59 protein-coding genes, 1 pseudogene and 1 riboswitch (1 of these 61 running past the window's edge) are annotated in these 57671 nt (G+C 31.4%); of the genes and pseudogenes, 36 read left to right on the forward strand and 24 right to left on the reverse strand.

Annotation, left to right across the window (positions count from 1 at the left end; translation table 11 throughout):
- Positions 1-5: 5 nt before the first annotated feature.
- The 3 genes from B3R94_RS14205 to B3R94_RS07285 all read right to left on the reverse strand — a co-directional run bounded on the left by B3R94_RS14205 (position 6) and on the right by B3R94_RS07285 (position 2332).
- A complete protein-coding gene (locus B3R94_RS14205) occupies positions 6-944 on the reverse strand; it encodes a DUF6794 domain-containing protein (protein WP_349680742.1) in 939 nt (312 codons plus the stop codon).
- Positions 884-1666, reverse strand: coding sequence for a transposase (locus tag B3R94_RS07280; protein ID WP_291099732.1), 783 nt, complete (start codon positions 1664-1666; stop codon positions 884-886). The genes B3R94_RS14205 and B3R94_RS07280 overlap by 61 nt, the downstream gene beginning before the upstream one ends.
- A gap of 93 nt (positions 1667-1759) precedes the next feature.
- Positions 1760-2332 (reverse strand): hypothetical protein, encoded by a 573-nt coding sequence (locus B3R94_RS07285; protein WP_291099735.1) that lies wholly within the window; start codon positions 2330-2332, stop codon positions 1760-1762.
- Positions 2333-2581: 249 nt separating this feature from the next.
- Between B3R94_RS07285 and lon the strand changes: the two genes are divergently transcribed.
- On the forward strand, positions 2582-5020 hold the full coding sequence (gene lon, locus B3R94_RS07290) for an endopeptidase La (protein ID WP_291099738.1): 2439 nt from the start codon (positions 2582-2584) through the stop codon (positions 5018-5020).
- A gap of 55 nt (positions 5021-5075) precedes the next feature.
- Here lon and B3R94_RS07295 read toward each other — a convergent pair whose 3' ends face one another.
- The 4 genes from B3R94_RS07295 to rlmD all read right to left on the reverse strand — a co-directional run bounded on the left by B3R94_RS07295 (position 5076) and on the right by rlmD (position 8241).
- Positions 5076-5357: a GIY-YIG nuclease family protein gene (locus B3R94_RS07295; RefSeq protein ID WP_125348802.1), complete on the reverse strand. Its 282-nt coding sequence runs from the start codon at positions 5355-5357 to the stop codon at positions 5076-5078.
- A gap of 205 nt (positions 5358-5562) precedes the next feature.
- Positions 5563-6249, reverse strand: coding sequence for a DUF6048 family protein (locus B3R94_RS07300; RefSeq protein ID WP_152606094.1), 687 nt, complete (start codon positions 6247-6249; stop codon positions 5563-5565).
- On the reverse strand, positions 6203-6805 hold the full coding sequence (locus tag B3R94_RS07305; RefSeq protein ID WP_291099742.1) for a DUF6452 family protein: 603 nt from the start codon (positions 6803-6805) through the stop codon (positions 6203-6205). Before B3R94_RS07305 ends, B3R94_RS07300 begins: the two co-directional genes overlap by 47 nt.
- Before the next feature lie 17 nt (positions 6806-6822).
- The gene (rlmD, locus tag B3R94_RS07310) at positions 6823-8241 is read right to left on the reverse strand and encodes a 23S rRNA (uracil(1939)-C(5))-methyltransferase RlmD (protein ID WP_114999571.1); all 1419 of its coding nucleotides are present in this window, start codon (positions 8239-8241) and stop codon (positions 6823-6825) included.
- Positions 8242-8661: 420 nt separating this feature from the next.
- Between rlmD and cysD the strand changes: the two genes are divergently transcribed.
- From cysD to B3R94_RS07340, 6 genes are all read left to right on the forward strand, one after another.
- The gene (cysD, locus tag B3R94_RS07315) at positions 8662-9570 is read left to right on the forward strand and encodes a sulfate adenylyltransferase subunit CysD (protein ID WP_114999573.1); all 909 of its coding nucleotides are present in this window, start codon (positions 8662-8664) and stop codon (positions 9568-9570) included.
- A 51-nt stretch (positions 9571-9621) separates the two neighbouring features.
- Positions 9622-10857 (forward strand): sulfate adenylyltransferase subunit 1, encoded by a 1236-nt coding sequence (locus B3R94_RS07320; protein ID WP_291099747.1) that lies wholly within the window; start codon positions 9622-9624, stop codon positions 10855-10857.
- A gap of 196 nt (positions 10858-11053) precedes the next feature.
- Complete coding sequence (gene cobA / locus B3R94_RS07325) at positions 11054-11866, forward strand: uroporphyrinogen-III C-methyltransferase (protein ID WP_125348807.1); 813 nt, start codon at positions 11054-11056, stop codon at positions 11864-11866.
- The gene (locus B3R94_RS07330) at positions 11856-13514 is read left to right on the forward strand and encodes a diflavin oxidoreductase (protein ID WP_291099750.1); all 1659 of its coding nucleotides are present in this window, start codon (positions 11856-11858) and stop codon (positions 13512-13514) included. Before cobA ends, B3R94_RS07330 begins: the two co-directional genes overlap by 11 nt.
- 19 nt (positions 13515-13533) lie before the next feature.
- On the forward strand, positions 13534-15186 hold the full coding sequence (locus B3R94_RS07335; RefSeq protein ID WP_291099753.1) for an NADPH-dependent assimilatory sulfite reductase hemoprotein subunit: 1653 nt from the start codon (positions 13534-13536) through the stop codon (positions 15184-15186).
- Positions 15187-15205: 19 nt separating this feature from the next.
- Positions 15206-16648 (forward strand): TSUP family transporter, encoded by a 1443-nt coding sequence (locus tag B3R94_RS07340; RefSeq protein WP_291099756.1) that lies wholly within the window; start codon positions 15206-15208, stop codon positions 16646-16648.
- A 58-nt stretch (positions 16649-16706) separates the two neighbouring features.
- Here the strand turns inward: B3R94_RS07340 and B3R94_RS07345 are convergent, their stop codons facing one another.
- Positions 16707-17255 (reverse strand): hypothetical protein, encoded by a 549-nt coding sequence (locus tag B3R94_RS07345; protein ID WP_291099759.1) that lies wholly within the window; start codon positions 17253-17255, stop codon positions 16707-16709.
- A 590-nt stretch (positions 17256-17845) separates the two neighbouring features.
- On the opposite strand from B3R94_RS07345, the gene B3R94_RS07350 reads away from it, so the two are divergent.
- The 3 genes from B3R94_RS07350 to B3R94_RS07360 all read left to right on the forward strand — a co-directional run bounded on the left by B3R94_RS07350 (position 17846) and on the right by B3R94_RS07360 (position 20445).
- Positions 17846-18001: a hypothetical protein gene (locus tag B3R94_RS07350; protein WP_180904844.1), complete on the forward strand. Its 156-nt coding sequence runs from the start codon at positions 17846-17848 to the stop codon at positions 17999-18001.
- A 63-nt stretch (positions 18002-18064) separates the two neighbouring features.
- Positions 18065-19765 (forward strand): tetratricopeptide repeat-containing sensor histidine kinase, encoded by a 1701-nt coding sequence (locus B3R94_RS07355; protein ID WP_291099763.1) that lies wholly within the window; start codon positions 18065-18067, stop codon positions 19763-19765.
- A gap of 14 nt (positions 19766-19779) precedes the next feature.
- The gene (locus tag B3R94_RS07360) at positions 19780-20445 is read left to right on the forward strand and encodes a response regulator (RefSeq protein WP_291099765.1); all 666 of its coding nucleotides are present in this window, start codon (positions 19780-19782) and stop codon (positions 20443-20445) included.
- On the opposite strand, the gene B3R94_RS07365 is transcribed toward B3R94_RS07360, so the two are convergent.
- The 5 genes from B3R94_RS07365 to B3R94_RS07385 form a co-directional block, all read right to left on the reverse strand.
- Complete coding sequence (locus tag B3R94_RS07365) at positions 20442-21353, reverse strand: LysR family transcriptional regulator (protein WP_038332317.1); 912 nt, start codon at positions 21351-21353, stop codon at positions 20442-20444. The genes B3R94_RS07360 and B3R94_RS07365 overlap by 4 nt on opposite strands.
- A 12-nt stretch (positions 21354-21365) precedes the next feature.
- Complete coding sequence (locus tag B3R94_RS07370) at positions 21366-21500, reverse strand: hypothetical protein (protein WP_291099769.1); 135 nt, start codon at positions 21498-21500, stop codon at positions 21366-21368.
- A gap of 90 nt (positions 21501-21590) precedes the next feature.
- The gene (locus B3R94_RS07375; RefSeq protein ID WP_219035054.1) at positions 21591-22247 is read right to left on the reverse strand and encodes an SCO family protein; all 657 of its coding nucleotides are present in this window, start codon (positions 22245-22247) and stop codon (positions 21591-21593) included.
- Positions 22240-22536, reverse strand: a complete 297-nt coding sequence (locus B3R94_RS07380) for a YHS domain-containing protein (protein WP_038332307.1) — start codon at positions 22534-22536, stop codon at positions 22240-22242. Before B3R94_RS07380 ends, B3R94_RS07375 begins: the two co-directional genes overlap by 8 nt.
- A gap of 68 nt (positions 22537-22604) precedes the next feature.
- Positions 22605-22910, reverse strand: a complete 306-nt coding sequence (locus B3R94_RS07385) for a hypothetical protein (protein WP_125348816.1) — start codon at positions 22908-22910, stop codon at positions 22605-22607.
- A gap of 254 nt (positions 22911-23164) precedes the next feature.
- Here B3R94_RS07385 and ppk2 (B3R94_RS07390) point away from each other — a divergent pair, with 254 nt between their 5' ends.
- From ppk2 (B3R94_RS07390) to rplS, 4 genes are all read left to right on the forward strand, one after another.
- Positions 23165-23971, forward strand: coding sequence for a polyphosphate kinase 2 (gene ppk2, locus B3R94_RS07390; protein ID WP_407933554.1), 807 nt, complete (start codon positions 23165-23167; stop codon positions 23969-23971).
- Between the two features lie 17 nt (positions 23972-23988).
- Positions 23989-24807 carry a polyphosphate kinase 2 gene (ppk2, locus tag B3R94_RS07395; protein WP_125348818.1) on the forward strand — a complete coding sequence of 273 codons (819 nt, stop codon included), beginning with the start codon at positions 23989-23991 and terminating at the stop codon, positions 24805-24807.
- Between the two features lie 17 nt (positions 24808-24824).
- The gene (gene ppk2, locus B3R94_RS07400) at positions 24825-25628 is read left to right on the forward strand and encodes a polyphosphate kinase 2 (RefSeq protein WP_221854808.1); all 804 of its coding nucleotides are present in this window, start codon (positions 24825-24827) and stop codon (positions 25626-25628) included.
- A 115-nt stretch (positions 25629-25743) separates the two neighbouring features.
- Positions 25744-26094 carry a 50S ribosomal protein L19 gene (rplS, locus tag B3R94_RS07405; protein WP_019975296.1) on the forward strand — a complete coding sequence of 117 codons (351 nt, stop codon included), beginning with the start codon at positions 25744-25746 and terminating at the stop codon, positions 26092-26094.
- A gap of 210 nt (positions 26095-26304) precedes the next feature.
- Here rplS and B3R94_RS07410 read toward each other — a convergent pair whose 3' ends face one another.
- The 5 genes from B3R94_RS07410 to B3R94_RS07430 all read right to left on the reverse strand — a co-directional run bounded on the left by B3R94_RS07410 (position 26305) and on the right by B3R94_RS07430 (position 31407).
- Complete coding sequence (locus B3R94_RS07410) at positions 26305-27867, reverse strand: M20/M25/M40 family metallo-hydrolase (RefSeq protein WP_125350368.1); 1563 nt, start codon at positions 27865-27867, stop codon at positions 26305-26307.
- Positions 27868-27995: 128 nt separating this feature from the next.
- A complete protein-coding gene (locus B3R94_RS07415; RefSeq protein ID WP_291099775.1) occupies positions 27996-29027 on the reverse strand; it encodes a hypothetical protein in 1032 nt (343 codons plus the stop codon).
- Between the two features lie 243 nt (positions 29028-29270).
- Complete coding sequence (locus B3R94_RS07420; protein WP_257468096.1) at positions 29271-29696, reverse strand: Hsp20/alpha crystallin family protein; 426 nt, start codon at positions 29694-29696, stop codon at positions 29271-29273.
- A 197-nt stretch (positions 29697-29893) separates the two neighbouring features.
- Positions 29894-30685, reverse strand: coding sequence for a S1/P1 nuclease (locus tag B3R94_RS07425; protein ID WP_125350365.1), 792 nt, complete (start codon positions 30683-30685; stop codon positions 29894-29896).
- A gap of 65 nt (positions 30686-30750) precedes the next feature.
- The gene (locus B3R94_RS07430; RefSeq protein WP_291099778.1) at positions 30751-31407 is read right to left on the reverse strand and encodes a hypothetical protein; all 657 of its coding nucleotides are present in this window, start codon (positions 31405-31407) and stop codon (positions 30751-30753) included.
- Positions 31408-31655: 248 nt separating this feature from the next.
- Between B3R94_RS07430 and B3R94_RS07435 the strand changes: the two genes are divergently transcribed.
- The 5 genes from B3R94_RS07435 to B3R94_RS07455 all read left to right on the forward strand — a co-directional run bounded on the left by B3R94_RS07435 (position 31656) and on the right by B3R94_RS07455 (position 35935).
- Positions 31656-31997, forward strand: coding sequence for a PadR family transcriptional regulator (locus tag B3R94_RS07435; protein ID WP_125350363.1), 342 nt, complete (start codon positions 31656-31658; stop codon positions 31995-31997).
- Positions 31990-33786: a PspC domain-containing protein gene (locus B3R94_RS07440; RefSeq protein ID WP_125350362.1), complete on the forward strand. Its 1797-nt coding sequence runs from the start codon at positions 31990-31992 to the stop codon at positions 33784-33786. Before B3R94_RS07435 ends, B3R94_RS07440 begins: the two co-directional genes overlap by 8 nt.
- A gap of 147 nt (positions 33787-33933) precedes the next feature.
- Positions 33934-34494, forward strand: coding sequence for a 1-acyl-sn-glycerol-3-phosphate acyltransferase (locus tag B3R94_RS07445; RefSeq protein ID WP_286495621.1), 561 nt, complete (start codon positions 33934-33936; stop codon positions 34492-34494).
- Positions 34495-34497: 3 nt separating this feature from the next.
- On the forward strand, positions 34498-34920 hold the full coding sequence (locus B3R94_RS07450; RefSeq protein ID WP_219034304.1) for a PaaI family thioesterase: 423 nt from the start codon (positions 34498-34500) through the stop codon (positions 34918-34920).
- A complete protein-coding gene (locus tag B3R94_RS07455) occupies positions 34913-35935 on the forward strand; it encodes an isochorismate synthase (RefSeq protein WP_291099781.1) in 1023 nt (340 codons plus the stop codon). Before B3R94_RS07450 ends, B3R94_RS07455 begins: the two co-directional genes overlap by 8 nt.
- Before the next feature lie 680 nt (positions 35936-36615).
- On the opposite strand, the gene B3R94_RS07460 is transcribed toward B3R94_RS07455, so the two are convergent.
- A complete protein-coding gene (locus tag B3R94_RS07460) occupies positions 36616-37395 on the reverse strand; it encodes a M48 family metallopeptidase (protein ID WP_114999698.1) in 780 nt (259 codons plus the stop codon).
- 101 nt (positions 37396-37496) lie between these two features.
- Between B3R94_RS07460 and B3R94_RS07465 the strand changes: the two genes are divergently transcribed.
- The 8 genes and pseudogenes from B3R94_RS07465 (at position 37497) to B3R94_RS07500 (ending at position 44391) form a co-directional block, all read left to right on the forward strand.
- The gene (locus B3R94_RS07465; RefSeq protein WP_291099786.1) at positions 37497-38330 is read left to right on the forward strand and encodes a 1,4-dihydroxy-2-naphthoyl-CoA synthase; all 834 of its coding nucleotides are present in this window, start codon (positions 37497-37499) and stop codon (positions 38328-38330) included.
- Positions 38331-38424: 94 nt separating this feature from the next.
- Complete coding sequence (locus tag B3R94_RS07470) at positions 38425-39180, forward strand: prolipoprotein diacylglyceryl transferase (protein WP_291099789.1); 756 nt, start codon at positions 38425-38427, stop codon at positions 39178-39180.
- Entirely contained in the window at positions 39177-39410 is a 234-nt protein-coding gene (locus tag B3R94_RS07475; protein ID WP_038332233.1) for a hypothetical protein, read from the forward strand. The genes B3R94_RS07470 and B3R94_RS07475 overlap by 4 nt, the downstream gene beginning before the upstream one ends.
- A 10-nt stretch (positions 39411-39420) precedes the next feature.
- Positions 39421-39651 carry a hypothetical protein gene (locus B3R94_RS07480; RefSeq protein ID WP_291099792.1) on the forward strand — a complete coding sequence of 77 codons (231 nt, stop codon included), beginning with the start codon at positions 39421-39423 and terminating at the stop codon, positions 39649-39651.
- Between the two features lie 18 nt (positions 39652-39669).
- Positions 39670-41079: pseudogene (locus B3R94_RS07485) on the forward strand (radical SAM protein).
- A gap of 6 nt (positions 41080-41085) precedes the next feature.
- Positions 41086-41706: an SGNH/GDSL hydrolase family protein gene (locus B3R94_RS07490; protein ID WP_291099795.1), complete on the forward strand. Its 621-nt coding sequence runs from the start codon at positions 41086-41088 to the stop codon at positions 41704-41706.
- Between the two features lie 355 nt (positions 41707-42061).
- A riboswitch (FMN riboswitch) is annotated at positions 42062-42190 on the forward strand.
- A gap of 131 nt (positions 42191-42321) precedes the next feature.
- The gene (ribB, locus tag B3R94_RS07495) at positions 42322-42984 is read left to right on the forward strand and encodes a 3,4-dihydroxy-2-butanone-4-phosphate synthase (protein WP_291099798.1); all 663 of its coding nucleotides are present in this window, start codon (positions 42322-42324) and stop codon (positions 42982-42984) included.
- Between the two features lie 153 nt (positions 42985-43137).
- Entirely contained in the window at positions 43138-44391 is a 1254-nt protein-coding gene (locus B3R94_RS07500) for an MFS transporter (RefSeq protein WP_291099801.1), read from the forward strand.
- Between the two features lie 582 nt (positions 44392-44973).
- Here the strand turns inward: B3R94_RS07500 and B3R94_RS07505 are convergent.
- Positions 44974-45819 carry a glycoside hydrolase family 25 protein gene (locus B3R94_RS07505; protein WP_286496211.1) on the reverse strand — a complete coding sequence of 282 codons (846 nt, stop codon included), beginning with the start codon at positions 45817-45819 and terminating at the stop codon, positions 44974-44976.
- Positions 45820-45907: 88 nt separating this feature from the next.
- Here B3R94_RS07505 and menA point away from each other — a divergent pair, with 88 nt between their 5' ends.
- From menA to B3R94_RS07520, 3 genes are all read left to right on the forward strand, one after another.
- Positions 45908-46834, forward strand: a complete 927-nt coding sequence (gene menA, locus B3R94_RS07510) for a 1,4-dihydroxy-2-naphthoate octaprenyltransferase (protein WP_291099805.1) — start codon at positions 45908-45910, stop codon at positions 46832-46834.
- Between the two features lie 17 nt (positions 46835-46851).
- Complete coding sequence (locus B3R94_RS07515) at positions 46852-47532, forward strand: metal-dependent hydrolase (protein ID WP_038332212.1); 681 nt, start codon at positions 46852-46854, stop codon at positions 47530-47532.
- Positions 47533-47586: 54 nt separating this feature from the next.
- Positions 47587-49218 (forward strand): ABC-F family ATP-binding cassette domain-containing protein, encoded by a 1632-nt coding sequence (locus B3R94_RS07520; RefSeq protein ID WP_280049775.1) that lies wholly within the window; start codon positions 47587-47589, stop codon positions 49216-49218.
- A gap of 44 nt (positions 49219-49262) precedes the next feature.
- Here B3R94_RS07520 and B3R94_RS07525 read toward each other — a convergent pair whose 3' ends face one another.
- Positions 49263-49847, reverse strand: a complete 585-nt coding sequence (locus tag B3R94_RS07525; RefSeq protein ID WP_125350187.1) for a PhnA domain-containing protein — start codon at positions 49845-49847, stop codon at positions 49263-49265.
- 110 nt (positions 49848-49957) lie between these two features.
- Here B3R94_RS07525 and B3R94_RS07530 point away from each other — a divergent pair, with 110 nt between their 5' ends.
- Positions 49958-50809, forward strand: coding sequence for an ATP cone domain-containing protein (locus tag B3R94_RS07530; protein ID WP_291099808.1), 852 nt, complete (start codon positions 49958-49960; stop codon positions 50807-50809).
- A gap of 41 nt (positions 50810-50850) precedes the next feature.
- Here B3R94_RS07530 and B3R94_RS07535 read toward each other — a convergent pair whose 3' ends face one another.
- A complete protein-coding gene (locus tag B3R94_RS07535; RefSeq protein ID WP_125350185.1) occupies positions 50851-51318 on the reverse strand; it encodes a DUF4268 domain-containing protein in 468 nt (155 codons plus the stop codon).
- Positions 51319-51435: 117 nt separating this feature from the next.
- Between B3R94_RS07535 and B3R94_RS07540 the strand changes: the two genes are divergently transcribed.
- The 3 genes from B3R94_RS07540 (at position 51436) to B3R94_RS07550 (ending at position 53352) form a co-directional block, all read left to right on the forward strand.
- Entirely contained in the window at positions 51436-51921 is a 486-nt protein-coding gene (locus tag B3R94_RS07540; RefSeq protein WP_291099811.1) for a TlpA family protein disulfide reductase, read from the forward strand.
- Positions 51922-51995: 74 nt separating this feature from the next.
- Positions 51996-52451 carry a hypothetical protein gene (locus B3R94_RS07545; RefSeq protein WP_038332187.1) on the forward strand — a complete coding sequence of 152 codons (456 nt, stop codon included), beginning with the start codon at positions 51996-51998 and terminating at the stop codon, positions 52449-52451.
- A 1-nt stretch (position 52452) separates the two neighbouring features.
- The gene (locus tag B3R94_RS07550; protein WP_291099815.1) at positions 52453-53352 is read left to right on the forward strand and encodes an MBL fold metallo-hydrolase; all 900 of its coding nucleotides are present in this window, start codon (positions 52453-52455) and stop codon (positions 53350-53352) included.
- Positions 53353-53383: 31 nt separating this feature from the next.
- Here B3R94_RS07550 and B3R94_RS07555 read toward each other — a convergent pair whose 3' ends face one another.
- Positions 53384-54151, reverse strand: coding sequence for a GH12 family glycosyl hydrolase domain-containing protein (locus B3R94_RS07555; protein WP_291099818.1), 768 nt, complete (start codon positions 54149-54151; stop codon positions 53384-53386).
- A 61-nt stretch (positions 54152-54212) separates the two neighbouring features.
- Positions 54213-55154, reverse strand: coding sequence for an NAD(P)H-dependent flavin oxidoreductase (locus tag B3R94_RS07560; RefSeq protein ID WP_038332178.1), 942 nt, complete (start codon positions 55152-55154; stop codon positions 54213-54215).
- 168 nt (positions 55155-55322) lie between these two features.
- On the opposite strand from B3R94_RS07560, the gene B3R94_RS07565 reads away from it, so the two are divergent.
- Positions 55323-55544 (forward strand): DUF2795 domain-containing protein, encoded by a 222-nt coding sequence (locus tag B3R94_RS07565; protein WP_019976296.1) that lies wholly within the window; start codon positions 55323-55325, stop codon positions 55542-55544.
- Between the two features lie 128 nt (positions 55545-55672).
- On the forward strand, positions 55673-57671 hold the 5' portion of the coding sequence (secA, locus tag B3R94_RS07570; RefSeq protein ID WP_291099821.1) for a preprotein translocase subunit SecA. 1124 nt of this gene lie beyond the right edge of the window; only the first 1999 of its 3123 coding nucleotides appear in the window; it begins with the start codon at positions 55673-55675; its stop codon lies off the right edge, out of view.

Below are 57671 nucleotides of genomic sequence, written 5' to 3' on the forward strand. Positions count from 1 at the left end.
CACAGTTAGTAAGATACTACCTCCCATTTTTTCCAAGCAGTTTTATCTCCTTTTAACCAAAGAATATATTGGGATATTATTAATCCAGAAATTGCATCGTTTCCGAACATTTGTTTTCCAATATTTCTATCATTAAAATATTTCGATAATCTAGAACCACCATTAATTCCCCAATTGTTTCTTATCCACATTCCTAAACCTCCCATATGAGAATTAAACATAAAAGTACCTGTAGATTCTTTTAGTTTTTTTTTAGCTTCGAAATCTAATATTTTATCTAATTCTGTTAATGATTCATATAAGTTTTTTGGAATGTATACATCGTCAATTTTTTCTAAAGTAAGTCTTTTTTCTTTTTCGATCCTTCTTTTTTCATTATCTTTTATCGTTTCTAATTCAGCAATTTTATCATCATAATTTCTGTAGCCTCCAAAGAATTTTGTTACATATATTTTATCAACCTCTTTAGGAATAAAATCAGTTTCAAATGTTGAATTTAAAAGATAATCTTCAATTTGTTTTTTATTGAAAATAGAATCTGTTTCTAAATTTTCGATTTCAAACTTTCCACTTCTATTTAAGTAGCCACTTATTTCTATCCGATGAAGTTTGTAGTTATTTTGAGAGCTTGAAGGAATAAATTTCAGATTTGAAAGCTTACCTATACTTTCGGCTATTGTTTCATATGTGTTGATGTTTTTAATATCAGTGATATATTTATATGGATATTCATAATTTGAAATTTTGCTTTTTATAGGTTCAATATTTTTTATAGTAGGATAAATAGAATCAAAATCAATATTAGATTTGATAATTTCTCCTTTATTTAAATCAAAAAGTGTTAACTTTTTTCTGTTATCTATAAGGTAAATAATAAAGTTGTTTAAACTTTCATTTTTTTGATAAGTAGAACAGTAAAAGCAATATAATGTAGATTGATCCAGTTAATAGCGGAAGTTTCAAATCTGATAAGCAAGGATTTAAAGGAATCAATCCAAGCATTCGCTTTTTCAATTTTGAACCTTCTTTTATATAATTTTGGATCAAAATAATAATCATTGTCAACTGAACTAGAGTTTCTTGTATTGACTTTTATATTGGCTATAATTTCGTTTTTTTCGAGTAAGCTTCTAAAATCATCACTATCAAAACCTGCGTCAGCATTGAGAAAAAGTCCTTGATGTGAAATATCACTTTCTTGCAAAAGCTGAAGAATTTCATTTAAAACATTATTAATCTCGAATAAATCATGGTTTGTTCCACTTTTAGGAGAACCCATTGCTAGCATTTGACCTTGATTATCACACAAAAAAATAATATTAGTGGTTTTTGATTTTTTCCTGCCTTGATAACCAACAGCTTCACCTGCTAATCGACAACGAGTATGGCTGCCATCTAATTGAACGCAAGACATATCCAATGATTTTTTATTTTTAGATAATAAGTTGATCCAAACATTTTTGAAAGAGCTATCTTTACTCCATTTATTGAAATAATAATAAATACTTTGCCAACTTATTTTTTGGTCTAAAAAATATTCTTTCAAACTCAATTCTCGCCATTGACAACCCGTTTTTAAGCGTTTTATTATTAATTGTACAACTTTTATTAAATCAAATTTTGTCTTAAATCCTCGTTTTCCTATACTTAAATGAGGTAATATCAATTCTTCAATTTTATATTTGCTAAGGAGTTCCAAATTATTAGTTTTTTTTTATTGCAATTCAAATTTGCTGATTTTTTGGGAACTCTTATTTGTTTAAACAACTTCAATATCATTTTTATTGAAAATGAAATTTTTAGTTAAAAAAATATCTTTCTCTGATAAAGATTTATTGTACTCTTTGTAGGTTGAGGTATAGTTTTCGAACAAATTTCTATTTTCGGTTTCATAAAATAGTCTGCATTTCTCTTTGTTTTTATCACAATTGGTAAACTCTTCAGAGGAATAAGTTTTAGCTATTTTTCCATCAATATAATAAGTAACATTTCTTTCCTCTAAATCCTGGCTGTTTATATAATTTGTAAAATAGATTATTTTTCTCCCATCATTACTTATTGCAAGAAAGAAAGGAAAACTTTCATCTAAATCAAATGATCTATTTAGTTTATAATATACCTTATTTTGTCTCAAGCTATCACGTTCTCGATTAAAAAACACAATTGATTCACCTTTTAAATTGGGTATAAAATCATCATATGAAATAGATTTTAACTTATATATTCCATTAGAAGAGTAGGTTTCTGAGATTGGTGAAAAGCTTGACCATTGAGAAAAAATGGTAGTATAACTTGATATTAAGAGGATGAAGGATATGTAATATTTTATCATTAATTTTATTTGTGGTATTGATATTAAAACTATGAATAAAATTTATCTTTTGCTAAATAATTATTCATCCTCATTCAAAACCTTTATTGAAAAACTGACAATATATTTTATTGGCATAACGTTTGACTTATTTATACTCGCTTTTCTAAATGCTTTAGACAAGATTCAAATCTTAATAATGTTGTTATTATGAAAGGCTTTCGTCAGTTAAAAATAGTTTTACTGACACTTTGAACGTATAAAAAAATTATGAACATAGACAATTTGTCATTAGCACAAGTAATGGAAGAAGAAATCGAATTAATTCCTTTGATGAGTAAAGACGAAGAAAGTAAGCTAAATAAGCAAGATATTTCTTCGGTATTGCCTATTTTATCGTTAAGAAACACTGTCTTATTTCCGGGTGTGGTTGCGCCAATTACCGCGGGTAGAGATAAATCTATACAACTTTTAACACAAGCTTACAAAGAAGATCGCATTATTGGAGTGCTTTCGCAGAAAGAAATTGCTGTGGAAGATCCTACACAAGACGATTTGTATACAGTTGGTACAGTTGCGAAAATCATGCGAATGATAAAATTGCCAGATGGAAACATTACGGTGATTTTACAAGGGATGAAACGCTTCAAAGTTAAAGAATTTGTATCAAATGATCCTTATTTCAAGGCTGAAGTAGAAATTTTGACAGAAAAAGTTCCGACATCACGCAACAAAGAATATCCAATTATTATTGAATCAATTCGTGATTTAGCTTTTCAGATTGTAGAAGAAAATCCAATGTTGCCTTCGGAAGCTGCAGGAGCTATAAAAAGTATCGAAAGTAATACATTTCTAATCAACTTTGTAGCGTCTAATTTGACGTTGAGTTTAGATGAAAAACAGTTGTTGTTAGAAATTTCTGATATGAAACTTCGGGCAATGGAAGTGATGCGTTTTATGAATGTTGAGCTTCAGAAATTGGAGTTGAAGAATACGATTCAGAATAAAGTTCGCAAAGAATTAGATCAACAACAAAAAGAATATTTCTTAAATCAACAAATCAAATCGATTCAAGAAGAATTAGGAGGAAATTCGACAGAAGAAGAAATTAATGAAATGCGCAAACGTTCTTTAACGAAAAGTTGGAGCGAAGATGTAGCAAATCATTTTGATAAAGAAATCAACCGTCTTTCTCGTCTAAATCCGCAAATGCCAGAGCATAATATTCAGCGTAATTACCTTGAATTTATGTTGGATTTACCTTGGAATACCTTGACGAAAGATAACTTTGATATCAAGAATGCAAAGAAAATTTTAGATCATGATCATTATGGTTTAGAAGATGTGAAAGAACGCATTTTGGAGCATCTTGCTGTGTTGAAATTGAAAGGGGATATGCGTTCGCCAATTCTTTGTTTATATGGACCTCCGGGTGTTGGTAAAACATCGTTGGGGAAATCTATTTCAGAAGCGATTGGGCGCAAATATGTACGTATGTCGTTGGGTGGTTTACACGACGAATCTGAGATTCGTGGTCATCGTAAAACCTATATTGGAGCGATGCCAGGAAGAATTTTACAGTCAATCAAAAAATCTGAATCGTCGAATCCGGTTTTTGTTTTAGATGAGATTGATAAAATGTCGGCTAGTGCGCATGGAGATCCTTCATCAGCAATGTTAGAGGTTTTAGATCCAGAGCAAAATTCAACTTTTTATGATAATTTCTTAGAAATTGGCTACGATTTATCGAAAGTATTTTTCATAGCGACAGCCAATAATATTGGAGATATTCCAAGTCCGTTACGTGATCGTATGGAGATGATTAATATTGCAGGTTATACAATCGAGGAAAAATCTGAAATCGTAAAACGTCACCTTTTACCAAAACAACTAACAGAACATGGCTTGAAAGAGAAAGATGTTGTGTTAGGAAAAAAAGAAATCGAATATTTAATAACAGGTTATACGCGCGAATCGGGAGTTCGAAAATTGAATCAGAAAGTTGCAAAATTGGTTCGTTCAGCTGCAAAACATATTGCGTTGGAAGAAGAATTTAATACTAAATATTCAATTGAAGATATTTCGAAAATCTTAGGTCCTTCTATTACGCCAGATCAATACGAGAACAATGAAGTTCCAGGTGTTGTGGTTGGTTTAGCTTGGACAAGTGTTGGAGGGGATATATTGTTTATCGAATCTATTTTATCGAAAGCAAAAAATGGTGGACTTTCTATCACAGGAAATTTAGGAACTGTGATGAAAGAATCTGCAACAATTGCATTAGAATACATCAAATCGCATGCGGATGAATTGGGAATTAAACCAGAAGTTTTCGAGAATTATAAAGTTCATATTCACGTTCCGGAAGGAGCAACGCCAAAAGATGGACCATCTGCCGGAATTACAATGTTGACGTCTTTGGTTTCGTCTTTTACACAACGAAAAGTAAAAGCAAAATTAGCAATGACAGGTGAGATCACGCTTCGTGGAAAAGTGTTGCCAGTTGGCGGAATTAAAGAGAAAATTTTAGCGGCAAAACGTGCAAATATCAAAGAAATTATTTTGTGCGAAGATAACCGAAAAGATATCGAAGAAATTAAAGCAGAATATGTAAAAGGAATGACTTTCCATTTTGTAAAAGAAATGAAAGAAGTTTTGGAAATCGCTTTAACAAACCAAAAAGTAAAAGGAGCAAAGGTTTTGGATTAATCTGAAATCTTCTCAAAACAAAAAAGGAACTCTAATTGAGTTCCTTTTTTGTTTATTATAGAATACTAATATCTTCTAAATTTGGATTTTTAGATTTAATTAAATTAATTTTCCATTCCCGTTTCCAATTTTTCAATTGCTTTTCTCTTAACATATCTTGACTAATTGAAGTAAAATCTTCAAAATAAATTAATGATTTTACATTGTATTTTTGAGTGAAAGCTGAACCAATTCCTTCTTTATGAGCTTCTATTCTTTTAATTAAATTGTTGGTAACTCCAATATAGAAAACAGTTCGATATTTGTTTGTAAGTATATAAACATAATATATTTTCATAAGAATTCCTTATATGATATGTTCCTGAAACGAGTTCAGGATGACTTCGTTAGATAAACTAATTTAAGGATTATTAATGATAATGTAGAGAAAGAATGTCAAGCTGAATTCATTTCAGCTTCGCATCAACATAAAAGGAACTCAATTTAGAGTTCCTTTTTTTGTATACTTTATCTTAACTTTAGTCTAAATCTTAACCTTAGTTTTACTTTATCTTATAAGAAATTCCCCAAAAAACGGGCATATTAAAAGGACCGCTGTATTTTCCGTAACCAGGAATGACTAAAGGATCAATTCCTTGATCTTTTTTACCACCAATATAAGCTGCAGGATGCAAGGCTAATTCACCATAAAAATTCTTGAAAATCTCTACACGTCCACCAACCACAGCTTCTATCCAATAACTGCTTACATTCGCTTTTGGCAAACTTCCTGTTCCTGTAATCTCATTAGATTGTAAATCTCTAATCGGATAACTATTAATGGTTTGCGAATATTTAGAATACGCAATTCGTCCACCAATGTAAATTCCGTTCGATTGATTTTCTACATCTTGCGTTATAAACCAGTTTGCACCAAGTTTTGCAAAAACGCCGTCAACATCAACATTCCAATTGATTTCATCGAACTTATTTTTCTCGAAACCAGCTTCTACAACAGCATGCCACTTATTATTGATTTGATAAGAAGCATAAGCACTAACACCTTTTTTATCGTTGAAAGCAGAAACAATCGGATTGAAAACATCTACACCGATAAAAATATCATGGTGTTTTTTCTTTGGAATAGAATCTGTAACGGAAACTTTTGTCGAATCAGTTTTATTTTCTTGACCAAATGCAAAACTAATTGCGCTCGTTAGCAAAAAGCTTAATAACAGTTGTCGAACCATCTTTAATTTCAGTATTTACAGTTTCTATTTTCTTTATCCAATTTCCAGNNGTCACCAATTTTACATCAACTCCTTTAAAAGTTAATCCAAAACCACAAGCTTTAGAAGTATAGCCATTTCCAAGTGTATCGTATTTTAAAATCAATCGATCACGTTTTGCAAGGATTGTTCTGATGACTTTACCCGTTATAGAATCTTTTACATCTATATCTGGACCTTGCGCTATAGTATAATAAATTTCTTTTTTTGAATTATTACGCAAAGCAATTCCGAAACTCGTTTTTCCTAAAGCAGAATTTTTTTCGATTAAGACAGTATCTTTACTCGTTCCTGTAGCTTCTCTAATTCCTTTCGTAATCGAATCATTATATACATACGCCCAATAATAAATCGAATCTTCTAAAGGAACATTTGTTCCATCATAATACATATCAGCAACCATGCGAGGAACATCACCTTCGTCGGTACAAATATCATCGTCTTCGCAACTATAAAATGCTAAAGAAATTATAGAAGCGAAAATTGAATAAGCCAGAAAACGTTGAATATTTTTCATTTTTTTTTGATTGAATTTTAAATTCGCTCTAAAAGTACAATATTTTCGACATGATGCGTTTGTGGAAACATATCAACTGGCTGAACTTTAACAATTTTATAGTGATCTTTCATCAATTCTAAATCGCGCGCTTGTGTAGCAGAGTTACACGAAACGTAAACAACACGTTTAGGATTCATGAACAAAATATTTTCAACTACTTTTTTATGCATTCCATCACGTGGAGGATCAGTAATAATTACATCTGGAATTCCGTGTTCGTTGATAAAATCTTGATTCAATACATCTTTCATATCACCACAATAGAAATCACAATTATCAATTCCATTGAATTTTGCTGCCGCTTTTGCCGCATCAATAGCTTCTTGAACAGATTCTACACCAACTACTTTTTTCGCTTTTTTCGAAACGAATTGCGCAATTGTTCCAGTTCCTGTATATAAATCGTACACTAATTCATTTCCAGTTAAACCTGCAAAATCACGTGTTAATTTATATAATTCGTACGCTTGTTCTGGATTGGTTTGATAGAAAGATTTTGGACCAATTTTAAAGTTCAAATCTTCCATCTTTTCCATAATATGATCATCTCCAGCAAAAATTTCGATATCTAAATCATAAACAGAATCGTTTTGTTTTGGATTGATTGCATACAATAATGAAGTGATTTCTGGGAATTTATCTTTCAAGTTTTGTAAGAAAGCCTCACGATTTTCTTTTTCTTCACGGAAAAATTGAACCAAAACCATTACTTGTCCATTCTGAGAAGTACGAATCATTAATGTTCTTAATAAACCTTCTTGATTTTTTAAATCGAAGAAATCTAAGTTATGTTCTAATGCAAAACGTTTTGCTTCAACACGAATCGCATTCGAAGGATCACGTTGTAAGTGACATTTTGTAACATCCAAAACTTTAGACCAAGCACCAGGAATATGGAATCCAACTACGTCACGGTCGTCAAATTCTTTCCCAGACTGAATTTCTTCTAACGTTAACCAACGTGCATTAGAAAAAGTAAATTCTAATTTATTACGGTAAAAATATTGTTCTTTAGAACCTAAAATTGGAACAATTTCAGCATCTAGATCTTTGAAACCTCCGATACGAACCAAATTGTTAACCACTTCGTCGTGTTTAAATTTAAGTTGAGCATCATAGCTCATATCTTGCCATTTACAACCACCGCAAACACCAAAATGCTCACATTCTGGCTGAACACGATAAGGAGATTTTGTGTGAATTTCGATTGCTTGTCCCTCTAAATAGCTGCTTTTTTTCTTCAAAATGTGTACATCTACAACGTCTCCTGGAATCGCACCTTTTATCAGAACCGTTTTTCCTTCCTCTGTTTTACCAACTGATACACCTTTTGCACCAGCACGTAAAACTTCTATATTATTTAATATGATTTTTTGTTTCGCTTTTCTTGACATTTTGCAAAGGTAAGGAAGTCGTCGAAATATTCAATTTTTTATCTTTTTTTGGAATCAATCTTTGTATTTTAAATAATATTTTTATTTTTACAATATAAAATCTATCGGTTTTATAGGTTATTATTTTGTTTGATAAATTTATTTAGAATAATTTTCATAAAATAGTTTAAAAAATAGGTTTGTTATTTAAATTATTCTCTTAATTATATTTGTTTAGAAAAATAATATAATTTTGAAATCAGAAATAAAACAAGAAAAAATGAAAAATTTAGTATTTAATATGTCAATGTATATGTGCCACTCGTTAAAAGAGGAGGAATATATTGTGACGTATTAATTACGAAAATAATAATTCATGAACTCCTCCAAAATTTTGAGGAGTTTTTTATTGTCAAAAAATAAGTTAGAAAGTTAGAAAGAATGTCAAGTCAAGAAAAAAATTATTTAAATCAACTAGAAGACGAAGCAATCTACATTTTGAGAGAAACAGCTGCTCAATTTGAGCGTCCAGCATTGTTATTTTCAGGAGGAAAAGATTCTATTGTTTTGATTCATTTAGCTTTGAAAGCCTTTCGTCCAGGGAAATTTCCTTTTCCTTTGGTACACGTAGATACAGGACACAATTTTCCTGAAGCGATAAAATTTAGAGATTATTTGGTCAATAAAATTGGCGAAAAATTGATTGTTGCTTCTGTAGAAGATGCTATAAAAAAGTATAATCTGAAAGAAACTGCTGGCCGTTTTCCTTCTCGTAATGCCTTGCAAACGTATGCGTTGTTAGATGTAATCGAAGAAAATGAATTTGATGCATGTATTGGAGGAGCACGTCGTGATGAAGAAAAAGCACGTGCAAAAGAACGTATTTTCTCGGTTCGTGATGATTTTGGTCAATGGGATCCTAAACTTCAGCGTCCAGAATTGTGGAATATTTTGAATGGAAGAATTGAAAAAGGACATAATGTACGTGTTTTTCCGATTAGCAATTGGACAGAATTAGATGTTTGGAATTACATAAAACAAAATAACATCGAATTACCAAATTTATACTTTGCCCACGAGCGCGAATGTATTGTTTACAATGATAAATTAATTGCGACTTCAGATTTTATTCAGCCAAATGCAGACGATGAGGTTGTCGTAGAAAAAGTACGTTACAGAACGGTTGGTGATATGACGTGTACAGCGGCTGTACCTTCGGATTCTTCTACGATTGACGATATCATTACTGATATTATTAATACAAGAATTAGCGAAAGAGGACAAACTCGTTTGGATGATCAATTGTCAGAATCTGCGATGGAAGACCGTAAAAAACAAGGTTATTTCTAAGTCAAAATTTTTTTAAACAAAACTCTATAATATCTATAGGAATTAAGTAAAATGATTACATTAAAATTTATAACAGCAGGAAACGTAGACGATGGTAAAAGTACTTTAATAGGACGTTTACTTTACGATTCGAATAGTATTCACACCGATCAATTGGGTGTTTTAGAAAAACGTAAATCAAATGAAGACGACGAAATTGATTTGTCTTTGATCACAGATGGTTTACGTGCCGAGCGCGAACAAGGAATTACAATAGACGTTGCATATAAATATTTTTCGACTGCAAAACGAAAATTTATTATTGCAGATGCGCCTGGACATGAGCAATATACTCGAAATATGATTACAGGTGCTTCAAATTCAGAGTTGATTATTATTCTGGTTGATGCACGAAAAGGAATCACTTCTCAAACAAAACGTCATGCAAGTATTGGATCGTTAATGGGAATTAAAAAAGCGATTATTGCGATCAACAAAATTGATTTGGTTGATTATTCACAAGATATTTTTGAAACGATAAAAAATAATTTTCAACAAATTCAAGATCAATTGAATTATGATGAAGTAACTTTTATTCCAGTTTCTGCTTTGGTTGGCGATAATATTGTCGAAAAATCTGCGAAAACGCCTTGGTACAATGGAGAAACATTATTGCATCAATTGGAAACAATTTCGATTGAAACAGATAAAAATTTAGCAGCTCGTTTTCAGGTTCAATGGGTAATTCGTCCAAAAGATGAAGAGCATCACGATTATAGAGGTTATGCGGGGCAAATTTTGAGTGGAGCCTACAAAGTTGGGGATTCTATTAAAGTTTATCCATCAAATATCGAATCAAAAATTGTTAAAATAGAACGTCATTTGGAAGAAGTACAACATGCTGAAGCAGGAGAAAATGTTGTGATTCATCTCGAAAATAATATAGATATCAGTAGAGGAGACACAATTGTAAAAACTTCCGAAGAACCGCAAACTACAAATGTGCTAAAAGCGTGGATTTGTTGGTTAGACAATAATGCATTACAACAAGGAAAAACGTATGTGTTGCAACATCGTTTTCATTCAGTTCGTGCAAAAATCAAAACAATCGATCAACAATGGGATATTAATAATTGGGAATTTATTCCATCTGAAGAAATCAAATTAAATGATATTGGACAAGTGGTTTTAAAAACAAATCAACCTTTATTTTTCGATTCTTTCAAAGAAAATATTCATACAGGAAATGCCATTTTGATTGACGAAACAACAAAAAATACAGTCGCAGCTTTAATGTTTATTGACTAAAATTCGTCAGTTCGAGTGATTTTTAGAAATGAATTTATAAAAATTATATCGAGAACTAAGATGAATTTTATTTTCCATAATTTTTTATTGATACAAAATTCCACTCGAATTGACGATTTCATTAATAAAATTATCTAAAATATAAAGGTTTCAAAATATCAATTCAATCTTATCAATCAACTAATTTATTACAAACATGCAAACAACAATAGGAAAAGTAATTTTGGCTGGCGCTGGTCCTGGAGATCCAGAATTGGTGACGCTCAAAACATTAAATTATATCAAAAAAGCGAATGTTATTTTGACAGATCGCTTGGTTTCTCCAGTGTTAATAGATGAATATGCGTCGAAAGATGCGTTGGTTATTTATGTCGGAAAACAATGTTCGAAAGGAATTCATACGCCTCAAAAAGATATCAATGACTTGATGATTGAGTTTGCAATGCAAGGAAAATTAGTGGTTCGATTGAAAGGAGGTGACGCTTCGCTTTTCTCTAATATTTTGGACGAATTAGAAACCTTGAAAAAAAATCATGTTCCGTACGAAATAATTCCAGGGATTTCGGCTGCTTTTGGTGCTGCTGCTTACACGGGAATTCCGTTGACAGCACGAAATCATTCGAAAGGAGTTCGCATGTTGACGTTGTGCGATTTGAAATCTATTGACGATAAACAATGGAAAGATTGGGCAAAAACGTCAGATACATTGGTTTTTTATATGAGTGGACAACGTTTACAAACTTTAGCCGATCAGTTAATTTTGAATGGAATTGATACCGAAAAAGGTTTAGCAGTTATTCAACAAGCGACAACTCCAGATCAGAAAACGCAAGTGTTTACTTTTGAAAATATTGTAGAAAATCATTTACCAACCTTTGATTTTGTACCAACTTTAATTATCGTTGGTCATGTTGTCAATTTGCATCAATCATTCGCTTGGTTAGATGAACAACCAACTTCCAATTCATATTTTGATAACTATAAAACAACAATTTCTTATGCTAGCTAACGAAAAATTGAACTTAGTAAAAAGTTTAGTCAAAGAATTATCACGTGACGAAATTATTTGGACAAATGGTTATTTGGCTGGATTAGTTGCAAATCAAACACAAGAAGTACTGCAAGAACAAAGAGTTTTAACCTCAATCAAACCTACAATAATCTATGGAACTGAAACAGGAAATGCGAAGAAATTAGCTAATCAATTACTTGGAATTTTTAAGAAGAATAAAATTCAAGCCAAAGCGATTGATGCGTTTCAATATCCACTGGAAAAAATTGAAAAAGAAGAATTTTTAATTCTAATTTTTAGTACGCAAGGAGATGGAGATTTACCTCAAAATGCACAAAAATTTTATGATAATTTGAGCAATTCTGACCTAAAATTAAATCAAACAAAGTTTGCTGTTTTTGGTTTGGGCGATACGTCTTATCCGTTTTTTTGTAAATCAGGAGAAGAAATTGATGAATTATTCGAAAAACTTGGTGCGCAACGCGTTTTTGATTTGGTAAAAGTAGATTTAGATTATCAGGAAATTGCCGAAAATTGGTTTGCTGAAATTTTAAAAACTATTCAATCAGAAGGAAGTTCAACGGTTGTACAACCTCAAAAATTGCAAAGTTCTTCAACGCAGAAAAAATCGTACGAAGGAATTGTAAAGCATAAAATCGTTTTGAACGACAGAGGTTCAAACAAAGAAACCTATCATATCGAAATAGCAGTTGATGAGCAAGTCGATTACGAACCTGGTGATGCTTTGGGTGTTTATCCAAAAAATAATCAAACTGAAATTTTAGCAATTGCGAAGTTTTTCAATGAAGAAAATCGCGCTCAAGAACTTGAAGAAAAAAATATTAGAGCACTTTCTAAAAAATCAATCGATCAATTTGCAACGATTTTGAATGTAGAAATTTTCGAAACTAAAATTGATTTAATTGATTTGTTGACAAAATATTTTTCGTCAGAATCTACAATGAAATTTGATGATATTTTAGATCTTTTGCATCCAATTGCACCACGTTTATATTCGATTTCATCATCGAATGAAGCACATGATAATGAAATTCACTTAACGGTTAGTCTGAATACTTTTTCAGTTTCAGATCAACAAAAAACTGGATTATGTTCTCAGTTTTTAGCAGATTTTGAGCAAGATAAATCCATAGAATTTTACATTCATAAAAATAAAAACTTCAAACTTCCAGATGAAAATCAGTCGGTGATTATGATTGGTCCGGGAACTGGAATTGCGCCTTTTCGTAGTTTTTTGACACATCGCGATGCAATTGGCGCAGAAGGTAAAAACTGGTTGTTTTTTGGTGAGCAACATTTTGTTTCGGATTTCTATTATCAAACTGAAATTCAGGAATGGCTTTCAACAGGAGTTTTAAGCAAATTAGATACAGCTTTTTCGAGAGATCAAAAACATAAAATTTATGTGCAAGATCGAGTGAAAGAACGAGGAAAAGAACTTTACAATTGGTTAAACGAAGGTGCGTATTTGTATGTCTGCGGTCAAAAAGACGGAATGAGTACAGATGTAGAAAGTGCTTTGATCGAATTAATAGCAAAAGAATCAAATCAAGATGAGGTTTCAGCGAAAAATTTTCTGGAACAATTGGAAGAAGAAGGTCGCTACCAAAAAGATGTTTACTAATCAACCAATAACTAATAAAATGAGTATAGAAAAACAATCTCCTATAGAAGGAATTAAAATAAAAAGTGACGGACTTCGCGGTACGTTAAAAGAAAGTATAGAGCTAGATAATCACACTGGAAATGTACGTGCAGATGACGAAGCTTTGGTGAAATTTCACGGAATGTATGTGCAAGATGATCGCGATAGACGAGAAGAACGCGCAGAAAAAAAGTTAGACAAATTGTATTCGTTTATGATTCGTTTGCGTATTCCGGGTGGAATTATTGACGCTGATAAGTGGTTGGCAATTCATGAAACTTCTGAACAATATGGAACAGGCGTTTTGAAAATTACAACGCGTCAAACCATTCAATTGCACGGAATTTTGAAACATCAATTGCGCCCAACTTTACAATCTTTTGACCAAGCAAAGTTAGATTCTATTGCGGCTTGTGGTGATGTGAACAGAAATGTAATTGCGAGTTCTCACCCTTTGGTTTCACCTATTCACGCTCAAATTCATGCGTATGCAGATAAGTTATCTAAACATTTGTTGCCTAAAACCCAAGCGTATTACGAAATTTTTGTAGATAATGAAAAGATTTATGAGCGAGAAACTGAGAAAGATGAGTTATACGAAGACCGCTATTTACCTCGAAAATTTAAAATTGCAATCGCTATTCCGCCAACTAATGATGTAGATGTTTTTGCAAATGATTTGGGACTGATTGCGATTATCGAAAATAATGAATTGAAAGGTTTCAATATCGCTGTTGGTGGAGGTTTGTCTACAACTCACGGAAATCCAAATACATATTCGCGTCTAGCAACCGAAATTGGTTTTGTAGATTCTGAAGAAAAAGTGTTGAAACTGGCTTATGAAGTATTGACAATTCAGCGTGATTTTGGTAATCGTGGCGATCGAAAATTAGCACGATTAAAGTATACAGTTGATAAGTTAACAGTTGATGGTTTCAAGTCTGAATTAGAAAAACGTATTGGTTTTAAATTAGCACCTTCTCAACCATATCAATTTACAGAGCGATCGGATATTTATGATTGGCGACAAGTGAATAACGGAACGTGGTATTACACTTTATTTGTGGAGAATGGAGTTGTACAGCCCAATCAGAAAGCATTTTTACACGAATTGGCTTTATTGAATATCAATAATTTCATTTTTACAGCGAATCAAAATTTATTATTAGGTGAAATTTCGACTGATAATAAAGCTAAAGTTGAACAGCTTTTAGAGAAATATTCTATTCACAAAGATATTAGTGAACTTCGAAAAAATTCGATGGCTTGCGTGGCATTACCAACTTGTCCATTGGCTTTGGCAGAAGCACAGCGTTATTTACCAGAGTTAATCACTAAAATAGAGCCTTTGCTAGAAAAACATCAACTTCAAAATGATGATATTTCTATTCGTATGACGGGGTGTCCAAATGGTTGCGGTCGTTCGTATGTTTCGGAGATTGGTTTTGTAGGGACTTCTGCTGGACATTATAATTTGATGTTGGGAGGTGATCGATATGGTGTTCGTTTGAACAAAATTTACAAAGAAAAAGTAAATGAAGCAGAGATTTTGAATGAATTAGATCAAGTTTTCGAAAGTTATACAAAAGAAAAAATAGATAATGAAACATTCGGAGATTTTACCTATCGAAAATATTTTTCGGTTAATTAGTTAAATCCCTTTAAGAACAATGAAAAATAATTTATTCCCGATATTTTTAAAAACAGAACATTTGCGCTTCCTGATTGTTGGCGGAGGAAATGTAGGATTAGAAAAGGTTTCGACGCTAATCAAACAAAATCCTTCGATTAATTTGAAAGTTGTAGCAAAGGATTTTAAACAAGAATTGAAAGATATTTTTGCTCAACATTCAACAATTAAACACGAAACTCATGCGTTCGAATCGAGTGATTTGGAAGATGTAGATTTAGTGATTGTCGCAACCGATAACAAAGAAACTTCGAGAGAAGTGAAGCAAAAAGCAAATGCAAAAGGAATTTTAGTTAATGCAGCTGATCAGCCCGATTTGTGCGATTTTTATTTAGGTTCGATTGTGAATAAAGGTCATCTTAAAATTGCAATTTCTACAAATGGACAATCTCCTATAATGGCAAAACGTTTGAGAGAGTATTTTTCTGATGTTATTCCAGATTCAATTGATGAAAACATTGAAAGTTTAAATAAAATCAGAAACAATCACAAAGGAGATTTTAATCAAAAACTAACTGATTTGAATCATTTAACGTCTTCATTCGAAGGGAAAAAATCGACAAAAAAATACAAACGTTTAGTAACCGAAATTACCTTGGTATTCTTCGCATTATTCTTAGGATATGCTTTGTCATCAATCGTCAGTTTTTCGGAAGCGAAAGATTTTGTGATTCACATTCCAAATGTTTTTTACATTATGTTGGCTGTTGGCTTTTTCGCTCAAATGGTCGACGGAGCCGTTGGTTTGGGATATGGTGTAACGTGTTCCACAAGTATGATGTTGTTTGGCGTTAATCTGCCTTCAATAAGTGGTAGTATTCATACTGCCGAAATGTTTTCGAGCGGAATTAGTGGTTTTTCGCATTATAGATTTGGAAATGTAAACAAAAAATTATTGGTTGCTTTGGCTATTCCAGGCGTTATTGGAGCAGTTTCGGGATCATTATTATTGGTTTATTTGGGAAACAAATACGAAACCATTACTTACGGAATATTGGCTTCGTACACCTTAATCATCGGAATTCGATTAATTATTTTAGCATTCAGAAAAAAAATCGAACGCAAAAAAGTAAAACGAGTTGGGTTTTTAGGATTTGCAGGTGGATTTTTAGACGCCTTTGGTGGAGGAGGTTGGGGACCTGTCGTGACATCAACTTTATTAGCAAAAGGAAAAAAATCAAATTTAGTAGTAGGAACAGTTAGTTTAGCCGAGTTTTTTGTGACACTCTCTGCATCGTTGACTTTTTTTGCAGCTTTGGGTGTAAGTCACGGTTTTATCATTGTAGGTTTAATAATTGGAGGAGCTTTAGCAGCGCCAATTGCAGCGAAATTAGCAGGCAAAATACCTCAGAAAATAGCTATTTTGGCTGTAGCTTTTTTAGTGATCACATTTAGTATTCGTATTCTTTTTAAAATTTTCTAAATTTTATATATCATTTCTAACAATCAAAACACTCTTCATCTCGCATGTTGAGTGTTTTTTATTGTTCATTATTTAAGACATATTTAGTTAAAATATATTTTGTGACAGGTTTCAATGTTTTACCATTTTCAGGATGTAAACCGTAATTGGTAAAAAATTCTACTTCACCATTTTTCTTTGTATACCAAACTTTATCAAGTGCATTTTTAAAATTTAAAGTATCAGGTTTTGTGATTTTCTTCAATTGTAAAACAATTTCGTTATATGGAACAGCATTCATTTGTGGCGAAGTTTTTTCGCATTCTATTTCTTCATAATGATTTTCTTTCCAAACCATACAAGACGAATTTTGATTCATTGAATTAAGAAATAATCCTCCGCTAGCCAAAATCATAGCAATACCACTTCCAGCAATTACTTTATTTCGTTGAAGTTTTATTTTCTGAAAGAAATTATTCTTTTTTGATGGAAGATTAATTATTGATTCTTCTTCAGAAATATTATTATCTATTATTGGTTCTACGGATGCGATTTCTTCTACATTAACTTCTTTTTCTTCATTTTTTTGTCTGCTGATTTTTTTGATTAAAATCTCCAAAACTTTCATAACCGATATAATGAGCAAGAATGTTTAATAAATCAGGACTTATTTCCTTCTTTAAATTATTTTCTTTCACGAAATCATCAAAATATCTTGAAAAAGATTTGCTTGTTATAGGATAATTATAATCATCTGAAATTACTTTTTCTAAATGCACAGACATTCCATTTTTACTTCAACTCCCAAATTCATTTTTTGCTTTCTCAAAAACTTTTTCGAATAGATATTTTTTCGTAGACATTTCATTTTTAATTCTTTTACAAAGTAGACAAATTTTGGACAAAATAAATTACGGTTTACCGTAAAACAAGCTGTCCAATAATTGTCCAAAACTTGTCTATTGTTTGTTTAACAGCGACTTTGTGTTCTGTATTTACTTTGCAATAGAAATCAAAACAAAAACAAAAAACTTGATTTCTGAAAACGTAGTCTCGAAAATAGTTGAGGTGATTTGAAGGGAAGCATTTTTCCTGAATTGTTCTCAAGGCTACAAAAAACTTCCCACTAAAGAAGCGCTTCTTTTTTTCTCGTGTACACTACTCGCAATCTGTTTTGTGAGGAGGAGCACCTATATCAAAAAATTAAAAATTTAAGCTATGTTACAATTATTATTCGCTTTATTGGGATTCTTTTTTCCAAATCAAAATGCAAACACAATTTCACAAGATCAACATCCAGTTGTACAAACTTCATCAGATAGTATAGATGGTGATACAAATGGTGAAACAGGAAGTACACCTCCAAAAAAATAAACTAAATGCGGATAGAGAAATCTATCCGTTTTTTATTTAGCTTTATTGAGTAAATACAATGATTTGAGAAAAATTTTATTTTTTGGTATTATACTTCTAATAACTTCATGTCAACAATCTAATAACAAAGAGATTGAACGTGATAATTTAGATAATAAAGCTTACGATACAGCTTGGGATTTTTATGAAAAAGAGGTGTATGATAGTGCTTATGTTTATTTTAATAAAGCATATTCAGAGTTTATTAAGAATATGAATAAGAATCAAGCAGCAAAATGTTTGATTAACATGGGATATATAAGTTATTATAAAGGAGATTGGTTTGGTAGTCAAGAATTGAATATAGAGGGAATAAAATTATTAAATCCTCAAATAAAAAGTGAAAAAGAAACGTTGTCAAGTGCATATAATAGTTTAGGACAGAGTACTCACGAATTAGGAATTTATAAAGAAGCTATAAATTATTATAAAAAAGCAATAGATTTTTCTACAGAAAAAGATGTTTATATTATCAATCAAAATAATATTGCAAATAGTTATCGTTATGATAAGCAGTATGATGAAGCAATCAAGATTTATCAAGAATTACTAAAAGATAAGAATACAACTGAAAATCCAAAAGAATATGCACGAATTACTGATAATTTAGCATACACGAAATGGTTAAAAGACAATAAATCAAATGTTATAAATGAATTAAATAAAGCGTTAAATATTCGATTAAAGGAAAATGATTTGTGGGGACAAAATGCAAGTTATGCGCATTTAACAGATTATTTCTCAAATTTAGATCATAAAAAAGCATTGGATTACGCTCATAAAAGAAAACAAATTGCTTTCGAAAATAAGAGTGTGGGCGATAAATTAGAAGTTTATCAGCAACTAATTTTATTAGAAAATCCTACAAATGCAAAACAATATTTTGAAGCTTACCAAAAGCTAAATGATAGTATTCAGTTAGAACGTAACAGAGCGAAAAATCAATTTGCGTTGGTGCGTTATGATTCGGAGAAAAATCGTGCAGATTTTTTGAAAGCCGAAGCAGAAAACGAAAAGAAGAAAAACGATATTTTAAAACTTTATATTCTAATCGGTTTATTGATCGTCCTGTTTGTTTTTGGATATTTTTTGTACAGAAAAAGAAAGCAAAAATTAGAGCAAGAGAAAGTTTTGTTGCAACAAGAAAAGGTTTTGGAAGTCAAAAAAACAGAATTGAAATATTCTAAAAAAGTACACGATAAAGTGGCGAACGGAATTTATCATGTGATGTCTGATATTGAGAATAAATCAGAATTTAATCGTGATCAAATTTTAGATAAATTGGAAGTTGTTTATGAAATTTCGCGCGATATTTCTTATGACAAAATCGATGAAAATCAACAAGAAAATTTTGCAGAAAAATTAGCACAATTGATAAGTTCTTATGATTCGGAACAAGTCAAAATATATTTGATTGGAAATGAAAAAGAACTTTGGAGAAACGTAAAAGATTATGCTAAAACAGAGGTTTTCTTAGTGATGCAAGAATTGTTGACGAACATGAAAAAACATAGCGAAGCTTCACGAGTTATACTAAATTTTAAAGAAGAAAACCAACAAATTATTATCAATTATTCAGATAATGGAATTGGGATTTCGGACTTAAAACCTAAAAATGGTTTGCAAAATACGGTTTCACGTATTTCTAATCTAAACGGAGATGTTATTTTTGAAACTGAAAATGTGAATGGTCTAAAAATTAAGATCATATTTCCAATTCAATAACCTAAATAAAAAGTATGTTTAAAAAAGTATTAATTGCAGAAGATTTTGAGAGTTTTAATATTTCAATTCAGAAAGTTTTAAAAGATTTACATGTAGAAAATCCTGATTATGCTTTTTATTGTGATGATGCATTCTTGAAAGTGAAAAAAGCATTGCACGACAATCAACCTTATGATTTATTGATTTCTGATTTGTCTTTTGAAGAAGATCACCGCGAGCAAAATTTGAAAGGAGGAAGAGATTTAATTGAAGCTGTAAAAGCAATTCAGCCAAATTTGAAAGTGATTGTTTTTTCGGTAGAAAAGAAAGCGGATATGGTGGATAATCTTTTCAAAGAATACCATATAGATGGGTTTGTGGCGAAAGGAAGAGAAGATTCGAAAGAATTGAAAAGAGCAATACAAACTGTTTTTGTGGGCGGAATGCATTTGGAATTGGACATGAAACGTAGTATCAAACAAAAAAATACGTATGAAATTACTTCATATGATGTCACATTAGTTTCGTTACTTTCGAATGGAATTTTGTTAAAAGATATTCCAAATCACTTAAAACAAAATAATATCAAGCCAGCAAGTCAAAGCAGTGTAGAAAAGAGATTGGGCTCATTAAAAGAGTCGCTACAAATTACAAGTAATCATCAATTGGTTGCATTTTTTAAAGATTTGGGAAGCATTTAACCCAAATCTTTACACCATTTATTCTCGAAAATCTGTTGTAATTGCGCAATTTCTTTTTCGTAAATCGTATTTTTTCGGGAACCAAAATAGAGTGTATTTTCCAATGGTTTTTCACCTTGCCAAACCAATTTTATTTTACCAGAATTTATTGCTTCTTGGCATAAAAAATCAGGAACAATAGAAAAACCATTTCCATCACTCAAACAACGAATAATAGAACTGATATTTGGGACAATATAATTTGGTTTGAAATCTGGATGCTCCTTAAAGTTTTCTAACCAAAAATGTTTTAAATGTTCCATATCAGCGGCTGTGCTATACCAAAGATTATTTTTTAATTCATTTTTTAAAGCTTTATAATCTTTATGGTTTAAACTTTTTTCGATTGAAGTTAAATCTGTATTGTTTCCTGCAATCAAAACGATTTTTTCTTTCGAAAAAGGATGATAACAAAGATTTTTGTGAGTACTTTTTTGAGGAGTAATAACCAAATCCAATAAACCATTATCCAAATCTTGGTGCATGATTTTATAATCTCCAAATTTGATAATTAAGTTAAAATCTAAATCAGAAACATGTTCCTCTAATGTATATTGAAAAGTTTCAAAACACATTCCTATGCTGATTGTTGCACGATCTTTATCAGCTCGTTTATGAAAATGTTGCTCTGCAGCAGCTAATTTTTGAATCGGTTCTAAAATAAAATTATACAAAATTTTTCCTTTTTCAGTCGGTACCATTTTTCGCGCCGATCGATCAAATAATTTGTAACCCGTATAGGCTTCCAACGAATTGAGATGTAAGCTAACACCAGGTTGTGAAATAAATAATTGTTGCGCTGCGGCTGATAAAGTTCCTGTTTCGTAAATTGCTTTAAACGTTCTGAACCATTCAAAATTTGATTGCATAATTTCTAAATTTTAATTTTCGTCATAAGGTAAATCGTCAGGATTTACATCAATATAATCGGGTTTTGGTAAAGTCGAAAGTCGATACGCTTTTATCGTTTTCAACTCCAATAAATTTGCTTTTACAACGCGATGCATTTCGTCCATTAATTTTCCATCAGGACAAACAATAATTTGCTGTGATTTAGAAAATTATAATTAAAACAAAACCCTCCATTTTTAGGAGGGTTTTAAATTTTATTCTGCAAGAAGTTTTTTTATATCTTCTTTTAAAAATTCTATTTCAGGATGATATTTTCCAGCTAGAGAAGGTTCTTTTCCTTCAGGATCTTTGTAATTCAGTCCCGAATAAAACAGTATTGGAACACCCATTTTATCATATCGACTTCTGATATTTCCTTGTTTATCAACCAATGCAAGTTTTCCGCTGTGATTTAGACCTTCGGCAGTTGTTTCGTCTTTTCCAACATAAATATTGAATTTATCCGAAAGTTGCTCAATTTCTTCTCGATCCGAAGTCAAATAATGCCAATTCGGTGATTTTACACCAATTTGTTTTGCATATTCTAACAATCGTGCAGGTGTATCTCGTTTTGGATCAATTGTAATCGAAATAAAACCAAGGTTTGCATCATTTATTTCATCTTCTATTGTGCGTAAATTGTTACTCATTACTGGGCAAATCGTTGGACAACTTGTAAAGAAAAATTCTACAACGTACACTTTTCCTAACATATCACGATTTGTAATCGTTTGATTATTTTGATTTGTCATCGAAAATTCCGGAACTTTCATTACCGTGTAAAGTTCATCTTTAGGCTTATTTTTTAGCCAAAAAACAGTTCCTATAACGCCTAAAATAATAACAATAACGGCTATTAATTGTTTATTCATGGATATGTTTTTCAGGATTTTTTAGAAACTCTTCTTTGCACATTGTCGAACAAAAACCATACGTTTTTCCTTGGTAATTAGCTGTGTCACTCAAATGATCTGCAGTTTTCATTCCGCAAATTGGATCAACTTCGTTCACAACCGCAATATCCAATTTAGTTACAGCTTTCATTTCTTCGTGAGAAACATGCTTTACTTCAAAATTCTCTTGTTTTGTTTGCTCTTTATTACAAGAAAATAATGCAAACCCTAATACTATTAAAGAGAATATATTTTTTAAATTTTTCATTTTAAATTGTTTATTTGTTTTTAATTAATTGTTATCTGATTCTATAGTTTAGATTTATTAAAGAAAAATTAAACAATTGGAGGATGAAAAACTAAACGAATAATATAGTTAGAATTAATATCTTGATAATGATCAGTTGATAATTTATTTTTTTGCGTAAAATACTTTTTTGGAGAAATAATTTGTTTTTGAGGAACAATCGCATCTAAAATTTTGACCGAATTTTTGACAAAATGATTTTCTGGCTGATTCTTTTCACTTTTCGAAATTTCTTCTTTCAAATAGCAAAAACCATTACAAAGTAATTCGGGTTTTTCTCGATTTTCACAAAGTTCATTTGCGATTTCTTCATAATTCAAAACATAATCTATCATCGGCATTAAAGGACGAAATGCGATAGAAAATATGAGTGATATGAAAAATAGTATGCGCAAAAAACTAATTTATTGTCAAATTTAACCAAATTGATTGAGGTTGAATATGATAAAATTTATGATTTTAAAAGAAAGATTTATCATAATCTTCACTTTTATGTTCTGTAAAATTTTTACCTTAAAAAAGATTTTACAATCTATAAATATTTATGAAAAAAAGTAAGATTTTAGATTTTACAACAACCGAAGAACTAATGCATTTTTTGGTCGAAAATCAAGAAGAAAATCCTCTCTATAAAAATGTGATAAAGAAGTTTGAATATGAAAATGAGTTACTAAAACTGCAATCAGAGTTAGTAAATCTTCAAAATTGGATTTCGACAGAAAAGAAAAAAGTTGCAATCATTTTCGAAGGACGAGATGCTTCAGGAAAAGGAGGTACAATTCGCCGTTTTCGCGAGCATCTTAATCCGCGTTCTATGCGTGTTGTTGCATTGAATAAACCTACAGAAGTCGAACAAAATCAGTGGTATTTTAATCGTTATATCAAAGAGTTACCAAATGCTGGTGAAATTGTTTTTTTTGACAGAAGTTGGTACAACAGAGCAGTTGTAGAGCCAGTTATGGGATTTTGTACCGAGCAACAATATGAGCAATTTATGGTGCAAGTTTCAGAATTTGAACATATGTTGTACGAATCAGGGACATATATTGTCAAATTGTGGTTTTCTGTGACTAAAGAGGAGCAGCAAACACGTTTTGATTCGAGGTTAAATAATCCGCTTAAAAAGTGGAAATATAGTCCAGTCGATGCAAAAGGACAAGAGCTTTGGGATGAATTTTCGCATTATATCAATCAAATGTTTACGCGCACGCACAACTCTTTTTCGCCTTGGATTATTGTCAACGCAAATGATAAAAATACGGCAAGATTAGAATCTATTCGTTATGTGCTTTCTTTGTTTAATTATAAAGGAAAAGAGGATGCCGAAGTAAATTTAATGGTAGATTCAAATGTGATTGAACGTTATTATCGAATGGTAAAAGAATTGAATCATTAATTTTAAATTGTAAGAAAATGGAGCTAAAACCGAAAGATTTAAAATTAATCGAAACCAAAAAAGGTCTTGTTGGACTTTTACAATCTGATCATGGAAAGTTGAATTTTGCGAAAGCCTTGCGTACTGTAAAATATGAAAATAGGATAGAGCAATTACAAGAAGAATTGATAAAATTACAAACTTGGGTAGCCGAAAATAAACGAAAAGTTGTGATTGTTTTTGAAGGTCGAGATGCAGCTGGGAAAGGAGGTGCAATTCGTCGAATTGTAGAACATCTAAATCCTCGTGAACATAGAATTATAGCACTGCCAAAGCCTAATGAAGTAGAACGAGGACAATGGTATTTTCAACGTTATGTTCGTCAGTTACCACGTGCAGGAGAAATTGTTTTTTTTGATAGAAGTTGGTACAATAGAGCTGTTGTAGAGCCTGTAAATGGGTTTTGTACACAAGAGGAATATGAAACTTTTATGAACGAGGTAAATGATGTCGAGAAAATGTGGATTAATTCGGGAATATATTTGATTAAAATTTATTTTTCGATTACAAAAGAACAACAAGCGAAACGTTTTGCAGATATTGTAAATTCACCAACCAAACGATGGAAGTATAGCTCTGTAGATCAAAAAGCGCAAGATTTGTTTGATGTTTATTCAGCTTATAAAGATGTAATGTTTACGAAAACAAATACAGATTTTGCTCCTTGGAAAATCATTGATGCCAACAAAAAGTACAAGGCTAGAGTAGAGGCGATGGAATATATTTTGTCTAAAATACCTTATGATGATAAAAATAAACGTATTTTGAAACATCAAAACTTAGAAGAAGAAAATTAATTATCAAACCTAAAACTATGGCTGAATTTGATTTAAATGATTTAGAAAAAATAAATAATAAGCAAGAAATCATTGATTTTTTGGTTAGACATGATATTATAAAAGAAAAGAAGTTCAAAGAACAACTCGCTTATGAGAAAGAATTAAAAGAACTTCAAGAAAAATTGTTAGAAATACAATCTAAAGTTATTCAAGAGAATAAACGTGTGTTAATTATTTTTGAAGGTCGTGATGCAGCTGGAAAAGGAGGAACAATTTCGAGAATAACAGAATTTCTAAACCCTAAAAAATATCGTGTTGAAGCATTACCAAAGCCGACTGAAATAGAACAAGGACAATGGTATTTTCAGCGATATTTTAAAGAATTACCAAATGCAGGTGAAATTGTATTCTTTGATCGTTCTTGGTATAATCGTGCTGTTGTAGAGCCTGTTTTCGGATTTTGTACGGAAGAACAACATACAAAGTTTATGAAACAAGTAGTAGAAGTAGAAAAGCTTTTGCAAGATGATGGAATTATTTTGGTTAAAATTTTCCTGTCGATTTCGAAAGAAGAACAAGCAGAACGATTACAAGATCGGAAAGATGACGAAATGAAACAATGGAAATTAGGAACATTGGATCAAAAGGCACAAGAGTTATGGGATGTTTATACCAATTACATTGACAAAATGTTTCAGCAAACAGGAACAGAAAGTTCATCTTGGCTAGAAATTGTGACAGATGATAAAAAAACTGCTCGACTTTTAGCGATGAAATCAGTCGTAGCACAATTAACAAATCAATCTTTTGAAGATGATTTAATAAAAAATCATTCATAAAAGAAAGAGAATCATTTGTATAATCAAGATTTTTGATTAATTTTGCACCCACATTGTTCAACCTCTGACGAAAGACGTTTAAGTTGCTCAATTCAAATAAATTGAAATTATAATAATGGAAAATTTAGTAAAATACGTACAAGAGAAATACGTAGCTAAAAAAGAGTTCCCAGCTTTCGCAGCAGGTGATACTATTACAGTTTATCAAGAAATTACAGAGGGTGGAAAAACTCGTGTTCAGTTCTTTAAAGGGGTTGTTATCCAAAGAAGAGGACAAGGAACTACAGAAACTTTCACAATCCGTAAAATGTCTGGAGATGTTGGTGTAGAGCGTATCTTCCCAGTTAACATGCCAGCGTTACAAAAAATTGAAGTAAACAAAAAAGGTAAAGTTCGTAGAGCTCGTATCTTCTACTTCAGAGCATTACGTGGTAAAAAAGCTCGTATCAAAGACGCTGCTTACTAAAAACTGCTTTTTTAGGAAAAATATAAAATCCGTTCGATAATCGAACGGATTTTTTTATACTTAATAATATTTAAAGCCTATTTCTTAATTCCATAATATCCATGACTTCTTTTATAGAAGAAGAATATAAAATTGAGTTTAAAACAAAAGAATAAATTTAGAGTAAAATCAAAAAGTCCACTGAAAGTGGACTTTTTATTTGAAAATATCTTATTTTAAATAAGTATCAGAATTTCTTGCCGGGCTTTTAACCTCTGGCCATTCTTGCTGTTTTCCGTCTCTACCATTAGGTAAAATACGACGCTCACGACTTACTAAATCTTTTTCTTGATCTGCCATCATCGTTAAAGTAGCACTCAAAATTGCATTCGTTTGTACTTCTTCAAAAACGATTTTATCATACGTATCTTTGTTTGTGTGCCAAGTATACGTACCGTAACCCCAATTTAATGAACTAAGTCCGAAAGCTGGCGCTCCTGCAGCGATAAAAGATGCATGATCCGATCCTCCACCACTTGGCATTCCAGGGAAATCTGTCTTGATTTCTTTCGTAATAAAATTAGGAACAGCTTGTAACCAGCGCGTCATGTATTCATATGATTTTTCAAAACCAGATCCATTGATGTTTACTACACGTCCTGTTCCATTATCTTGGTTAAATACAGCTTGAGTGTTTTTAATAATTTCTGGATGATCTTCTACAAAAGCACGAGAACCATTCAATCCTTGTTCTTCACTTCCCCATAAACAAATCAAAATTGTACGTTTGTTATTTGGGTATAATTTTTTGATTGTACGAATTGTTTCCATCATTGTGATAGTTCCAGTTCCGTTATCTGTTGCTCCTTGCGCTCCATCCCAAGAATCGAAGTGAGCAGAAAGAATAATGTACTCGTTTGGTTTTTCTTTTCCTTTAATTTCTCCAATAATATTGAATGTTTTCGCAACTCCATTGTGTTTAGATTGTGCATTAACAGTCAATTTTGGAGCAGTTCCATTTTCAGCTAAACGATATAACATTCCGTAATCTTCATTCGAAATATCTAACATTGGGATAGTTTTCGTTTTTGCACCAAAAATTCTATTTGCTCCCATAATTCCTGTCCAATAAGAAATTGCAACCGCTGCAGCTCCATTTTTCTCAAAAACTTCTGGAAGTGTATTGTTGTTGTAACCTGTCACTTTTATAGAATTTGCCCAAGCTTCGGCTTCAGCTTTTCTTGTTTCAGTAACTTTTTTATACAAATCCTCTAAACCAAAATCTTTGTATTGATAATCAGAACGTCCATATGATTGGTTTTGTGACATCAAAACAACTTTTCCTTTTACAGAAGGTAACCATGCGTCAAATTCAGCTTTTGTTTTGAAAACAGGCATTGCGATAGCATCTGCATTCACAGCTTTTTTAGTTGCTGGTGACCATGCTAATTGAGTAGCTTCGATAGATTTTGCTCTTGGATACGTCATATCAACATGCGTTATTCCGCGCTCCCATGCTTTCCATGTTCCATAATCTTCACGGCGGGCATCAATTCCCCAAGATTTCAACGTTTTAATTGCCCATTCTCCTGCTTGATCCATTTGTGGAGTTCCTACTAAACGAGGTCCGATTCCGTCTAATAATTCGTGCGAAATTTTCTTCAACTGCGAATTATTTTGAATTTCGGTTACAAAACTTTGTACAGTTGGGTCTAATTTTTCTTGTGCTTGCGCATGCACTGCAATAGACGATAATACGATTGTAGAGTAGGTTAATGTGTTAATCAATTTCATAACTAAAGTAATTTCGTGTGATAAATTTTACAAATTAGGTCTAAAATAGAATATTTTGTGAAATAAAAAAAGACATCCGTAGATGTCTTTCATGTATTTGTGTTTTTTTGAAAATATAATATTGTTTTTTAATTATCTTTCATCTTAATGAATCGATTATTTTGCAGTACAAATATTTTATCAGGGTTATACGCATGACTCTTTTTTGATTCTTCATTTAATGGAAAAACCGTAATTGCTAAAACAGGAAAATCATTGAAACTAAATATTTGTAAATTAATATTTTTATACAAATATTCGTCCTGAGAAAAATTTGCATCAAGTAAATTGTAATAATTAATTAATTCGATATCGCTCATAATACTTTCGGTTAAATTTTCTGGATGATAACCAACAAATAATAAACCTCCCTGACCATGCAGCATTGCATAAATATTTTTTTCAATTTCTTTCGGACAATTCTTTTCTAAAAACTGAACATAATCAAAATCTTGATAATGAAAAAGATGATCGTAAAGACAATCTAGAATAAATTCGCGGTTCGAAATATTATTTATAAAAAATTGTCTTGTTGAGTTATTCCACAAAAAAGGTGTGTCTAAAATTTCAAAATGATTATCTTCAATATCAAAATTTGAGAATAGATATTTATTTAATTTTATTGCATCTATTTGTTCTTCAAAACCTAAGTTTTTCAGTAATTTATATTCGATTATTAAATGATTAAGTTGTTCAGAATAATTAATTTGTTCAAAATTTTTTAAAGAATAAATTTCATATTCGTTGTCTTTTTTTAAAGTATCGAAATCTTCATTTAAAACAAAAGACAAACTAATTCCATAAGGAAAAACAGTTTCATTTGGAGTGATAAAAATAGCTTCTTGATTAACTAGTTTTAAACGTTTGTAATTATTTCCGTTAGGAAAATTGATTTCAGTATTTATTCGATCAATTGCTTTTGGTTGAATAAAATTACTTTCAATTTGTAGCAAACCTTCATTTGAAATAATTTCGATGTAATTTTCAAGAAAACTAAAAGCATCCAACCTGTTTTTTAATCCATTATCCGAATTAAATTCAGTTGTTTGAAATTCTTTTGAGCTTGTGCAAAAACGTGTTTTTACAACATAAGTTATTGTAGATAAAATGTTTTTGTGCATAGTTGAATTTTAATCTTTTGTAAATGTAAAAGATTAGTTTTTAATAATTTTTACTAAAAAACACTTTTTTATAAAAATTATTAAGTGTTTTTGTTAAGAACTTTTTGATTCCGTTTTCGATAAAATAGTCACTTTTTTTAACATTGTTTTTGAGGAAATGATAAAATTATAAATTTGATTTAAACTAAAAATCCTCAACTCCGAAGAATTGAGGATTTACTAACCAACTAAAATTAACTATATCTATGAAATTTGTATGCTACGTTTTTCTTTTGGTAAAGCTTCTTCTTTCTTAGGTAGAACTAATTGCAAAATTCCGTTTACATAAGAAGCTTCTATTTTATCTTCGTTTATGGTTTCTGGCAATGTAAATGCTCTTCTGAAGCTTGAAAAATTAAATTCTTTTCTCGAAAATTTTTCTTCTTTTACTTCTTCATTTTGTTTAAATTCTGATGAAATTTTCAAAATATTTTCATCAATTTCAATAGAGAAATCTTCTTTGTTTAAACCTGGTGCAGCTAATAAAATCTCGAAACTATCTTCATTTTCTTTGATATTTACTGCAGGAAATTGATTTTGAGAATTTACAAAAGTTTCAAACTTTGGACGCATTGCATTTTCAAATCCAAATGGGAAATAATTTGCTCTATTTTTTCTTGCTGTGTTCATGTCTTGTATGTTTAAATTTTTGATTTCATTGTTCATGTTTTCACTTTATTCAAATTATGTGCAAATCGATATTTTAAGACAAAATGACTTGTTTTTACTGTTTTTAAATGTCAAAATGACTGAAAATTTAAATTTTGAACATAAAAAAATCCTGAAAAGTCATTTTCAGGATTTGTACATCTTGGTTAAGATTCTATTTATTTATAAATTTCGTCTAAAACTTTTGCTAAACGTAGACCGCCTTTTAGCATTTGATCTTCGATCGTTTTTTTGTTGTCAAAATGGTAACGGTAACCTAATTTATCGTCCATTTTAACACCTGCGTAAATTCTGTTTGCAATAATATAAGAGCCGTAAATCCAATCAGCAAAAGTTCCTTCTTGCATTGTTTTTTGTTGTTCTTTCGTTGCAATATCCAGTAAATTAGAATATTCTGTGTAAGAATAGTTTTCGTAATCTACCAATTTAGAATCCCAAACGGTGTGGATATTTACTTTATCACGGAACCATTCAACTTTGATACGATTTCCTCCCAAATCATCTGGACGACCAACGTGAAGTGGTTGATGTGCATCACCAAGAATGTGAATCAAGAAATATAAATCGTGTTGTTTTTGCTCGATTGTAAGGTTTTTATTGTTTTTTAATTCATTCATTAAAAACAAACCTTTTTTGTACATGTTTTCATCTGAAGTTTGCTCTAAAGCAGCATCAAATTGTTGACGATTTAAATCTCCAGGTATGTTAACATAGTGATAAGAATCTGCATGTTTCCAAGAATCATCAGACTTGATAAAATCTGGCCAGTTTGCCCAATAAGCTAACTTTTGTGGACCAATAATTTTTGTAATTTCTTTACGAGTTTTCTTGCTAATGTGTTGTTCTGCAATTTGAGAAACCACTCGGTGACCTGTTAATCCCCAAGCTAAAGCACTTTCTGAAGCTAAAAATGCACCTAAAAGCATTGCACTTCCTATAATTTTTTTCATTGTGTGAGCTCGATTTTTGACAAAGGTAAGGAAAGTTAATTATTGATGAATTATGATTAATACTATTAAAATAATGTTTGATTATATATTAATGGGAATAATTCTAAATCAAAAGGATTATTAGTATTTGTACAAAATATAAGAGGTAAATCTTCGTAAGTAATCAAGCACCAACTTATATCATCGGGAAAAAGAAAGGAATTAGAATCGAAATCTGAGTTTTTCTGAAAATCAAGATATTCTGAAATTAAAACATTACTATTCCTTTGCTTATAGTTTTCTTCCCAATAAAATTCCTCGATATTGCTGATATATAAATGTAAGTTTTGATAGTTTATAATTTTATTTAATCCTTTTTCTATACAATCAATTGTTTGATTATCTAAAAACTCAATTGCCGGATTATCTTTAAAATTGTCTAAAATATTTATATTTTTTTCAAGTTTAAGTTTTTGAGAAAGTTCATCAAGATTTATTTCTCTGTAAAGATTACTTTTTTGAGGATTAAGAAATAATTCAAATTCTCTTTCAATTTTTATTCTTTGATTAATATCTTCTATGGTCGAGTTATTTAAAGGATATTTTTCGAAAGGAAAATTATTTATAATTCCAATTTTCCAATGAATCATATAATAATGTTTAAATAAATCTGGAATAATATCGGTTAACGATTCTATATTTTCGTTGTTTTTATAATCTTTTATCCAAGAGAATTGATCCATAATTAGCTTTAATTATTCTCTAAATTTAATGAAAATCATCTTTAAAATGTTCATTTTTTATAGATTTTGAAATTTTTTAAAAAAAACTTTAAAAAAAACTTTAAAAAAATATTAATTTAATAAACCTCGATAAACAGACAGATTGGTATGTTTTTATTTATAATACTAAAAATAATTTAGTACTTTGTTTTGCATAATACTAAAACTTTTATATATATTTGTATAACAAAATAAAACAAGCCGTTCTTATGAATATAGAGAAAACAAAAGTTCAGATGCGAAAAGGTGTACTGGAATATTGTATTCTCAGCATTATCAAAAAAGGAGATGCGTATGCATCTGATATCATAGACGAATTGAAAAAAGCAGAGATGATTGTTGTTGAAGGAACATTATATCCGCTTTTGACAAGACTTAAAAATGATGACCTTTTACAGTATCGCTGGGAAGAATCAACGTCAGGACCACCTCGCAAATATTATGCACTTACAGAGTTAGGTGAAAATTTTTTAAAAGAATTAGCTGAAACTTGGGAACAGTTAATTGAAGCCGTGAATAAAGTAACCACAGAAACGCAGAAAAATGGATAAAACAGTATCAATAAGTATAGGAGGATTTTCTTTCGTGTTAGACGAAATTGCCTATAATAAATTAAAGACCTATTTACAAGATGTAAAAACTTCTTTGAGAGGTACGGAAGGTGTAGAAGATATTATTGAAGATGTAGAAATCCGTATTTCTGAATTATTTCGTGAACGATTAAAATTTAGAGAAGTTGTAAATGAAGATGATATCAATTTTGTAATTGCTACGATGGGACATCCAGATCAATACAAAGTTGAAGAAGATGAAGAGAACGAAAAAACGTCTACAAATTCATCATACAATTATTCGACAAATAATCAATCGTATGGAGGACAACAAACTGGTGCGAAACGTTTGTACCGCGATCCAGATGATACAATTGTAACAGGATTATCTGCTGGTTTGGCGCATTATATGGGCGTTGATCCTTGGTTTGTACGTTCTATTTGGTTAGTTCTTGGAATTTTAGGAATTTTCACAGCAGGTGTATCATTTTTCTTAGTGGTGTTCTGTTATTTTATCTTGTTAATTTTTGTTCCGAAAGCAAAAACAACATCAGAAAAGTTGCAGATGTACGGGCAACCAGCAAACATTGATACGTTAAAAAAAAACGTAGAACAAGCTAGTGAAGCTGTTGTAAGTGGGAGCAAAGAATTAAGTAATAAACTAGGTGGAGCCTTTGGCGTTTTTGGTCGAATTCTACTTTGGTTCATCGGATTTATCATTCTAAGTACAGGAATTGGATTAATCATTGGAGGATTCTTTTTCTTCTTTACAACTTGGACAGAAATGCCTACTGAATTATTCGGTTATCTTGTAGAAGAAGAATGGATGAGTATGGCAGCCAAAATATTTGGAGGAGTACTAATGGTAATTCCAGGTGTTTTGTTGACAATTTTAGGTGTAAAATGTTTCTGGAATAGAGTAAAAGTTAGTAAAGCTGTAATATTTGGAGCAATTGCTCTTTGGTTTGTTGCTTTATTTGCAATCATTGGAATTTCTGTAAGTACAGCAAGTAAATTTAGAAACTCAGTTGAAATGACACAAGAAAAAAGTTATGTTATTCCTTCTGATACGCTACAAGTCTATTTTAGAGAAAATAATGAAGGAAACTTAAAGTTTAAAACTTTTAACGATTTAGATCAATTAATTGATGCTGATGGAAACTTAATTATTCCAATTGATGATATTTTTGAGATTGAAGAAAGTACAGACGATAAACTTCATATTCAAGTAACTTATTCTTCTAAAGGAGGAAGCAAAGAAGAAGCAAAACGCAATTTAGAAGCAATTAGATATAATTACGAATTAAATGGAAATAAACTTTATTTAGATGAGTTCATTAAAATTCCTAAAGATGGTAAATTTAGAAATCAAACGGTTGATATCAAATTGTATATTCCTAAGAACAAATTAATTCATACGAATAACACTGATCGAATGACAATTATTAATAATGATAATGATCGTGATTATTTATATGATTTGAAGAATAAATTTATTGGGTATAATGGAAAAAAATTCGTATGTTTGAATTGTCAAAAAGATTCAGATTCTGAGGACGATATTAATCTTGATTCAGAGGATGTAAACATAAATTTGAATGACGGAAACGATTCGGCGAGAGTTAGAATTGATAAAAATGGTATTCGTGTCGAAAGTAAAGACGGTTCAGTAGGACTAAATTTACCAAGAACTGAAAACAAAAAAGAAAAATCAAACCAAGAAATACACTATAAAGATGATACAGATTCTATTAACATTAACTACAGAAATCATTCAAATAATCGTTGATTTCTTTGCGTAGACTTAAGAAGTATTTTAATTAATAATATTCAAAAAGAGACATTTCATTTCGGAATGTCTCTTTTTATTTTTGGTTACATTGACTAATATCCGTTTCGAGTTTTGTATGTTTGCAAATGCATAAAGCATCATTTTATGAAAAAAATTTTAGGCAAACTTTTGTACTCATTAGGAGGTTGGAAATTAGATAATCATCTCGATTTATCAAAAGTAGATAAATGCGTTTTGGTTTGCGCTCCGCACACTTCCAATTGGGATTTTTACTATACTATTTTGGCTTTTTGGCAAATGGGAATTCCAATGAAAATGTTTATCAAAGATGCTTGGACAAAACCTTGGTACGGATATTTTATAAAGAAAATGGGCGGAATCGGAATTGATCGTTCTCAACGACATAATATGGTCGATTTTGCTTCAGATATTTTGAAAGAATCAGATAAATTATATTTAATTAATACACCAGAAGGAACGCGTTCTCGTGCAGAAAAGTGGAAAAATGGATTTTTCTATATCGCGCAAAAAGCAGATGTTCCGATTGTTTTGGCTTATTGTGATTTCAAGAAAAAAAGAGCTGGAATTTCAAAAATTGTAGAAACAGAAAACAGAACTTTAGAAGATGTGATGGATGAAATTCAAGATTTTTACAAAAAAGTTAGGGCAAAACATCCAGCACTTTATAACCCAAAAATACATTAAATTATGAACGAACAAGATATTTTACAGAAGTTCAATGAAATTTCGAAAAATACATTACTTGAAACTTTAGATATAGAATTTACGGCAGTTGGAGAAGATTTTTTATCAGGAAAAATGCCTGTTACGCCTAAAGTTCATCAACCATTTGGGTTATTGCATGGAGGCGCTTCTATCGTTTTGGCGGAAACGTTGGGAAGTACATTGTCAAATATTATTTTACATTCGGATGATTTTGTGGCGGTTGGTCAACATGTTGACGCAAATCATCTTCGTCCAAAAAAGGAAGGAACAATTTTTGGGCATGCAACAGTCGTAAAACAAGGTCGTACTTCGCATTTGATTAAGATTGAAATCAAAGATGAAAACGATAAATTAATCTGTTATACACATTTAACAAACGCTATTATTTCTAAAAAACATGTTTAAAAAATTTCAAGATAAACTTGAAAGATTAATTCAGAATCAAGAACCTTTTCTTCTTTTTAGAAAACCAAATTCTACACAAGTGGAGTTGTGGGAAAATAAAGATTTTGAATCGGATAACAAGTTTATTTGTAATAGTTTCGATAATACAAAATTGGTTGAATTTAATGATAATGAGGTTATAGATATTGGAATAAATGAATTACCAAATTTTGAACTTTCTTTACCAGAATCAAACAAAAATGAAGCAATTTCGTATGAAAATTATATTGATTTAATTCAAAAAACAGTTGAAGAATTACAAAGTGATTCACCAACTAAAAAAATTGTAATTAGTCGAATCAATTCACTTCCAGAAACGAATATTAATTTGGTTGAAACTTTCAAAAATTTACATCAACATTATCCAAATGCCTATGTGTATTTGCGATTTGATATAGAAGAAGGTTGTTGGATTGGAGCTTCGCCAGAGCTTTTATTGAAAGAAAATAATCAGTTTATACAGACTGTTTCTTTAGCTGGAACAAAAGCAAAAGAAGATAAATGGACGGAGAAAGAATATCATGAACAACAAGTGGTAACCGATTATATTTCGTCAACTTTAGAACCTTATACTTCTTACATCGATGTTGATGGTCCATTTTCTGTAAATGCAGGCTTTTTTGAACATTTGAAATCATTTATTTCAGCTCAATTAAAAGATAAATCGCAGCTATATGACTTGTTGAAAGCCTTGCATCCAACGCCTGCTGTTGGAGGAATGCCAAAAGATCTGTCAAAAGATTTCATCCTAAAAAATGAAGGATATGATCGTACTTTTTATGCAGGTTTTATGGGGTTTCAAAATAAAACTGAATCAGAGTATTTCGTTAATCTTCGCTGTGCGAAAATCTTTTCGAATAAAGTCAATTTATATGTTGGCGGAGGTATTATGCCCGATTCTATTCCTGAAAATGAATGGCGAGAAACAGAACTGAAATCAAAAACAATAGGAGAGTTGTTGGTTGGATTAAAATAAAAAGTAAGTTCAATTTAGTATACTTATAGCCGAAAGAGATTTTCTTTCGGCTATAAATTTATAGTGATATTTTTTGTATAAAATTCATATTACAATTTTCAAAGAAAAATAGGTTAAAAAACAATAGCATATTCTTTATTATAAAAGTAGAAATATACCTCTTTTCTTTTACTTTTATTCGTGCTTTCTTCGACCGTTCTTCGACGAGAATGCCGTTTTTCTGAAGATTCGTCGAACAATGGTCGAACGATGGTCGAACAAACTAAAAATTGAACAAAAACACGAATCTTATCTACATACGATGAATAGAGGTTTATAGAGGTTTTTATTTTGCTATAATACTATTATTGAATAAAAAACAAGTGGACAAAGGAGGACAGAACCGGACAAATGCGGACAAAACTGGATACAAAAATGCGTTTTTGTAATTGATATGCTATTTATTGCTAATTTTATGGTAATGAATTGATAAATGAAAAATCATGGTGAAAATTAGCGATAGATTCTCAAGAAAAGTCAAAATTGTAATAGGGAGACAAATATGTCTCTGTGGTTGATATAAGACAATAAAATAGGGAATGCTGATTTAAAATAGAAACAATTCTTTTAAATATTTTTCAAATTAAAAAGGTAATCCAAAAACTCGGATTACCTTTTTTAGTTTTATAAAATAAAATTTATTACTTCTTCTTTGCGTCTTTTGCAATTTTTTCTTCTACTTTTTTAGCACGTTTCGCACTATCAGGGTGACTTGACATTAATTTTTGAGCAGTTGATGCTTTTCCACCAGATAGACTTCCTAATTTTGTGAATGCAGAAGCTAATGCAGCAGGATCTTTTCCTAAATCAACCATGAATTTGTAGGCATAATCATCAGATCCAGATTCTTGACCTTGAGAAAATTGAGCAGAAGTTAATTGTGTAGCGATTTCTCCAATTTGAGAATTGGATAAACTTGCTAAAGATCCATTTGTAGACCCAGCATAATCAGCCAATGCTGATGTGATCAAAGCTTGTTTGTAAGCTTTTTTCGTGTGTCCTAATTTTACGTGACCAATTTCGTGACCGATAACGCCTAAAATCTCATCATCAGTCATCAAATCCATTAAACCAGCAAAAACACGAACACTACCGTCATAAGTTGCAAACGCATTGATATCGCTTACCCAATATACTTTGTAATTGATATCAATTCCATCGTATCCTTTGATAGGAGCTACAATTTTCTCCAAACGCTCTGCATAAGCACGTTTTGTTTTGTCTTTGTCGTTCAGTTGGCAAACAGGATTGTTTTCATCCATCCAAACCACAGCTTCTTTTGTGTAAGCTTTTAATTCGTCATCAGAAACTGTAAATGCTTTTACGCCTTTTGTAAGAGCTCCAATTTTGCCAGAGTTGATCTGCGCATAAGTGTAAGTTACGCCTAAACATAATGTTAGGCTCAGTAAGATTTTTTTCATAGTAGGTAAGATATAATTTTGATTCCTCTAAAATATGAATTATTGTTAGAAAAGCCTTAATTTCGAAAAGTTAAATTTTTAATCAAAAAACAAAATATATAATGGCAACAATCAATTGGCAAACGGTAAAGGAGTACGAAGATATCACGTTCAAGAAATGTGATGGTGTAATGCGTATTGCGTTTAATCGTCCTGAAGTTCGTAATGCATTTCGTCCGAAAACTGTTTTCGAATTATTAGATGCTTTTCAATTAGCAGAAGAAGATCGTGAAGTTGGTGTAATTTTATTGACAGGAGAAGGGCCATCTGCAAAAGACGGTGGTTGGGCTTTCTGTTCAGGAGGAGATCAACGTGTTCGTGGTGCAAAAGGTTACGAAGGACAAGATGGTGTTGGACGTTTGAATATTTTAGAAGTTCAGCGTTTGATTCGTTTTTCGACTAAAGTTGTTGTAGCTGTGGTAAACGGTTGGGCAGTAGGTGGAGGACATTCTTTGCACGTGGTTTGTGATATGACATTGGCTTCTAAAGAGCACGCAATTTTCAAACAAACTGATGCTGATGTAGCTTCTTTTGATGGTGGTTACGGTTCAGCTTATTTGGCTAAACAGGTTGGTCAGAAACGTGCGCGTGAAATCTTTTTCTTAGGATTGAATTATTCTGCACAAGAGGCTTACGATATGGGAATGGTAAATTTAGTTGTTCCGCATGAAGAATTAGAACAAGTTGCTTTTGATTGGGCACAAGAGATTTTAACAAAATCGCCAACGGCAATTAAAATGTTGAAATTTGCTTTCAATTTAGTGGACGATGGTTTAGTTGGACAACAAATTTTTGCAGGTGAAACAACACGTTTTGCATATGGTACAGAAGAGGCTGTAGAAGGTCGTAATGCGTTCTTAGAAAAACGTCCAAGAGATTTTTCTAAATTTAGATAAGAAAATTTTCAAAATATAGACGAAAAGCGATGTTTAACATCGCTTTTTTTATTTCTATAAAATCAATTACATTTACTTAAAACCTAATTAATTTGTGACAATAGATTTTCCTGTTTCCATCGAAATTTTTGGACATTCGGTCTTAATTCATCCTATTTTCGAATCGGTCGGAATTTTTATTGCGATGCGTTATTATGCATTTCTTCGAAAACGTAACAAATCAAGTTTGTCTACAATTCAATCTTTTGGAATTATTATTGGCGCTTTAATTGGCGCACTTTTGGGATCTAAAATAATTGGAACATTAGAAAATCCTCAAGCTTTTTTGGATGCAAAAAATCAATTTATCTTTTTCTGGACAAGTAATACAATTGTAGGCGGATTAACCTTTGGTTTGATTGGTGTTGAGTTAACCAAAAAAATAATTAAACATCAAGAAAGTACGGGCGATTTGATTGTTTTTCCATTAATCTTAGCCATGATAATTGGTCGAATTGGTTGCTTTTTAACAGGTGTTTACGAGCAAACATATGGCATAGAAACAACATCTATTTTCGGAATGAATTTAGGCGATGGATTGTTGCGTCATCCCGTTGCGTTGTACGAAATTGTTTACCTTATTTTGCTTTGGATAGTTTTGAAGATTATTCAGAAAAAATATATTTATCCTTCTGGATATTTGTTTCAAATCTTTATGTTGGCTTATTTTTTATTTCGTTTTTGTTTAGATTTTATCAAACCAATTCATCCATTATTTTTAGGTTTAAGTTCTATACAATTAACATGCGTTTGTGTCATAATTTATTATATCTTTAAGTTATTACAAACTCAACCTAAATACATAAAATGATCTACGCAGTTATTTTTGCAGAAGGCGGTCTTGGAAGTGATTTTATTTATATTATCATTGCGATTTTGTTAGTGATTGCGATTATTGGTGGTGCTGTTGGTACATTAATTTCACTAATTATTAACTCAATTTCTGGACATAAAAAAGAAACAAAATATTATTTAATGGTTTTCGGAATGTGTGCTTTGATAATACTTATTATTTCGGGAATGGTTTGTGGTTCAATGTAAATCTTAGCCAATGTTAGCAGTTATTTTTGCGCAACAATTTATTCATACAGATGATATTGTTATGTTTTTATTATTTGTAGCATTTATTGGAGTAAGTCTTATTGCTCTTATTAGTTTAATTTATCAATCAATTCAAAAGAAAATTAATATACAACGATTAGTGATATTATTTTTTGGATCACTTATAGGATTGTTTTTATTATTTATAGCTTTAATCTATCTCATTTTTGATGGATTTTAAGTACTTAAAACTCATACTATGCCAGTTAGAAATTACACCTATTACGATTATACAATAAGTCTTTGCCCAGAATGTTTGAAACGAGTTGGTGCAAAAATTATTATTGAAGACGAAAATGTTTTTATGACAAAACGTTGTCCAGATCATGGTTTCTTCAAAACTAAAATTGCAACAGATGTCGATTATTACAAAAACATCAGAAATTATAACAAAGCTTCTGAAATGCCTTTGCATTTTGAGACAGATGTAGAATATGGTTGTCCGTACGATTGTGGTTTGTGTGTCGATCACGAGCAACATTCGTGTTTATCAATTGTTGAGGTGACGGATTGATGCAATTTAACATGTCCAACTTGTTATGCCATGTCATCGCCACATTACGGTTCTCATCGTAGTTTGGAGCAGATTGAAGCAATGTTTGATACAATTGTAAAAAATGAAGGCGAGCCAGATGTGGTGCAAATTAGTGGGGGAGAGCCAACAATTCATCCACAATTTTTTGAGATTATGGAAATTGCAAAATCAAAACCAATTAAACATTTGATGTTGAATACAAACGGAATTAGAATTGCAAATGATTCAGGTTTTGCAGAAAAATTAGCAACTTATGCGCCCGAATTTGAAGTTTATTTACAATTTGATTCATTCAAAAAAGAAGTTTTAGAAGATTTTCGAGGAAAAGATTTGACAGATGTTCGAATGAAAGCTTTAGAAAAATTGAATGAATTAAATCTTTCTACAACTTTGGTTGTTGTTCTTCAAAAAGATAAAAATATTGATGGAATTGGGAAGATTATAGAATTTGCGCTCAAACAAAAATGTGTGCGTGGCGTGACGTTTCAACCTGTCGAAATTGCGGGAAGAAATAGAGAAGATTCTTCTCACGAAAAAATTACATTGACAGAAGTTCGTCAAGAAATTATTGATCAATATCCACTTTTAAATTCAGATGATATTATTCCAGTTTCGTGTAATCCGGATGCTTTAGCAATGGGTTATATGCTGAAATTGAATGATGAGGTAATTCCGCTTACACGTTATATAATTCCAGCGGATTTGTTGAATAACGAATCGAAAAATACAATTGTTTACGAACAAGATGAACAATTGAAAGTACAGTTGTTGGATATTTTTAGCACAGGAATTTCTGTGGATAAAGTACAACCAAAAGTGAATCAATTACTTTGTTGTTTACCAGAAGTTTGTGCGCCCGAATTGGATTTAGATTACGATAATTTGTTCCGAATAATCATTATGAATTTTATGGATGCACATGATTTTGATGTTCGTGCTGTTAAAAAGTCTTGCGTACATATCGTCAACAAAGATTTGAAATTAATTCCATTCGAAACAATGAATTTATTTTATCGTGACGAAAAAGCTGCTTATTTAGAAGAATTGAGAAAAGAGGATAAAGTGTTGTTTTAGATGATGATGACAAATTGCTTATTTTTTGGAGATAGTATTACCTACGGCGAATATGACGGGGTTTTGGGAGGTTATGTAGAAATTTTGAAACGTTATTGCCATGCTGAGTTTTATAATAACAATGTAAACGAAGTCAATTGTTTTAATCTCGGAATAGGAGGAGAGACAACAGAAGGTTTAATGAAACGATTTGAAGTTGAGACAAAAGCGCGCTTTTCTCCTGACGAAAATCTAATTTTCTTTTTTTATGGCGCAAATGATTTAGCTGAAAGAAATGATTTAGAATTGGTTTCTCTTGTTAATTTTGAATCAAATCTTTTTGAAGTAATTTCTCAAGCAAAAGAATTTACAGTTAACATTTATGTGATAAGTATTTTACCAATCTCTAAAACGGTTGATGGAATAAAAGTTCCTAAACGTAAATTTCGTACGACTCAAAAAATTGAATTATACAATCAAAAGCTAAAAGAATTAGCACTTCAAAATCAAATAGAATTTATTGATATTTTCTCACGTTTTAATTCAACTAAAGAAGAATTTCTTTCAAAAGATGGTATTCATCCAAATGAAAAAGGATATCAATTTATCGCAAATCAAATAAAACCGATTGTTGAGAAATATTTGTAAAATCTATTTTTGTTGAATTTGACTTCTGTAATAAGGAATGATATAATCTTTAAAAAATAAAAAAGTCATTGATCCAGCTATACATGTAAATGGTGCGTTTTGGCTTGTTCCAGTTGGTGAGATCTAAGAAATTAATAATCCAACTAAATATCCGCATAAAGCGTAATAACCAATTTTCAGAATTATTCTTAATGCTTTGTTTTTCATTTTATTAGTGTTTTAATGAAGATATGGTTTTTATTGATAGTAAACAAAATAATCTTTATTCATTATAAATAACTCATTTTGGTTTTGTAACTTTGTTCGCGAAAGTTTATGGTAATTTTTCAAATAAAAAATTAGTATTAACAAACGAAATTTTCTTCGGGGCAAGGCGAAATTCCTTACCGGCGGTTATAGTCCGCGACTCCTTTAACAACTGTTATTGGACTGATTTGGTGAAACTCCAAAACCGACAGTATAGTCTGGATGAGAGAAGAAAATTGAACACAACTGAAAGTCATGAGTGATAAGTGTTAAGTTCTGAGTGAAAAACTCATGACGCACAACTTTGAGCTTATTACTTAACAATGTGTTTCGCCCTGAAGTGATGTTTCATGATAAAACAAAAATCAAATGAAAACAATCACACAATTTGGCTCAACAGCCAATGAAAGAATTGCAAATGCAATAAAAGATCTACAAAACGGAAAAGGAATTTTATTAATTGATGATGAAAATCGTGAAAACGAGGGTGATATCATTTTTCCTGCTTCCACAATTACTGCGCCTGATATGGCTTTATTGATTCGTGAATGTAGCGGTATTGTTTGTCTGTGTCTTACACAAGAAAAAGCAGATGAATTGGAGCTAAATCCTATGGTCGAAAACAATAACTCACGTTTTCATACTGCATTTACAGTAACTATTGAAGCAAAAGAAGGTGTAACAACTGGTGTTTCTGCAGCCGATCGTATACAAACGATAAAAACAGCGATTCATTCTCAAGCAAAACCGACTGATCTTAATCGTCCTGGACATGTTTTTCCTTTAATTGCTCGTCCAAAAGGCGTTATGGAGCGACGTGGACATACAGAAGGAAGCATTGATATTGTAAAATTGGCAGGTTTGGGGAATGAAGCAGTTTTGTGCGAATTGACAAATGTTGATGGTACAATGGCGAAAGTTCCTCAAATTATAGATTTTGCCGAAAAACATGAAATGACAGTTTTGACAATTGAGGACATTTACGAATATCGTCTTCAATTAGAGGAGAAAAAACAATTAGAATTCGCTTAAATTAAACAATAAAATACATCATAAACTTTCAAAAATCTTCGGGTAGAAATACGTGAAGATTTTTTTTGATTTTATGCAAATTTATTAACTCAAATCAAGTGTGTTTTGAATAAAATCAATGTACATTTAAAAACTTAAAATTCAAATTACAAAATGACATCAGAGGAGAAAATTCCATCCGTTTGGAAAAATAAAGAATTTATTCCATTCATATTTTTAAGGTTTTCCTTAATCTTTGCTTTATTCATTCAGAGTACATCTGTTGCGTACGAAATTTTTAAAGTCACTCAGAAAGAAATTTTTCTTGGATTAATTGGTTTAGCCGAGTTTTTACCAATTCTTTTAACTGCTTTTTATGCGGGACAATTGGTCGATAAATTGGATAAACAGATGATCTTGGTACGAAGTATTGGTTGTTTTATGACCGCTTCTTTTGTATTGATGATTGTTAACTTTCCGTCTGTCAGAGAAGCAATCGGAATTCCTGTTTATTTGGGAATCTGTTATTTTGCATTTTTCATTTTAGGATTGACAAGATCTTTTAGTGGACCAGCTTTATTTGCACTTTTAGCTTTAGTTGTTCGCAAAGAAAATTACACAAAAGCAATTCCAGTTTCTTCGTCTGCATTTATGATTGGATCAGTTCTAGGGCCTTTGGCAGGAGGAGTTATTTTAGCAAAATTTGGTATTGAAGCTGCTTTGATAACTGCTTTTACAATTATGTGTATTTCGATGGTGATGATATTATTAATTTCTAAAAAACCAGCAGAAATATCAGAATCAGAATCGACAGAATCGCCAATGATACGTATCAAAGAAGGTTTGAGATTTATATGGGGAACACCAATTATCTTAGCTGTTTTGAGTTTGGATATGTTTGCGGTTTTCTTTGGTGGAGCAGAATCGTTGTTGCCAGCTTTTGTAGAAAAAGTACTGAATCAAGGTTCTGAAGCTTTTGGTTTATTACGTTCGGCACACGGAATTGGATCGATTATTATGATGTTTTTCTTGTCGATGATTCCAAGTTTATTGAAAGGAAATGTTGGACCAAAATTATTGGGAGCAGTTGCAATGTTTGGAGTTTGTATTATCTCTTTCGGATTTAGTCAAAATTTGTATTTATGTTTTGTGATTTTGATGTTTGGAGGTGCTTTTGATGCAATTTCGATGGTAATTCGTCAAAGTATTTTACAAATCAAAACGCCCGAAAATTTGAAAGGTCGTGTTTCATCTGTCAACTCAATATTTGTGAGTTCTTCTAACGAATTAGGAGCTTTAGAAAGTGGGATTGCTGCAACATTTTTAGGGTTAGTTCCAGGAATTATTTTTGGAGGAACAATGACAATTTTAACTGTAATTTTTATCGCTTTTTTCATCAAACCTATTCGAAAAGTAACCTTAGAATAAAATATTAAGATAAAAAGAAGTAAAGGTTTTAAAATAAAGTAAAGCGAATCAATTGATTCGCTTTTTTGTTATCTTTAAGAAAATAATTATCAATGAAATCTATTGTTTACTTTTTACTTTTAGGATTTGGTTTGTTGAGTTGTAATAAGGATGAAATTAAAATAAAGGTTGATAAAGTCGAAAATAATATGATACACTTTACAATCAAGAATAACTTCGAATAAGAATCAATTCGCTTTTTAAAACCTAAACATAATTATTTATGTTATGAAGGAAGTAGTCCTATTAATAATATCTATAAAGATTTTTACATCTTAGATTTTATAAACAGATATAAAGATTTAAAGACATTTAAAAGTACTCATGTAGATATATTAGATAATAATCCAAGTGATTTATCTGATTATATAATAGTAGAAATTAATAAAAATAAATCATACTCAGACAGTATAATGATACCTGATGAAGATTGCGAGTATTGTTATTTTTACCCTATAATTGAAGAAAATACTATTTTAATGATAAGAAAAGATACATTGATTTATGATGAAAAAGGAGCTGTAAAATTGATTCATTAATTTTCTAAAGCGTCAAACCTTCTAAATCATCAATGGTCCCGTTGTAGATATTCACATCAACTTTATAACGTTTTACACCATCTATGGTTGCTTTTTCGGTAAATTGCCAAAAATCCCAATGCCCTTTCATTTCTTGGACCCAAAAATTGTAATTGGCAATCCAAATAATATAACCATCAAAATGATCTTGTAAATAATCTTCAAAATATTTATCTGATGTATAAATAATCGGTTTGATATCGTAATGCTCTTCAACAATTTTGCACCAATTCTTGATTCCTTCCACCAAACGATCCATAGATTGTGTTTTCGGCAAGGTTTCAATATCCAAAACTGGAGGCAAATCGCCATTTTCTAATTTTACTTTTGCAATAAAATTTTGTGCTTGTAAAGTCGAATTTTCGTCTGGACGATAAAAATGATAAGCGCCACGCAAAATATTATTTTTTTTTGCACCTTCCCAATTATCTTCAAAAGTCTCATCAATAGAAGAAGTTCCCATCGTAGAACGGATAAAAGCAAAATTTATAGGATACAAATTGTAAATCGTATGCATTTTCGTCCAATCAATTTTTCCTTGATAATGCGAAACATCAACACCAAAAGTTTTGAGATAATATTTATCCATTACCTCAATATTTCGGATATCAAATTTTGTGACTTTATCATCAACCAATTTTTCGCCTTTCAACGATTTTTCTACAACCGAAAAATAGTAATGAATACCATGGCGATAACGATACGCAAAATAAACAACGCACAAAATCAGCAAACTAATCACATAAGTCGAAAGTTTGATTTTTTTTAATGTATTAAAAATAGATTGTTGTGTTTTCTTTTTACGAGGCATTTTAGTAGTTGAAATAGATAAATTCTATGCAATATTACTTCAATTTTCGATGATAAAAAAAGTAAAATCTTCATTATCTTTGTTCAGTATGAAAAAATGGATATTAGCCGCAAGGCTTCGCACATTACCACTTTCTTTGAGTGGATTATTATTGGCTGGATTTATTGCAAAATCAGAAGGAATCTTTCGAAATGATATATTTTTCTTATCACTTTTAACAACTTTGGCTTTCCAAATTTTATCAAATTTCGCGAACGATTATGGCGATGCGGTAAAAGGAACAGACGCAAATAGAGTAGGAGAACAGCGTGCTGTAGCTTCGGGATTGATAACTCAAAACGAAATGAAAATTGCCATCGGAATTATGGTTGTGATTTCTTTAGTTTGCGTTGCAGCATTGTTGTATGTATCTTTTTATCCAAATGATATGAAATATATTTACATTTTTCTTGGACTGGGAGTTGCGTCTATTTTTGCAGCAATGGCTTATACAATGGGAAAAAAACCATACGGATATATTGGTTTAGGTGATGTTTTTGTGTTCTTATTCTTTGGGATTTTAGCTGTTGCTGGTGGAGAATTTTTATATTCTAAAGTTTTTCAATGGCAAATTTTATTACCTGCAGCTTCGATGGGATGTTGGAGTGTAGCAGTGCTAAATTTGAACAATATGCGAGATGTGAAAAATGATGTCAAAAACAATAAAATTACTGTTGCATCAAAATTAGGTTTTCAAAAAAGTAAATATTACCAAATGGCTTTAATGACGATTCCGTTCGCATTAAGCGCATTATATGTAACGATGTCACCACTTAAACAAGGTAAATTATCTGGTTTTGTATTTTTAATTTTAATCTTTTTTGCGAACGCCATTCGTCGTCAAATTTTTGCAGTAAAAGATCCTAAAGATTTCGATCCATTCTTGAAACAAGTAGCAATGTTAGCTTTATTTTTCGCTGTATTATTAGGATATAGTTTAATCGGTTTCGATTTTATTGATACTTTAATTCGTTAATCACAAAAAAATATATAATGAAAATTCAATATTTAGGACATGCCTCGCTTGCGATTGAAGCAAACGGTAAACACATTATTGTTGATCCATTTATTACACCAAATGAATTAGCAAAGAATATCGATTTCGAAAGTTTAAAAGCGGATTATATTGTTATTACGCATGCGCATCAAGATCATGTGTATGATGTGGAAGAATTGGCAAAACGTACAGGAGCTTTGATTATTTCGAATGCAGAAATTGCTTCTTATTATTCGGAAAGAGGTTTAAAAGCACACGGAATGAATACAGGTGGTAAATTTAGTTTTGATTTTGGTTCGATTCAATCTACAATTGCATTTCATTCGAGTTCATTTGCTGATGGAACATATGGAGGAGATCCAAATGGTTACATTATCGAAAGTGAAGGAAAGCGAGTTTACATCGCTGGTGATACAGCTTTGACATACGAAATGAAGTTGATTCCGGATACAATTGGACAACTTGATTTAGCAATTTTACCAATCGGAGATAATTTTACGATGGGGGCAAAAAGTGCTTCTATTGCGGCAGAATATGTGCAAGCAACTAAGGTTTTGGGTTATCATTATGATACTTTTCCACCAATTAAAATTGATAAAGCAGAAGCGAAATCTATTTTCTTTTCGCGTCATATTCAATTGATTTTATTAGAAATTGGCGAAGATTTAACGGTTTAAGAAATTCTTTACAATATATAAAAGCTCGAGATNNGCAATTATTCGATAAAATTTATGATTACAGTTAATGATATTGCCGTTCAATTCGGTTCTTCAACGTTGTTTAGTGGAGTTAGTTTTGTGATAAATGAAAATGACAAAATTGCCTTAATGGGTAAAAATGGTGCAGGAAAATCTACTTTACTTAAGATTGTTGCAGGAATCAATAAACCTTCTTTGGGAAATATTTCAGCACCAAAAGATGCGGTAATTGCATATTTGCCGCAACATTTGTTAACCGAAGATAATTGTTCTGTTCGCGAAGAAACGTCAAAAGCTTTTGCTGAATATTTATCAATGAAGAATGAAATTGATGAATTAAATGAGCAATTAACTGTACGAACTGATTACGAAAGTGATGATTATATGAAGCTAATCGAACGCGTTTCGGAAGTCAGTGAAAAATTTTATTCGATAGAAGAAGTAAATTACGAAGCCGAAGTGGAAAAGGTTTTGAAAGGAATGGGATTTGCGCAAGAAGATTTGGATCGATCAACTTCTGAGTTTTCGGGAGGTTGGCGTATGCGAATCGAATTGGCTAAAATTCTTTTGCGTAAACCTGATTTGATTTTATTAGATGAGCCTACAAACCACTTGGATATCGAATCAATTCAATGGTTAGAGGATTTCTTGAAAAATCAAGCCAAAGCTGTTATGGTGATTTCGCACGACCGCACGTTTGTCGATAATATTACAAATCGCACTATTGAAGTTACAATGGGACGAATTTATGATTACAAAGCCAAATATTCTGACTATTTAGTGTTGCGTCAAGATCGTAGAATTCATCAGCAAAAAGCTTATGATGAGCAACAAAAATTCATAGCCGAAAATAAATTATTTATCGAACGTTTTCGCGGGACTTTTTCTAAAACAGAACAAGTGCAATCACGAGTTCGTATGTTAGAAAAGTTAGATATTATTGAGGTTGATGAGGTTGATACTTCAGCTTTGAAATTGAAATTTCCTGCGGCTGCACGTTCTGGGCAATATCCTGTTGTAGTCGAAAATTTAGATAAATCGTATGGTGATCATATTGTGTTTAAGGATGCAAATATGGTCATCGAACGAGGACAAAAAGTGGCGTTGGTTGGGAAAAATGGTGAAGGAAAATCAACAATGATTAAAGCGATTATGAATGAAATTGATTTTGAAGGAAAATTAGAAATTGGTCATAATGCACAAATCGGATATTTTGCTCAAAATCAAGCTGCTTTATTAGATGAAGATTTAACTATTTTCAAAACTGTAGATCGCATTGCAGAAGGTGATATCAGAACACAAATTAAAAATATTTTGGGTGCATTCATGTTCAAAGGTGATGATATCGATAAGAAAGTAAAAGTGCTTTCTGGAGGAGAAAAAACACGTTTGGCAATGGTAAAATTGTTGTTAGAACCTTATAATGTCTTGATTTTAGATGAGCCAACAAATCACTTGGATATGAAAACAAAGGATATTATCAAAGATGCGTTGAAAGAATTTGAAGGAACAGTAATTTTAGTTTCTCACGATCGTGATTTCCTAGATGGATTGGCAGAGAAAGTTTTCGAATTTGGAAATAAACGTGTCAAAGAACATTTCGAAGATATCAAAGGTTTTCTTGCAACAAAGAAAATGGAGAACTTGAAAGAAATAGAAAAGTAAATTTTAGATAAAAACAAAAAATCCACTCAACTGAGTGGATTTTTTTATGCTTGTTTCTTCACGAATTTCGTTAAAATAACGATTAATTGTCCGTCAACTTTTCCTTCAATTTGTTCGGTATTATCATGAACTAAACGAATGTTTCGAACAGCAGTTCCAATTTTTGCATTGATAGAAGAACCTTTTACATCCAAATCTTTAATCAATGTCACCGTATCTCCATTCACCAAAATATTCCCGTTGCTATCTTTGTGCAAATCAACACTCCCATCTCCTTCATGATCTCCAGAAGCTTTTGCCCACTCCATATTTTCGTCATCTAAATACATCATGTCTAAAGCATCAGCAGCCCAAGACTCGTTTCTAAAGCGATTCAATATTCTCCAAGAAAGCACTTGTACAGAAGGAACCTCACTCCACATAGAAGAAAGTAAGAATGATTCCCAAAAAGATGCATCCAATTCTTCTCTTTTTTCAATCTGATTAATACATTTTTGAGTTATATAGACATTTCTGTCTGGATTACTACTTGCATCAGGATTCACTTCATAAATAGCTAAATCTTCTGTAAATCCTGTCAACTCACATTGGTTGCCACTTCTTTCTTGTAAAAATGTTTCTAATTTCATATGTTGATTTTAAAGCTTTGCAAAGATAACCTTTATTTAGAATTTAAACTTTTGAGGTATTTTAATCAGAATTATTTAAATTCGTTAAGAATAAAATTCAACCTTAAAATATGTTAGTAAAGAAAAACTCGGGCGAGTTAATCCCATATGATCCAAAAGCTTTAAAACGTTCGTTAACGAAATCTGGTGCAAAAAAAGAGGAAGTTGAAGAAGTTTTCGAATTAGTTTCGAAAGATCTTTACGATGGAATTCCGACCAGAGAATTGTATCGCATTGCTTTTGCTCATCTCAAAAATTATAGAAATTCGTATGCAGCGCGTTATAGCCTAAAACGAGCTTTGAGAGATTTGGGACCAGAAGGATATTATTTCGAAAAATGGGTTACTCGAGTGATGGATGCAGCAGGATTTCAGTCGATTCATTCACAAATTGTACAAGGAAGTGCTGTAAGACATGAAATTGATGTTGTAGCAATGAGAGATGAAAAGTTATGGTTCTGTGAATGTAAATTCCGAAATGATCAAGCAGCTAAAATTTCGGTTACTACACCGATGTATTTTTTATCAAGAATAAAAGATGTTCAAGAAAATACCTATTCTTTTTTTGGTCGAGAATCAAAATTAACAAGAGGAATTTTGATAACTAATGCTCATTTGACAAAAGATTGTATAGACTTTGCAAATTATTATGGAATTGGATTGATTTCTTGGGATTATCCTGAAACAAATAGTATCAAATATTTGGTTGATAATGCGGCTTTGTATCCAATTACATGTTTAACGACTTTGACGCCAGAGCAAGAAAAAGTTCTTTTGTCAAAAGAATGTATTTTGGTGAAAGATTTACAACAAAATAATAAGTTTTTAGATTCATTGAACTTGTCTCAAGAACAACGAAACGAAGTTTTGGAAGAAACGAATGAATTGTTAGAAATCGAGAATTTTACGTGCGAAATTGCTTAAAATGAAATAAAAAAGAAGCTCAATATTGAGCTTCTTTTGCTTTATAATTCTTTAAAAATCTCAAAACTATCTTTGTGATCGCACCAAAATTCATCCAAATTAATCATTCGATCTTTTAGGAACGGAATAATTTGCGGCCAATCGGTTTCTCTAAAAATACTAATGTTTTCTAAACGTATTTTTATTGTCGAAATCATTTTTCCGTCTTCGTCATAATCTTCTTTTGTCCAAATCCATTTTTCGCCAAGATAATTTTCCAAAACATTTTCATATTCCTCAAACTGTTCATAGATCATCAGTTGAACTGACGGATCTGGATGCGAAATTTCAATCGAAACCTCTGCAAACTTGCGTTCGACATCCGTTCTAAAATAAACACCTTTTATATCCGTTTTGTAATTTATCCAATTAATACGCGTTCCTTCGGCATTCATCTGCAATTTCATATACGTTCCATACGAAATCCAAAAATCCTTTTTTATGCGATAAGCATCTTCTTTTGAAAACAAATTGATTATTTTTTTACAAAAATCGGTTTAATATTCTATTCAACAAAATTTCGAGAAAAATAGCTTGGATTGATTCTTGTTCTATTACATTTGAACAAATATTTTTAAAAAGTAAATATGAAACTATTTTCTTTCCTTGGTTTAATGGGAATTTTGGCTTTTTCTACTGTAAATGCACAATCTGTAGAAACTGTAAAATATGAAGCTTTGCACGAAAAAATAGCAAATTATAAAGATCAAATTGTGGTGGTTAACTTTTGGGCAACGTGGTGCGCACCTTGTGTAGAGGAGATTCCTGCGTTTATGGAAATTAATGAAAAATACAAAGACAATCCAAATTTCAAGATGTTGTTGGTTTCGTTGGATCGACCAAAAATTATCGATAAAGTAAAGAAATTTATGGTTGACAATAAGATAAATGCAGAAGTTGTTTTGTTGGATGATACCAAACGAATGAATGAATGGATTCCGTCATTTGATCCGAAATGGGCAGGAAATATTCCTGTGACAATCATTTACAATAAAGGAGAGAAAAAGGTTTTCCATGATCAAGCCATGACAAAATATGAATTAGAAGATTACATTACCGAATATCTTAATTAAACGATAAAACTCCTGAAAATACTTTTAGGAGTTTTTTATTTTTTGTAAGTTTATACTAACATAAAACTACAAAAATGAATAAAAAACATATTAGAAAAGATGTTATTCAACATTTAATTCAATTGAAACAAAATGAAATTGATGCGTTAAAAGAATCTGAACGAATTTATGCTGAAGGAGCAGATTTAGACGAAGAATCAAGTTTAGAGTTAGATGATTTTGCACAACAAAGTCAGTCGACAGATGCAGCGAGAAGTTTACGAGTTCGTATCAATCAAGCAACTGAAGATTTAGAAAATTTTAAAGCGTTAAAACCTGAATTGGTTGACGAAATTACAGAAGGAAATGTTGTGTTTACAGATAAAGTGAATTTTGTAATTGGTTTATCTTTCAAAGATTTTGAATGGGAAAATAAAAAGTTTGTTGGAATTAGTACACAAGCGCCTATTTTTGATGCTTTAGTTGGAAAACGAGCTGGAGATAAATTAGAATTTAATGGAATCAATTATACCATAGAAGAAATATTATAACATGCCAAAAATACATACAATCGATCTTAATTTTCAGAATGAAAACGAAGCAATCGCATCTTATTTAATCGAAACTGAACAAGGACCAATCTTGGTTGATCCAGGGCCATATTCAACTTTTGAAAATTTGAAAGCGGGAATTGAAGCGTTAGGTTGGCGAGTAATCGATATCGAAAATATCTTAATTACACATATTCATTTTGATCATGCGGGTGCTGCATGGAAATTTACTGAACAAGGTGCAACAATTTTCTTGAATCCAATTGGTTTACCTCATCTAAAGAATCCTGAAAAATTGTGGGAATCTGCAAAAATGATTTATGGCGATGATATGGATCGTTTATGGGGAGAAATGAAACCGATTGATGAAGAATATTTGGTTGGTTTGGCAGATGGACAAAGTGTGGAGTTTGGTGATGCGGTTTTTCAGACTGTTTATACGCCTGGACACGCTGTTCATCACAATGCTTATGTGTTGGATGATGTTATTTTTACAGGAGATGTAGCAGGAGTGAAGATCGAAAACGGGCCTGTTGTACCGCCTTGTCCGCCACCAGATATTAATATCGAATTGTGGAAAGAATCGATTGCTAAATTGAGAAAAATTAATGCAAAAGGAATTTATCCGACGCATTATGGCTATCACGAAGATTTAGAAAATCATTTTGATCAATTAGAAAAATCGTTGGATGATTGGTCTAATTATATCAAACCGATGTATGATGATCAAATTCCGACAGAAGAAATTGTGCCTGTTTTTGTCGATTATGTCACAAAAAACTATAAAGATTTAGGTTTGACAGAAGATCAAATTCAGTTGTATGAATATGCCAATCCATGCTGGATGTCTGTTAATGGACTAATGCGTTATTGGAAATTAAAAGAACAAGGAAGATTATAAATGAAATGCTGTCAAATTTTGACAGCTTTTTTTATTCTATTTTTAATTCATATTGTTCAACCAAAATATTTCCCGTAGAATTTAGAATTTCAGTTCCGAATTCAAACGAAGATAAATAGACGTTTTGCCTAATATAATTTCGTTTATTCATCTCATTTATCAACTCCATCACATTTACTTTTCCCGAAGTTCGTTTTTCTTTTCGCACAAAAGCAATATAATCCCAGCTTGTATTCAAATCTTTTTTGATGATATGACCTCTGTAAATATCATATTGTCCAAATGTTGTAAAAATATTTCCAACTTTTTTACCAAATGGCTTGAATTTATTATAATCTTCGCAAATCATCACTTCAATTCCGATGGTTTGTAGAGCGACTTTTGGCGAATTGTGTAACCAAAAATCAAAAGCTAAATTATATTTTTTGTCATTAACCTCTAACTTCGTTTTATACTCAACTTCAAATGTTTTTACCTCATTTATATTCTTGAAATAATTATCAGTTTTGATGTCAGCTAAATTAAACCAAGCACTTTCTCCAAACCAAATTTCAGGATAACCCACCACGCCATATTTCTTGCCAGGTGTTTGCCATTTCCAACCAGCAGCTGTGTCAGTTGTGAAAATTGTTTGCGAATAAACACCTTTTTTTATTTTGTGTTCGCCCCATTTATTGTTGTTAATTTCATATTTCTGCCATTTTATGGTCGCTCCATTTTCTGACTTTTCTTGATTAGATTGTTGACTAAAACTAACAATCGAAAAAGAGAAAAATAAAATATTTAAAAGTTGTTTCATCATTTATATTAATTAAAAAAGGATGCAAAAGCATCCTTGTAAAAATATGAAATTGTGATGATTATAATCGAATTAATTTATCTTTTGCAACTTTATAATCTACTAATAAGTCGTCAAAAACTTCTGCAACTGTCGGAATAGAATCGATTAATGACGAAACTTGACCAATTTCTAATTCTCCATTTACCAAATCACCTTCAAACATTCCTTTCTTAGAACGACCTTTACCCAAAAGCTCTTTCAATTCTTCTGTGGTTGTACCTTGTTGATATTTTTCTTGAACTTGAGTATAAAATTCGTTTTTAATCAATCGAACAGGCGCTAATTCTTTCAATGTAAGTTGCGTGTCACCTTCTTGTGCATTTACAATTACATCTTTGAAAGCTCGATTAGCAGACGATTCTTGCGTTGCGGCAAAACGAGAACCAATTTGTACTCCATCTGCACCTAACGCAAATGCTGCCAAAATTTGAGAACCTGTTCCAATTCCTCCAGCAGCAATTAATGGAATATCGATTTGACGTTTCACATTCGGAATAAGACAAAGTGTAGTCGTTTCTTCTCTGCCATTATGTCCGCCAGCTTCAAAACCTTCTGCCACGACAGCATCGACACCTGCATCTTGCGATTTTTGTGCAAATTTGGCACTACTGACAACATGCGCAACAGTTATTCCTTCTTTTTTTAAAGTTTCTGTCCACGTTTTTGGATTTCCAGCAGAAGTAAAAACAACTTTTACATCTTCCTCCACAATAATCTGCATAATTTCTTCAATATTTGGATAAAGCATTGGAACATTAACGCCAAAAGGATGATTTGTAGCAGTTTTACACTTCTTTATATGTTCTCGTAAAACGTCAGGATACATGCTTCCAGCACCTATTAAACCTAGTCCTCCAGCATTACTAACAGCCGACGCTAATCGCCAACCGCTATTCCAAATCATACCTCCTTGAATAATTGGGTATTTTATTGCAAATAATTTTGTTATATTCGTGTCCATTTTTCTATATTTAGGGATAAAAATAATTAAATCTAAAAGAAGAAAAAATTTAATTTTAACATAAAGACTGACAGTTTGACTTTGGCAGATTATTTGATTTGCAAAAAAACGTAAAAATCGAATAAATTAGAGTTTAATTGTCTCTACTAATAATAAAAAAATAAAACTATGTATTGGACTTTAGAATTGGCATCTTATTTAAGTGATGCACCTTGGCCAGCAACAAAAGATGAATTAATTGATTACGCAATTCGTACTGGTGCACCTTTGGAAGTTGTAGAAAACTTACAATCAATTGAGGATGAAGGAGATTCTTACGAAAGCATTGAAGAAATTTGGGCTGACTATCCAACGGACGACGATTTCCTTTGGAACGAGGACGAATATTAAAAATAAAAAAGCCCAAATTGGGGCTTTTTTCGATTCTATAATCTATAACTAACATAGTTAACGTATATTTGCATCTTAATTAGTCTCAAATATATTGTGGCTAATTTTGACGAAGAACGCAGAAAAATATGAATATTTTAAACAAAATTTTACAAGGTTTCTTAGGTGATAAGAATGCCAAAGATGTAAAAGAATTACGAAAATATGTTGACTTAGCGAATGAAGCTGGTCAAAAGCTTAGTTCATTAACAATTGATGAATTAAGAGGAAAAACAGATGGATTTAAAGCTCAATTAGTTGAAGCTACAAAAGATCTTAAAACTCAAATTGAAGAGTTAAAAAAACAAGTTGAGGAAACAGAAGATTTTGGTGTAAAAGAAGATTTATACGCTAAAATCGACAAAATCAATAAAGAAGCATACGAAGTAGAAGAGAAGATTTTATTAGAAATCTTACCAGAAGCTTTTGCTGTAATGCGCGAAACAGGGAAACGTTTTACTGAAAACGAAACGTTAGAAGTTACAGCTTCTGAGTTTGATAAAGTTTTGGTAAATCGTGGACACGATTTCGTTTCTCTTAAAGATGATAATACTGCAATCTGGAAAAACTCTTGGGATGCAGCAGGTCGTCAAGTAACATGGGATATGTCTCATTACGATGTTCAGTTTATTGGAGGTACCGCTTTACACTTAGGTCGTATTGCGGAGATGCAAACAGGGGAAGGTAAAACGTTGGTTGCAACTTTACCAATTTACTTAAATGCACTAACTGGTCGTGGAGTTCACTTAGTAACGGTGAATGATTACTTGGCAAAACGTGATATGGCGTGGATGCGTCCAATTTTCTCTTTTCATGGTTTATCAGTAGATTGTATCGATAATCACCAACCAAACTCTCCAGGTCGTCGCGATGCGTATGCATCTGATATTGTTTATGGAACAAATAACGAATTTGGTTTCGACTATTTACGTGACAATATGGCAAATACACCAGATGCTTTGGTACAACGTGAATTAAATTTTGCGATTGTCGATGAGGTCGATTCAGTTTTAATTGATGATGCTCGTACACCATTGATTATTTCTGGTCCAGTTCCACAAGGAGATCGTCACGAATTTGATGTATTAAGACCAAAAATTGATCGTTTATATCAAATGCAACGTGAGATGTTAGGAAAAACATTAAACGAAGCAAAAACATTATTCAAACAAGGAGATTTAAAAGAAGGTGGTTTCAAATTATACCAAGTTTACCGTGGTTTACCAAAATACAAACCATTAATCAAATTCTTATCTCAAGATGGTATTCGTGCTCAATTACAAAAAACAGAAGCGCATTTTATTCAGGATAATAACCGTGAAATGCCAAAAGTTGACGAGCATTTATACTTTGTTATTGATGAAAAACAAAATCAATCAGATTTAACAGATAAAGGAATCGAGTATTTGTCTAAAGGAATGGAAGATGAAAATTTCTTCATTTTACCAGATGTTTCGACAAATATTGGAGCAATTGAAAATTCAGGAAAAACTAAAGAAGAAATTCTTCAAATGAAAGAAGAATTTTTCCGTGATTTCTCAATCAAATCTGAGCGTATCCATACTTTAAGCCAATTGTTAAAAGCATATACATTATTCGAAAAAGATATCGAGTATGTTGTGGTTGAAGGTGAAGTAAAAATCGTTGACGAATCGACAGGTCGTATTATGGATGGTCGTCGTTATTCGGATGGATTGCACCAAGCAATTGAAGCGAAAGAGAATGTAAAAATTGAAGCAGCTACACAAACGTTTGCGACAATTACATTACAAAACTATTTCCGTATGTACAATAAGTTAGGAGGTATGACTGGTACAGCGGAAACTGAGGCAGGTGAGTTCTGGGAAATTTACAAATTAGATGTTGTTTCTATTCCAACAAACCGCCCAATTTTACGTAACGATAAAAACGATATTGTTTTCAAAACAAATCGTGAAAAATATAAAGCAGTAATCGAGGAAATTGTTCGTTTATCTCAAGATGACAAACGTCCAGTTTTAGTTGGTACAACTAATGTTGAGATTTCTGAGTTATTATCAAAAGCATTAAAATTACGTGGAATTAATCACAATGTTTTAAATGCAAAAT

It is taken from the genome of Empedobacter sp. UBA7611 (assembly GCF_002484365.1).
GTDB lineage: Bacteria > Bacteroidota > Bacteroidia > Flavobacteriales > Weeksellaceae > Empedobacter > Empedobacter falsenii_B.

What these genes read in the sequence shown, in the direction of transcription:
- B3R94_RS07330 (WP_291099750.1), top strand. Translation starts at nt 11,856, where the DNA reads ATGCTAGCTAACGAAAAATTGAACTTAGTAAAAAGTTTAGTCAAAGAA.
- B3R94_RS07285 (WP_291099735.1), bottom strand. Translation starts at nt 2,332, where the DNA reads ATGATAAAATATTACATATCCTTCATCCTCTTAATATCAAGTTATACT.
- B3R94_RS07480 (WP_291099792.1), top strand. Translation starts at nt 39,421, where the DNA reads ATGTTAGCAGTTATTTTTGCGCAACAATTTATTCATACAGATGATATT.
- B3R94_RS07360 (WP_291099765.1), top strand. Translation starts at nt 19,780, where the DNA reads ATGTTTAAAAAAGTATTAATTGCAGAAGATTTTGAGAGTTTTAATATT.
- B3R94_RS07500 (WP_291099801.1), top strand. Translation starts at nt 43,138, where the DNA reads ATGACATCAGAGGAGAAAATTCCATCCGTTTGGAAAAATAAAGAATTT.
- B3R94_RS07385 (WP_125348816.1), bottom strand. Translation starts at nt 22,910, where the DNA reads ATGATAGATTATGTTTTGAATTATGAAGAAATCGCAAATGAACTTTGT.
- cobA (WP_125348807.1), top strand. Translation starts at nt 11,054, where the DNA reads ATGCAAACAACAATAGGAAAAGTAATTTTGGCTGGCGCTGGTCCTGGA.
- B3R94_RS07440 (WP_125350362.1), top strand. Translation starts at nt 31,990, where the DNA reads ATGGATAAAACAGTATCAATAAGTATAGGAGGATTTTCTTTCGTGTTA.
- menA (WP_291099805.1), top strand. Translation starts at nt 45,908, where the DNA reads ATGAAAAAATGGATATTAGCCGCAAGGCTTCGCACATTACCACTTTCT.
- ppk2 (WP_407933554.1), top strand. Translation starts at nt 23,165, where the DNA reads ATGCATTTTTTGGTCGAAAATCAAGAAGAAAATCCTCTCTATAAAAAT.
- B3R94_RS07455 (WP_291099781.1), top strand. Translation starts at nt 34,913, where the DNA reads ATGTTTAAAAAATTTCAAGATAAACTTGAAAGATTAATTCAGAATCAA.
- B3R94_RS07525 (WP_125350187.1), bottom strand. Translation starts at nt 49,847, where the DNA reads ATGAAATTAGAAACATTTTTACAAGAAAGAAGTGGCAACCAATGTGAG.
- B3R94_RS07430 (WP_291099778.1), bottom strand. Translation starts at nt 31,407, where the DNA reads ATGGATCAATTCTCTTGGATAAAAGATTATAAAAACAACGAAAATATA.
- B3R94_RS07465 (WP_291099786.1), top strand. Translation starts at nt 37,497, where the DNA reads ATGGCAACAATCAATTGGCAAACGGTAAAGGAGTACGAAGATATCACG.
- B3R94_RS07350 (WP_180904844.1), top strand. Translation starts at nt 17,846, where the DNA reads ATGTTACAATTATTATTCGCTTTATTGGGATTCTTTTTTCCAAATCAA.
- B3R94_RS07300 (WP_152606094.1), bottom strand. Translation starts at nt 6,249, where the DNA reads ATGGTTCGACAACTGTTATTAAGCTTTTTGCTAACGAGCGCAATTAGT.
- rlmD (WP_114999571.1), bottom strand. Translation starts at nt 8,241, where the DNA reads ATGTCAAGAAAAGCGAAACAAAAAATCATATTAAATAATATAGAAGTT.
- B3R94_RS07415 (WP_291099775.1), bottom strand. Translation starts at nt 29,027, where the DNA reads ATGCACAAAAACATTTTATCTACAATAACTTATGTTGTAAAAACACGT.
- B3R94_RS07540 (WP_291099811.1), top strand. Translation starts at nt 51,436, where the DNA reads ATGAAACTATTTTCTTTCCTTGGTTTAATGGGAATTTTGGCTTTTTCT.
- B3R94_RS07550 (WP_291099815.1), top strand. Translation starts at nt 52,453, where the DNA reads ATGCCAAAAATACATACAATCGATCTTAATTTTCAGAATGAAAACGAA.
- B3R94_RS07475 (WP_038332233.1), top strand. Translation starts at nt 39,177, where the DNA reads ATGATCTACGCAGTTATTTTTGCAGAAGGCGGTCTTGGAAGTGATTTT.
- B3R94_RS07560 (WP_038332178.1), bottom strand. Translation starts at nt 55,154, where the DNA reads ATGGACACGAATATAACAAAATTATTTGCAATAAAATACCCAATTATT.
- B3R94_RS07450 (WP_219034304.1), top strand. Translation starts at nt 34,498, where the DNA reads ATGAACGAACAAGATATTTTACAGAAGTTCAATGAAATTTCGAAAAAT.
- ppk2 (WP_125348818.1), top strand. Translation starts at nt 23,989, where the DNA reads ATGGAGCTAAAACCGAAAGATTTAAAATTAATCGAAACCAAAAAAGGT.
- B3R94_RS07435 (WP_125350363.1), top strand. Translation starts at nt 31,656, where the DNA reads ATGAATATAGAGAAAACAAAAGTTCAGATGCGAAAAGGTGTACTGGAA.
- B3R94_RS07515 (WP_038332212.1), top strand. Translation starts at nt 46,852, where the DNA reads ATGAAAATTCAATATTTAGGACATGCCTCGCTTGCGATTGAAGCAAAC.
- B3R94_RS07380 (WP_038332307.1), bottom strand. Translation starts at nt 22,536, where the DNA reads ATGAAAAATTTAAAAAATATATTCTCTTTAATAGTATTAGGGTTTGCA.
- B3R94_RS07370 (WP_291099769.1), bottom strand. Translation starts at nt 21,500, where the DNA reads ATGGACGAAATGCATCGCGTTGTAAAAGCAAATTTATTGGAGTTGAAA.
- B3R94_RS07545 (WP_038332187.1), top strand. Translation starts at nt 51,996, where the DNA reads ATGAATAAAAAACATATTAGAAAAGATGTTATTCAACATTTAATTCAA.
- B3R94_RS07375 (WP_219035054.1), bottom strand. Translation starts at nt 22,247, where the DNA reads ATGAATAAACAATTAATAGCCGTTATTGTTATTATTTTAGGCGTTATA.
- lon (WP_291099738.1), top strand. Translation starts at nt 2,582, where the DNA reads ATGAACATAGACAATTTGTCATTAGCACAAGTAATGGAAGAAGAAATC.
- B3R94_RS07295 (WP_125348802.1), bottom strand. Translation starts at nt 5,357, where the DNA reads ATGAAAATATATTATGTTTATATACTTACAAACAAATATCGAACTGTT.
- B3R94_RS07425 (WP_125350365.1), bottom strand. Translation starts at nt 30,685, where the DNA reads ATGAAAAAAATTATAGGAAGTGCAATGCTTTTAGGTGCATTTTTAGCT.
- B3R94_RS07530 (WP_291099808.1), top strand. Translation starts at nt 49,958, where the DNA reads ATGTTAGTAAAGAAAAACTCGGGCGAGTTAATCCCATATGATCCAAAA.
- B3R94_RS07320 (WP_291099747.1), top strand. Translation starts at nt 9,622, where the DNA reads ATGATTACATTAAAATTTATAACAGCAGGAAACGTAGACGATGGTAAA.
- B3R94_RS07445 (WP_286495621.1), top strand. Translation starts at nt 33,934, where the DNA reads ATGAAAAAAATTTTAGGCAAACTTTTGTACTCATTAGGAGGTTGGAAA.
- B3R94_RS07505 (WP_286496211.1), bottom strand. Translation starts at nt 45,819, where the DNA reads ATGCCTCGTAAAAAGAAAACACAACAATCTATTTTTAATACATTAAAA.
- B3R94_RS07520 (WP_280049775.1), top strand. Translation starts at nt 47,587, where the DNA reads ATGATTACAGTTAATGATATTGCCGTTCAATTCGGTTCTTCAACGTTG.
- B3R94_RS07420 (WP_257468096.1), bottom strand. Translation starts at nt 29,696, where the DNA reads ATGAACACAGCAAGAAAAAATAGAGCAAATTATTTCCCATTTGGATTT.
- rplS (WP_019975296.1), top strand. Translation starts at nt 25,744, where the DNA reads ATGGAAAATTTAGTAAAATACGTACAAGAGAAATACGTAGCTAAAAAA.
- ribB (WP_291099798.1), top strand. Translation starts at nt 42,322, where the DNA reads ATGAAAACAATCACACAATTTGGCTCAACAGCCAATGAAAGAATTGCA.
- B3R94_RS07565 (WP_019976296.1), top strand. Translation starts at nt 55,323, where the DNA reads ATGTATTGGACTTTAGAATTGGCATCTTATTTAAGTGATGCACCTTGG.
- B3R94_RS07335 (WP_291099753.1), top strand. Translation starts at nt 13,534, where the DNA reads ATGAGTATAGAAAAACAATCTCCTATAGAAGGAATTAAAATAAAAAGT.
- ppk2 (WP_221854808.1), top strand. Translation starts at nt 24,825, where the DNA reads ATGGCTGAATTTGATTTAAATGATTTAGAAAAAATAAATAATAAGCAA.
- B3R94_RS07460 (WP_114999698.1), bottom strand. Translation starts at nt 37,395, where the DNA reads ATGAAAAAAATCTTACTGAGCCTAACATTATGTTTAGGCGTAACTTAC.
- B3R94_RS07555 (WP_291099818.1), bottom strand. Translation starts at nt 54,151, where the DNA reads ATGAAACAACTTTTAAATATTTTATTTTTCTCTTTTTCGATTGTTAGT.
- cysD (WP_114999573.1), top strand. Translation starts at nt 8,662, where the DNA reads ATGTCAAGTCAAGAAAAAAATTATTTAAATCAACTAGAAGACGAAGCA.
- B3R94_RS07490 (WP_291099795.1), top strand. Translation starts at nt 41,086, where the DNA reads ATGACAAATTGCTTATTTTTTGGAGATAGTATTACCTACGGCGAATAT.
- B3R94_RS07345 (WP_291099759.1), bottom strand. Translation starts at nt 17,255, where the DNA reads ATGAAAGTTTTGGAGATTTTAATCAAAAAAATCAGCAGACAAAAAAAT.
- B3R94_RS07365 (WP_038332317.1), bottom strand. Translation starts at nt 21,353, where the DNA reads ATGCAATCAAATTTTGAATGGTTCAGAACGTTTAAAGCAATTTACGAA.
- B3R94_RS07340 (WP_291099756.1), top strand. Translation starts at nt 15,206, where the DNA reads ATGAAAAATAATTTATTCCCGATATTTTTAAAAACAGAACATTTGCGC.
- B3R94_RS07410 (WP_125350368.1), bottom strand. Translation starts at nt 27,867, where the DNA reads ATGAAATTGATTAACACATTAACCTACTCTACAATCGTATTATCGTCT.